Genomic DNA, 55,241 nt, shown 5'->3' with positions numbered 1-55,241 from the left:
GATTTTGCGCAGGATCCTTCCGAAAATCGATTCGACTTTCAGGGCATGCGCTAGACGAGCGACGTCCCTACCACCACTTCTCCGGCTGGAACGTGCCTGCGGCCTGCTCGATGACGGCAGCGGTCTGGAACAGGGTTTCCTCATCGAACGGCCGGCCGATCAGCTGCAGGCCGAGCGGCAGGCCCTTGGCGTCGAGCCCGGCGGGCACAGCGATGCCCGGCAGGCCCGCCATGTTCACAGTGACGGTGAAGATGTCGTTCAGGTACATCTTGACCGGATCGGCAGCCATGTCCTCGTCGGCGATGCCGAAGGCGGCGGACGGCGTTGCCGGGGTCAGGATGACATCGACGCCGGCGGCGAAGACAGTCTCGAAATCCCGCTTGATCAGATTGCGCACCTTCTGCGCCTGCAGATAGTAGGCGTCGTAATAGCCGGCCGACAGCACATAGGTGCCGATCATGATGCGGCGCTTGACCTCGCGGCCGAAACCCGCGGCGCGGGTCTTCTCATACATGTCGACGATATCCTTGCCCGGCACGCGCAAGCCGTAGCGGACGCCATCATAGCGGGCGAGGTTGGACGAAGCCTCGGCCGGCGCCACGATGTAATAGGCGGGCAGCGCGTATTTCGTATGCGGCAGGGAAATGTCGACGATCTCGGCGCCGGCGTCCTTCAGCCAGGCAATGCCCTTCTGCCACAGCGCTTCGATCTCTTCGGGCATGCCGTCGACGCGGTATTCCCTGGGAATGCCGACCTTCATGCCCTTGATCGGCTTGCCGATCACCGCCTCATAATCCGGCACCGGCCGGTCGACCGACGTCGTGTCCTTCGGATCGACAGAGGCCATCGATTTCAACAGGATCGCGGCATCGCGTACGTCGCGCGCGATCGGGCCGGCCTGGTCGAGCGACGAGGCGAACGCGACGATACCCCAGCGTGAGCAGCGGCCATAGGTCGGCTTGATGCCGACCGTCCCGGTGAAGGCGGCCGGCTGGCGGATCGAGCCGCCAGTGTCCGTCGCGGTCGCGCCGGCGCACAGGAAGGCGGAGACTGCCGTGGCCGACCCGCCAGAAGAGCCACCCGGCACCAACTGCGCATTGTCCAGGCTGCGCACGGTCCTCGTGCCGCCGGCCGAAACGAAGCCGCCGTCGCCCTGATGCGTCGTGGGCATCACCGCAGTATCGAGGCGCGAGCGCCGCCACGGATTGATGACCGGGCCATAGTAGGACGTCTCGTTGGACGAGCCCATGGCGAACTCGTCCATGTTGAGTTTGCCGAGCATAACGGCGCCGTCGGCCCACAGATTTGACGTAACGGTCGATTCGTAGCGCGGCTTGAACCCGTCGAGCACATGGCTGCAAGCCTGCGTGTGGACGCCTTCGGTGCCGAACAGGTCCTTGATCCCCAACGGAATGCCTTCCAGCGCACCGCCCTCGCCCTTGACCAGCCTGGCGTCGGACGCCTTGGCCATGTCGCGCGCCTTGTCGCCGGTCACGGCGACATAGGCATTGAGCGCCGGATTGGCGCGCTCGATAGCGCCGAGATAGGCCTCGGTGATCTCGGTCGCGGTGATTTCCTTGTCGCGCAGCTTGGCGCGGGCCTGTGAAATCGTCAGCTGGGTCAGGTCGCTCATCAAAGGCTCTTTTCGTAAAACACCGACCACTCAGAATCGGGATAATCCAGCACCGGGCCGCAGCGCGAAAACCCGGCGCGTTCGTAGACTGTCCACGCCGCGGGATGACGATCGCCCGTCTCCAGCACCAGGCGCTTCAGCCCCTCGTTGCGCGCCAGCGATCCGACCCGCTCAACGATTTTCGCGCCGATCTTCTGCCCGCGATGCGACGGCCTGATATACATGCGCTTGACCTCGCCAATGGCGCCGTCATGACGCTTCAGCGCGCCGCAGCCAATGGCCAGGCCATTATCGCGGGCGATGAAAACCGTCGTGTCCTCACCGGCCATCTGCTCGACCGTCAAATGGTAGCAATGCTCCGGCGGCGTCAGTTCGAGCAAGGTCTCGTTGAGTTCCGTGACCAGCCTGCGCACGTCGTCCTGGAGCGGCTTCTCAATGGCGATCTCGATTGCCATCGGCCGACTTACTCCACGACCTTCGGCACGAGGAAGAAATTCTCTTCGGTCGCCGGCGCGTTAGCGACGATGTCGGCGGCCTTGCCGCCGTCGGTGACGACATCGCTGCGCTTCTTCATGTCCATCGGCGTTACCGAGGTCATTGGTTCGACACCGGAAACATCGACCTCGTTCAGCTGCTCGACGAAGCCCAGAATGGCGTTCAGCTCCCCGGTCATCCGTTCGGCATCTTCTTCGCTCACCGCGATGCGGGCGAGATGCGCGACGCGCTTCACTGTCTGAAGATCTACGGACATGTTTTTGCCTCGGGGAAAACCAGTTCGGGCTATAGCGGCGCCGCGCGCGCTGCGCAACATGCATCGTGCGAGAGACCAGGCTGTGCCGGCGGCCCGCTCGTGGGCCCTCAGAATACGTCTATGGCAGAGCAACGCCTTCGCACAGATAGTAGCTGCCGCTGTTGCCGCTTGCTTCGCTTTCGTCGTCGACGGGCCGAACCGACACGAGATCGATCTGCTTGGCGTTCATTTGCGTCACGGAGAGAACGTCGGGAAAGACATAACCCGGTTCCTGGCAGATGGCCGTCACCGCCCAGCTCGGCGAAGCCGTGGCCTTGCTGATCTGCAGAAACTCGCAATTGTATTCGACGCTCTGCAGGCCGTGCGCCGAAAGCACGATGTTGCCTGCGTCGATCAGCGTTTGCAGCGTGTCCTTTTTGGCCTGTTTGCAAAGCTCCTCGGATTGCAGGTAGACGCCCTCGATGAAATCATCCGCGGCGAGCGCGGGCGACGCCGCGACCAACATCGATACACAAAGAGATTTCCTCAAAGCCATGGTCTTATTCCGCTTTCGCCACGCCTAGATCGTAATCGTCTCACCGATATCAGGCAATGCCACCGTCACGCCGGACCCTTCCATGCCGGCCTCGAACTTGTCGGCGGTCGGATCGATCATCGGAAACGTGCCGAAGTGACAGGGAACCACGGTATCGAATTTGAAGAAGCGCCGGCAGGCAAGTGCAGCCACCGCGCCGCCCATGGTGAAACGGTCGCCGATCGGCACGATGCCGATCTTCGGTTCATGCAACTCGTTGATCAGCGCCATGTCGGAGAAGATGTCGGTGTCGCCCATGTGATAGAGCGTCTTGTCTTCCGGGAAATGCAGGACGAGGCCGCCCGGATTGCCGAGATAGGTGTTCTGGCCGCCCTCGCCGGGGAACGAGGATGAGTGCAGCGCCTGGACAAAAGTGGTGGTGAAGCTGCCGCAATCGACGGTGCCGCCGATGTTGCCCGGGTTGATCTTCTTGTCGCTGACCCCCTTGCCGACCAGATACATGCAGATCTCGAAATTGGCGACCAGCTGCGCGCCGCTTTTGCCGAGCACTTCCACGGCGCCGCTGATGTGATCGCTGTGGCCATGCGTCAGCAGCACATGCGTGATCCCCTCGGCCGGTCCCTCCCAGCCGCCCGTCCAGGACGGATTGCCGATCAGATAGGGATCGATGAGGATCTTGGCATCAGCGGTCTCGATGCGAAAGGCCGAGTGGCCGTACCAGGTCAGTTTCATGAATGCATTCCTCGATTTTTATCTTGCCAAAGGATAGAACGCCGATGGCCCCGAGATCAAAGGGTTACTTGTCCGCCACGCGTTTGACAAAACACCTGGTGGTGAAAGGCGAAGGACGGCCGGTGGGCATTATCACGATCGAAGAATTGCCGGCGCGGCTAACCGGCGGCAAGACGCTGGCGGGGCTTGACCTCGGCGACAAGACGATCGGCGTCGCGGTCTCGGACCAGAGGTTTTCCTTCGCCCATCCGCGCCCGGTCATCATGCGAAGGAAATTCTCGCTCGATGCGGCGGTGCTGCTCGCCTTGCTGCACAAGGAGAATGCCGGCGCGGTGGTGATTGGGCTGCCGATCAACATGGACGGTTCGGAAGGTCCGCGTGCGCAGAAATCACGCGCCTTCGTCCGCAACATGGCCCAGATAAGCGACCTGCCGTTCGTGCTCTGGGATGAGAGACTATCGACGGTCGCGGCCGAAAGGACGCTGATCGAGATGGATTTCTCGCGCCGCAAACGCGCCGGCAAGATCGATTCGGCGGCTGCCGCGTTTATTCTGCAGGGAGTTTTGGACCGGCTTCAGTCGCTCCACGCATCCGCTCGAACGGAACCGGACCCGCCCAGCGCTGTCTGACCCAGCCGGCGATTTCGCGGCGACGGCGGAAGGCCCAAAGCGCCATCAGCAGCAACCCGTCGAAGACGCACGTCTTCGCCACCATGCCGGGAATGATCGCCGGGTCGATGCCGAGCATCTGACCATAGAGCTGGAAGAAGAAGTCGTGCATCTGTCGGCTGAGCATCGTGTAGCCGAAATTGATGTCATTGGCCGACAGATAGAACCAGCCCCAGAAAATCGCCATCGGCGCCGCCCAGAATCCGAAGATGTAGCGCATCAGCGGCCTCCCCTGGGATGGGAGCCGGTCTTGGACACCGTTCGGCCTGATATGAGTGAAAGCAGCGAATTGTGGGCCGCGGCTTTTGCCATGCCGTGCGCGATGGCATGGATCTCGCTTTCGCCCGAAGCCGCTGTCGCAACCAAGGATCGCCGTTCGGCAAGCATGGCGACATAGGACGCCAGAAGTGCCGCCAGTTGCACGGCGACAGCCATGAACAGCCCGTTGATGCCTTGCGCGGCGCCACCGACGACGATCAGCGACAACACGCCGGACGCGCATATGAAGGCGATGCGGGCGACGCTGTCGGCGCCCGCGCTGGTCGCGTCGTTGACCAGGGCTTCGACAAAGGCCCAGAAAAACAGAACCGCGACGACAAGCAATGCGGTGGCGAGCGGCGCCACGACGACGAAATTGTCGAGGTCGACGAAGCGGGTACCCTCGATTGTAGTGCCCAGCACGCCGAGCGCCGCCGCCACACCCCGGTTTACGTCGATGCAGATTAGCGCAAGCAGGGCGAAAACAATCGCCCAGTGCAAGGCCAGAAAAGAGGTCAGTACCTGTCGCATCGGTGTTCCTGCTTCGCAAAGCAAGAGACGGCCAATCTGAACCATTCCCTGCTTGCACTAGGACAGTGGGCCTTGCCGTCCGCCATCGCAATGGAAACCATTTGTTAAGGTTAACGGCGATTAGCCATACGCGTGAAGATGCCCGCCAACGCGTCAAAACTGTGGATGGCGCCGGTTTTTGCGATGCTCGCGGCTCAGTTCACCGGCGGATAGAGCGTGTCGATGATCATGCGTGCATCGTGGCGCGAATCGATCATGCCATAGGTGTTGCGCCATTGGCCGGCCAAACGCGTCTCGACGAAAGCGTCGGCGATCCGCCCTGCCCCCAGACGGCGCAATTCCGCCGCCGCAGCCGACAGCGCCAGCTGCTCGGTCAGCAGCCGGGCAGAACCTTCGTCGGTTGAGGCAACCTGCATCGCCGCCTTCAGCACGCCGATCGTGCCGCGTCCGCCGGCGCCGAGATCACGGTCGATGCCGGCCAGCACATCCTCGAACAGGCCGGGCGCACGGCCGAGCACGCGCAGCACATCAAGCGCCATGACATTGCCCGAGCCTTCCCAGATCGCGTTGACCGGGGCCTCGCGATAGTAGCGGGCGAGTGGCGCCTCCTCGACATAGCCATTGCCGCCGAGGCACTCCATAGTCTCATAGAGCAAAGGCGGCGCGATCTTGCAGACCCAGTATTTGACGACCGGCGTCATGGCCCGAGCAAACGCCGCCTCGCCGCGATCGCTGGCCGCCTCGTCGAAGGAGCGCGCCAACCGGAACGACAGCGCGGTGGCGGCGGCGACATCGAGCGCCATGTCGGCCAGAACGCGCTGCATCAACGGCTGCTCGATCAGGGTCGAACCGAACACCTGGCGATGGCGGGCGTGGTGAACGGCCTCGGCCAGGCCCGCGCGCATGATCGCCGACGATGCGATGGCACAATCGAGCCGGGTCAGGGTGACCATGTCCATGATCGTCTTCACACCGGCACCGGCTTCGCCGACCATCTCGCCGATAGCATTGACAAATTCGACTTCGGAGGAGGCGTTGGAACGATTGCCGAGCTTGTCCTTCAGCCGCTGAAAGCGGAAGCCGTTGCCCGAACCGTCACCGAGAACGCGCGGCACGAGGAAGCACGATAGTCCCTCAGGCGCCTGCGCCAGCACCAGGAAGGCATCCGACATCGGCGCGGACATGAACCATTTGTGCCCGTTCAGACGATAAAAACCGCTGCCGGCGCGTTCCGCCCTCGTCACATTGGCGCGCACATCGGTGCCGCCCTGTTTCTCGGTCATGCCCATGCCGAGGGTCAGCCCGGTCTTCTCGACCGGCGGTTTCTGGCTCTGGTCGTATTTGCGCGTCGTCACGCGCGGCGCCCATTCGCGAAACAGTTTCGGGCTGGCCATCAAGGCCGCCAGCGAAGCGTTGGTCATGGTGATGGGGCACAGATGCCCGGTCTCCAGCTCCGCCGTCAGATAAAACCGGGCGGCACGGACCTGATGGCGGCGGCCGATCTCGGTGTCGCCGTTCTCCCACACCGAGGAATGCAGCCCGTTGGCCACAGAGCGGCGCATCAAGGCGTGATAGGCGGGATGGAACTCGACCACGTCGATGCGCCGTCCCTGGCGATCATGCGTCCTGAGCTTCGGCGTCTCGACATTGGCGAGGCGCGCCAATTCCTGCGCCTCCTGCGTCAGCACAAAGCGGCCGAGACCATCGAGTTCCCGGCGCACCGGATCGGAAAAACGCTCCGCTAGCTGGATCAGCAACGGATCGCCCCGCCAGGCGTTGCCGCCCGTCAGCGGCGGCGGCTGGTTCGTCACGTCGTCGGTCACGCCCAATCCTTCTATCGTCAGAAAGCCACGAATCCGGGGCTGTCGGCTAGATATAGCCAAGCCATGCAGCGCGCGCGATGAAAATACCGGCCGATACAATCGGCTATCTACACGAAAAAATTGAGGAGAACGGCTACAATGCAAAGCTGGCGCTTGCAGCCGCAAAGTCTCCACCCTATAGCAGCGCCTTGAGATGACCGACGCTTCGTCCCCCTATCCTCATCGCCATCTTCTGGGCATCCGCGACCTTTCCCCCGCCGATATCGAGCTGTTGCTCGACAGGGCGGACCGGGCGGTCGCGATCTCGCGGCAGTCGGAGAAGAAAACCTCGACGCTGCGCGGTCGCACACAGATCAACCTCTTCTATGAAGCCTCGACGCGCACACAGTCGTCGTTCGAGCTTGCCGGAAAGCGGCTCGGCGCCGATGTCATGAACATGTCGGTGGCAAGCTCTTCGGTGAAGAAGGGCGAAACGCTCATCGACACGGCGATGACGCTGAACGCCATGCGGCCCGACATCCTGATCATCCGCCACCAATCGGCCGGTGCTGCCGCCCTTCTGGCGCAGAAGGTCGGCTGCTCCGTCGTCAACGCCGGCGACGGCGCGCATGAACACCCGACACAGGCGCTGCTCGATGCGCTGACCATTCGTCGCGCCAAGGGTCCGCTGTCGAAGCTCATCGTGGCAATCTGCGGCGACATCCTGCATTCGCGCGTGGCGCGTTCCAACATCATGCTGCTCAACGCGCTCGGCGCGCAGGTGCGCGTCGTCGCTCCGTCGACGCTGCTGCCCACCGGCATCGAGAAGATGGGCGTCATCGTAACCCGTTCGATGGCCGAAGGCCTCAAGGGCGCCGATGTGGTGATGATGCTGCGCCTGCAGCGCGAGCGCATGGAGGGCGCCTTCGTGCCTTCGGTCCGCGAATATTTCCGCTATTTCGGCCTCGATGCCGAGAAACTGAAGGCCGCCAAGGATGACGCGCTGGTGATGCATCCCGGGCCGATGAACCGCGGCGTCGAGATCGCCTCGGAAATCGCCGACGGTCCGCAAAGCGTCATCCAGGAACAAGTTGAAATGGGCGTCGCCGTGCGCATGGCGGTGATGGAAGCGCTTCTTGACCCGCGCCGTAATCAAGAGGGCCGCGGCGCATGAGCATAACGGTCTTTGAGCGCGCCCGCGTTGTCGACCCCTCGCGCGGCATCGATGAAGTCGGCGCCGTCTTCGTCGATGGCCGCAAGATCGTAGCCGCCGGCAAAGCAGCGCTGAACCAGGGCGCGCCCGAGGGCGCCACCGTTATCAACTGCGCCGGCAAGGCGATCATTCCAGGCCTGATCGACGGCCGTGTCTTCATCGGCGAACCGGGCGGCGAGCATCGCGAGACCATTGCGTCGGCAAGTGTCGCGGCGGCGGCCGGCGGCGTCACATCCATCGTCATGATGCCCGATACCGATCCGGTGATCGACAATGTGGCGCTGGTCGAATTCGTGCTGCGCACCGCCAAGGACACGGCCATCGTCAACGTCTTTCCGGCTGCGGCGATCACCAAGGGCCTCGACGGGCGCGAAATGACCGAGTTCGGCCTGCTGCGCGAAGCCGGCGCCGTCGCCTTCACCGATGGCCGCCACACCATATCGAGCGCGCTGGTGATGCGCCGCGCGCTGACCTATGCGCGCGACTTCGACGCCACCATCGTGCATGAGACGCAGGATGCGGACCTCGGTTCATCCGGCGTGATGAATGAAGGCCTCTACGCCAGTTGGCTCGGCCTCTCCGGCGTTCCGCGCGAAGCCGAATCCATCCCGCTGGAGCGCGATCTGGCCTTGGCCCGGCTGACGCGTGGTTCGTACCATGCAGCAAAGATCTCGACGGCGATGGCGGCAAACGCCATAACGCGTGCGAAAGCCGACGGCGCGACGGTGACGTCAGGCGTGGCGATCCACAATCTGTCGCTGAATGAAAACGATGTCGGCGAATACCGCACCTTCTTCCGCCTGACGCCACCTTTGCGCGCCGAGGAAGACCGGTTGGCGATGATCGAGGCGGTCAGGGACGGCACGATCGACATCATCGTCTCCTCGCATGATCCGCAGGATGTCGACACCAAGCGCCTGCCCTTCGCCGATGCGGCGGCCGGCGCCATAGGGTTGGAGACGCTTCTGGGCGCCGCACTGCGGCTCTACCACAATGGCGATGTGCCGTTGCTGCGGCTGATAGAAACCCTGTCCACCGCTCCCGCAAAACTGTTCGGCCTGCCCGGCGGCACGCTGAAGCCGGGCGCTGTCGCCGATCTTGCGCTTGTCGACCTCGACGGACCCTGGATCGTCAGCGAAAGCGGCATTCGTTCGCGGTCGAAAAACACCTGTTTCGAAGGCGCGCGACTGCAAGGCAAGGTCTTGCAAACGCTGGTTGCGGGCCGCACAGTGTTTTCCGCCTGAACCGGCCACGGCGCATCGCGCCTGATCCGGCCGAACTGGGGAAATGCGGGGGAAACAATGATTTACAGCCTCATCCCAGCGCTCGTGTTCGGCTATTTGCTTGGCTCGATTCCGTTCGGGCTCCTGCTCACCCGCGCGGCTGGCCTTGGCGATGTGCGCAAGATCGGCTCCGGCAATATCGGCGCCACCAACGTTCTGCGCACCGGAAACAAGGGCCTTGCCGCCGCGACGCTGCTGCTCGACGCGCTGAAGGGCACGGCCGCCGTGCTGATAGCAGGCCATTTCGCGCCTGACCTGGCGATCTGGGCCGGTCTCGGCGCCTTTCTCGGTCATCTCTTCCCGGTCTGGCTCGGTTTCAAGGGCGGCAAGGGCGTCGCCACCTATCTCGGTGTGCTGATCGGCCTTTCCTGGCAGGTGGCGCTGATCTTCGCCGTCGCCTGGCTGGTGATGGCATTCCTCTTCCGGTATTCCTCGCTTGCGGCGCTGACAGCGGCGGTCATCGTGCCGATCGCCCTCCATGTCCTGAGCACACCGCAGAATGCGGCCTTGTTCGTGCTGATGAGCATCATCGTTTTCATCAAGCACCGGGAAAACATTTCACGCCTGCTTGCCGGCACCGAGGGCAAGATCGGAGCCAAGGGGTGAGCGAGCCTGCCGCCGTCGTGAGTGGGCCGGCCGCCGGGCCGCGTCTCAGCGACCGGCAGCGGCTGAGCTGGCTGCGGCTGATCCGCACCCAGAATGTCGGCCCCGCATCCTTTCGCGACCTCATCAACCGTTTCGGTTCGGCCGAGGTGGCGCTGGAGATATTGCCGGAACTGATGATTTCGGGCGGCGCCATCCGGATCGCTCGCATCCCTTCCGTTGCCGAAGCCGAGGCGGAACTGGAACTAGCCGGAAAGGCCGGCGCCCGCTTTGTCGGGATCGGTGAGACAGACTACCCACCCCTGTTGCGCAACATGGACCATCCGCCGCCCCTGCTGGCGGTAAAGGGCAACGCAGCTGTTTTCCGGCTGCCGGGTGTCGCCATCGTCGGGGCACGCAACGCGTCGCTGGCCGGCATCAAGATGGCACGCATGCTGGCAGCCGACCTCGGCCGCGACGGCTACGCAATCGTCTCCGGCCTGGCGCGCGGCATCGACACCGCGGCGCATCAGGGCAGTCTTGCGACCGGCACGATCGGCGTCCTGGCTGGCGGTCTCGACCTGCCTTACCCGCCTGAAAATGCCGGCCTGTGCGAGGAAATCGCCGAGCGTGGCGCCATCATTTCGGAGATGCCGTTCGGCTGGCAGCCGCGCGCCCAGGATTTTCCGCGCCGCAACCGCCTTGTTGCGGGTGCGGTCCTTGGGCTGGTGGTGGTCGAGGCAGCGCAACGCTCCGGCTCCCTGATCAGCGCCAGGCTTGCCGGCGAAATGGGCCGGCTGGTCTTTGCCGTGCCGGGCTCACCGCTCGATCCACGCGCCGCCGGTACCAACGGCCTGCTCAAGGATGGTGCCACCCTGGTCACCGAGGCATCGGATATTTCCAGGGCGATCGCCCCGCTGACCGGCATGCGGGCGCCCGACGTGCCGCCGTTCGAAGAGCCGCCCGACTTCTCGGCCACACCACCGCCCGGCGAAAGCGACCGCGCCCGCGTCATCGAGGCGCTCGGCCCGACGCCAGTGGCGGTCGACGAGATCATCCGCCACACCGGCCTGCACCCGGCCCAGGTCTTCATGGTGCTGCTGGAACTCGACCTCGCCGGCCGGCTCGAACGCCACGCCGGCGCCAATGTTTCGCTGGTGTTCGGGGAGCCTTCGGTCTGACGCTGTTCGCATTTTCGCGCCGCCGAACTCCTTCGAGAAGCTCGGCGAGGATGGCCTTTTCAGCCGGCTTTCCGCTTTGCCGCGCCTGTGCTCATCTGTTCGACGCCAAGACCGGCCGGCGGATTGTAGGGCAAAGGTCTGATATCCCGAGGCAAAGGTCTCAAGCAAAAGTTGGCTCTTGCCACTCGCGTCCGTTGGCACCAATCTCGCTCAGCCGCTCATCGGTGGATGTCGGCATGACAGGATCTTGCCATGACACGCGATCAGATGCTCGCCCACCTTCGATCCGCCGACGCGGTCGCGCGCGAGGCGGCGGCGCATGGGCATCATCCGTTTGGTTGCGTGCTGGTCGGGCCGGACGATCGGGTGCTGATGCGGCAAGGCAATCTCGACACGGTGCGCCACGCCGAGACGGAGCTCGCCCGGCGCGCCGCGGCAGCCTACGAGCCGGAGTTCTTATGGCAATGCACGCTGGTCTCAACCGGTGAGCCCTGCGCGATGTGCACCGGAACGCTCTACTGGGCGAATATCGGCCGGCTGGTCTACGGCTTCGAGGAGACCGAGCTGCTGGCGCTCACCGGGGATCACGCAGAGAATCCGACGATGAGCCTCTCTTCGCGCACCGTCCTCGACTCCGGCCAGAAAAAGATCGAGGTCTTTGGCCCCTTCCCCGAAATCGCCGACGAGATGCTCGCACCGCACCGCGCTTTCTGGAAGCGTTGACGGCTTCCCCACCGGTTGTGGTGTGCCCTTCCCGAGAGATGGGTGACAGTTTATCGCGTGGATTTGGTGAGCGCGATGGGATTCGAACCCATGACCTACTGATTAAAAGTCAGTTGCTCTACCGGCTGAGCTACGCGCTCCCGCGGGCGAAAGGCGGCCCTCGAAATTGCGCGGAACATAGGGAGAGTGCCTCGACCGGTCAACCGGAAAAAGAGGGCTCGCAAACACGGGCGGCTTCGCCCTGTCGCGACACTTGCCAGCCGCGCCATCGGTGGGAGAACAGCCAAGGGAACACTGGCATTTCTGCCCGACAGCGGCATCCAGTCTGGGGAACAATTGTATGCGCCGCTCGTTTTCCCGGCACAGGGACGTCCGCCAAACTATCGAGGAGAAGACCAATGAACAGAATCACAACGAGCCTGCTGGCGGCCACTCTCTCCGTCACATTCGTTGCGGCGGAGGCGGTGTCCGTTAATGCCCAACCGAACTATGTGCCGCAATCCCAGGTCGCGGTGCCGGATGTGCAGACAGTCCAGTACCGGGAGTGGCGTAAGGACCGCCACAATCGCAATTTTTCGCGTGACCGCAGTTTTTCGCGTGACCGCAATTTTTCCCGCAATCGCGGCGCATATTGGAACGGCCATCGGGGCTATCGCGAATATCGCCCCGGCTACCGTCGTCACGGCGATTATTGGTTCCCGCTTGCCGCCTTCGCTACTGGCGCGCTGATTACCGGCGCAATCATCAACAACGAAAACAACCGCGTCTACGGAGGCAACGCCCACGTCCAATGGTGCTACGACCGCTATCGCAGCTACCGTGCTTCGGACAACACGTTCCAGCCGAATTACGGCCCTCGCAAGGAGTGCCGTTCGCCTTACTGATCAAGGCGCGTTTAAGTAGCTGAGATGCGTTAGTGGAGCTCGCGCCGGCAACGGCGCGGGCTTTTGATCCTTTGGCCGGAAGACGAACAGTTGCCGTCAGCTTGCCCAGTTGATGCTCTTGAGCATCAGATAAAAGCCACCGCCGTCCTCTCTGCTGGGACAACGATAGATACCCAACCCATTGCAGATACGGGCCATCACCGCACTGAGTTCCCAACCAACCACTTCCAGCGCATTGTCCGCATCCGTCGCATAGGCTTGGGCCAGTTCGTCGATGCCATTCTGCTCCCCGAAGGATCGGACTAGCTTTGCATCGCTGAGGAGCTCGCTGGGCAGGCTGGAATTTGCCCAAGCCCACAGCCAGTTTCCGGCCTCCGTGCTCGTTGAGCCGACAATCTGGATTTCGGTAACGACCTTGGCGACCCCGTCTTGCGAGAACAGAAGCGTTCCGGCCGTCAGGTCATAGTCATAGCGCAACCAGCTACCGAGGTGGAGATCTTTTTTCAAGCGTGCATTCTTGGCCTTCAGCTGTTCGATAGCCTCGTCGCGCCAAGCAGGATACCAATCTGGCTGCATTCCTCGCGCCCCATCACCCGCCACTGATGGCTGTTTATGACACGCTGAGCGTCCTGCGCACAGCATCGCGCCAACCAGCGAGCTTAGCTGCGCGCACGGAGCCATCCATGTCCGGCTTGAAGCGCCGTTCGAGTGCCCAACTCTTCGCAAACTTCTTTGCATCCGGCCAAACGCCAGCTTTCGAGCCGGCCAGCCAGGCTGCACCGAGCGCGGTCGTCTCGAGAATGGTCGGGCGGTCGACCGGCGCATCGAGGATGTCGGCCAGCCGCTGCATGGTCCAGTCCGACGCCACCATGCCGCCATCGACACGCAGCACTGTCTTGGCCGAAGCGCCTTTCCAGTCCTTGCGCATGGCGTCGAGCAGGTCGCGTGTCTGGTAGGCGACGGATTCGAGCGCGGCGCGGGCAAACTCCGCCGGTCCTGAATTGCGCGTCAGTCCGAAAATCGCACCGCGTGCCTCGGCGTCCCAATGCGGCGCGCCGAGCCCGACGAAGGCCGGCACCAGATAGACGTTTTGGGTCGGATCGGCTTCATCAGCCAGTTTGCCGCTCTGTTCGGCCTTGCCGATCACCTTGATGCCATCACGCAGCCATTGCACCGCAGCACCGGCAATGAAGATCGAGCCCTCCAGCGCGTAAGTCGTCTTGCCGTTCAGCCTGTAGGCAATGGTGGTCAAGAGCCGGTTCTTCGAACGCACCAGGTCGCTGCCTGTGTTGAGGAGCGCAAAACAGCCGGTGCCGTAGGTCGATTTCATCATGCCTGGCTCGAAGCAGGCCTGGCCGATGGTTGCCGCATGCTGGTCGCCGGCGACACCGAGGATTCTTATCTCGGCGCCAAAGAGATTTTTCTCCGTGATTCCATAGTCATCGGCGCAGTCCTTCACCTCGGGAAGCATTTCTACCGGGATGTTGAGGATCGACAGCAACTCGTCGTCCCAGGCATTCTCAGCGATATTGTAGACCAGCGTGCGCGAGGCGTTGGTGGCGTCCGTTGCGTGGACCTTGCCGCCGGTCAGCCGCCAGATCAAAAAGCTGTCGATGGTGCCGGCGAGCAATTCGCCCTTCTCGGCGCGTTTTTTCGCGCCTTTCACCTTGTCCAACATCCAGGCGATTTTGGTGCCGGAAAAATAGGGATCGAGCAGCAGGCCGGTCTTGCGGGTGAACTTTTTCTCCAACCCTTGCTTCTTGAGTTTCTGGCACAGCGGCGCGGTGCGCCGGTCCTGCCAGACAATGGCATTGTGGATCGGCTTGCCGGTCGCCCTGTCCCAGATGACCACGGTTTCGCGCTGATTGGTGATGCCGATCGCGGCCACGTCGGAAGCATTCCGGCCGGCCTTCTTCAGCGCCGCCTTCACGGTCGACACCACACTCGCCCAGATATCCTCGGGATCGTGCTCGACCCAGCCGGAAGCCGGATAGTGCTGGGCGAATTCCTTTTGCCCGCTGCCGGCGACCTTCATCTCGCCGTCGAACAGTATCGCCCGGGTCGAAGTCGTGCCCTGGTCGATGGCAAGGATATATCCGGTCATTATGCCTCCCCGCTTTGTCTTTTACACAAACAGGGGAGACGGCAAGATGCCGCCTCCCCCAATGTCACACGGGCGCAGACGCCCGCTTAGAACAGTCTTACTTTTGCCAGCTCTTCACCAGCTCGTCGTAATTGATGGTGACCGGCTTTTCCTTCTCGTTCTCGATCTTCAACTGAGGAGCGAGATTGCCCTTCTTGACCGCGTCGGCGTTCCAGTAGGCGAGGTCATGCTCTTCGGCCATCTTCGGGCCGATATCGCCCTGGATGCCGGCCTTTTCCAGGCGTTCCATGACCTTTTCCTGCTCGGAGCAAAGCGAGTCCATCGCCTCCTGCGCCGTCTTGGCACCCGACGACGCATCGCCGATCGCCTGCCACCAGAGCTGTGCCAGCTTCGGATAGTCCGGAACGTTCGTTCCGGTCGGCGACCACTGAACACGGGCCGGCGAGCGGTAGAACTCGATCAGGCCGCCGAGCTTCGGAGCGCGTTCCGTGAAGCTCTTGTCCTGGATCGTCGACTCGCGGATCAGCGTCAGGCCGACATGGCTCTTCTTCACGTCGACCGTCTTCGATACGACGAACTGCGCATAGAGCCAGGCGGCCTTGGCGCGATCGTCAGGCGTGGACTTGAGAAGCGTCCATGAACCCACGTCCTGGTAGCCGAGCTTCATGCCGTCCTTCCAGTAGACGCCATGCGGCGAGGGAGCAAAGCGCCATTTCGGGGTGCCGTCCGCGTTCACGACCGGCAGCCCTTCCTTGACGAAGGAGGCGGTGAAGGCGGTGTAGGTGAACATCTGCTGCGCGACCGTGCCCTGCGACGGGACGGGGCCGGATTCGCCGAACGTCATGCCTTGGGCTTCCGGCGGCGCATAGGCCTTCAGCCAATCCAGGTACTTCTGGATCGAATATACGGAAGCCGGGCCGTTGGTGTCGCCGCCGCGCGCGACGCACGAGCCGACAGGCTGCGACTTCTCGTTGACCTTGATGCCCCATTCGTCGACCGGAAGACCGTTCGGCAGGCCCTTGTCGCCATTGCCGGCCATGGACAGCCAGGCATCGGTGAACCGCCAGCCGAGCGAGGGGTCCTTCTTGCCGTAGTCCATGTGGCCATAGACCTTCTTGCCGTCGATTTCGCGGCCGGTGAAGAACTCGGCGATGTCCTCATAGGCCGACCAGTTGACCGGAACGCCGAGGTCGTAGCCGTACTTGGCCTTGAAATCGGCCTTGTTCTTCTCGTCGTTGAACCAGTCGTAGCGGAACCAGTAGAGGTTCGCGAACTGCTGGTCCGGCAGCTGGTAGAGGTCGCCGTCCGGAGCGGTCGTGAACTTGGTGCCGATGAAGTCGGCGAGGTCGAGGTTGGGATTGGTGACATCCTTGCCCTCATTCGCCATCCACTTGGTCAGGCTGCGCGCCTGCTGGTACCGCCAGTGGGTGCCGATCAGGTCGGAGTCGTTGACGTAGGCGTCGTAAATGTTTTCGCCCGACTGCATCTGCGTCTGCAGCTTCTCGACGACATCGCCTTCGCCGATCAGGTCGTGAGTGATCTTGATGCCGGTGATCGCGGTGAAGGCGGGCGCCAAGACCTTGGACTCATAGCTATGCGTATCGATGGTCTCGGAGACCACCTTGATGTCCATCCCGGCGAAAGGCTTCGCGGCATCGATGAACCATTGCATCTCGGCTTCCTGGGCGCCGCGATCGAGCGTCGACAAGTCCTTGATTTCGTTATCGAGGAAAGTCTTGGCTTCGTCCATTCCGGCATAGGCCTGGCCTGCTCCCCAGAGCAGGACAAGCGCAGTCGTTGATGTTAAAAATTGCCTTCGCATTTCGTTTCCTCCACTTTTCAAGTTTCAAGTGCGATCTGGAGCGGCCGTCGGCACGCGGTCGCTCCAACAGTTTCCCCCTCTATACGTAGCGGAACACGCCGACGGCGTAGACTACGGAGAGAGCGAGAGCCCACCACAGGTTGGGTCCGACAAGACCCAGCCAAGCGAGATGGATAAAGGCGCTGCCGAGCAGCGAAACAAAGAGGCGGTCGCCGCGCGTCGTCTCGAAGCGCAGGAGGCCGACCCGGAGATTGCCGCCAGGCGAGGCGTATTCCCAGACCGCCATGCCACAGAGCAGTACCAGGATCGTGATGAAAAAGATCGCCGTTGGCAGCGTCCATGCCATCCAGGTGAGGTTCATGGTCATACCCTCCCCAGGGCAAAGCCCTTGGCGATGTAGTTGCGGACGAACCAGATCACGAGCGCGCCTGGAAGGATGGTGAGCACGCCGGCGGCGGCCAGCACGCCCCAGTCGAGCCCGGAGGCCGAGACCGTACGCGTCATGATCGCCGCGATCGGTTTGGCGGCCGTCGTGGTCAAGGTCCGCGCGATCAGCAGTTCGACCCATGAGAACATGAAGCAGAAGAAGCAGGCCACGCCGACGCCGCTTGCGATCAGCGGCATGAAGATTTTCAGGAAGAAGCGCGGGAAGGAATAGCCATCGATATAGGCGGTCTCGTCGATCTCCTTCGGCACGCCGGACATGAAACCCTCGAGGATCCAGACCGCCAGCGGCACGTTGAACAGGCAGTGCGCCAGCGCCACCGCGATATGCGTGTCGATCAGCCCGAACGCCGAATAGAGCTGGAAGAACGGCAGCGCGAACACTGCCGGCGGCGCCATGCGGTTGGTCAGCAGCCAGAAGAAGAGGTGCTTGTCGCCGAGGAACCGGTAGCGCGAGAAAGCGTAGGCCGCCGGCAGCGCCACCGAAACCGAGATCACCATGTTCATGACGACATAGATGATCGAATTGATGTAGCCCTTGTACCAGGACGGGTCGGTGAAGATCACGATGTAGTTGGCCAGGGTCGGGCTCTTCGGCCACAGCGAAAACGCGCCCAGAATCTCCTGATTGGTCTTGAAGCTCATATTGACCAGCCAGTAGATCGGCAGCATCAGAAAGATGATGTAGATCGTCGGCACCAACCACCAGAACCGGGATTCTTCGCCGCGTCGGCGCATCAGCCGCGCAAGCTGGTCCTGCGACAATGTGCTGGCGAGCCCGTCCGAAACCGCCGTCTCACGCACTCGGTCCTGCCTCGTCGTTCCTTCGTTGGCGCCGCTCATCTCAGCGCTCCGCATCGACATTGGTCATGACGGTGTAGAACACCCAAGACAGCAAAAGGATGATCAGGAAGTAGATGATCGACATGGCGGCCGCCGGCCCGAGATCGAACTGGCCGATCGCAATCTTGACCAGGTCTATCGACAGGAACGTCGTCGAATTGCCAGGGCCTCCGCCCGTGACCACGAACGGCTCGGTGTAGATCATGAACGAGTCCATGAAGCGCAGCAGCACTGCAATCAGAAGCACGCGGTTCATCTTCGGCAGCTGGATGTAGCGGAACACTGCCCAGCGTGAGGCGCCGTCGATCTTGGCCGCCTGGTAGAAAGCATCGGGGATCGAGACCAGTCCGGCGTAGCAGAGCAGAACGACGAGGCTTGTCCAGTGCCATACGTCCATCAGGATGACCGTCACCCAGGCATCAGTCGGATCGTTGACGTAGTTGTAGTCGAAGCCGAGCGCCGACAGCGTGTAGCCGAGCAGGCCAATGTCGATGCGGCCGAATACCTGCCAAATCGTGCCGACGACGTTCCACGGGATCAGCAGCGGCAGAGCCATCAGCACCAGGCAGACCGGCACGCCCCAGCCTTTCTTTGGCATGTTGAGAGCGATGAAGATGCCGAGCGGAATCTCGATGGCGAGGATGGTTGCGGAAAAGATCAGGTTGCGGACCATCGACAGCCAGAAGCGTTCCGACTCCAGAATTTCGGTGTACCAGTCCGAGCCGTTCCAGAAGAAGACGTTGTTTCCGAACGTGTCCTGCACCGAATAGTTGACCACCGTCATCAGCGGGATCACCGCCGAGAACGCCACCAGCAGGAGGACCGGCAGCACCATGAACCAGGCCTTGTTGTTCCAGGTCTTCTCCATCTAGGCCTCCATCTCGACACGCCAGGAATCGGCATAGATGTTGATGCCGGCCGGGTCGAACCGCACCTTCGGATCGGCGGGCAGGGTCTCGTCCTCACCGATCACGGCAGAAATATCGCGGCCTTCGAGCTTGGCGCGCACCACCTTGTGGCGGCCGAGATCCTCGACCTTGCTGACCTGCACGGCCATGCCTTCGCGGCCGAGCCGGACATATTCGGGACGGATGCCGAGCTCGACGGCGCCGCTGCCTGCCTTTGGCGCGCCTGGCAGTTCGATGCGCTGCGAGCCGAGTGTCGCCGTCTTGCCGTCGATTGCCACCGGCATGACGTTCATGCCCGGCGAGCCGATAAAATAACCGACAAAGGTATGGCGTGGCCGTTCGAACAATTCGGCCGGTGTGCCGATCTGCACGATGCCGCCATCATACATGACCACGACCTGCTCGGCGAAGGTCAGCGCCTCGGTCTGGTCGTGGGTCACATAGACCATGGTGTAGCCAAAGCGGCGGTGCAACTGCTTCAGCTGCGAGCGCAGCACCCACTTCATGTGCGGATCGATGACGGTCAGCGGCTCGTCGAACAGGATGGCGTTGACGTCGGAGCGCACCAGCCCGCGGCCGAGCGAGATCTTCTGCTTCTGGTCGGCGGTCAGGCCCCTCGCCTTCTTCTTCGCCCAGGACGCCAGATCGATCATCTCCAACGTCTCGCGAACCTTGCGGTCGACATCGGCTTCCGGCACGCCGCGGTTGCGCAGCGGGAAGGCCAGATTATCGTAGACGGTCATGGTGTCGTAAATGACCGGGAACTGGAACACCTGCGCGATGTTGCGCTCCTGCGTCGATAAATTGGTCACGTCCTTGCCGTTGAACAGCAACTGGCCGTGCGAGGGGTGCAACAATCCCGAAATGATGTTGAGCAGCGTGGTCTTGCCGCAACCGGAGGGCCCGAGCAGCGCATAGGCGCCGCCGTCCTCGAAGACATGATGCACTTCCCGCAGCGCGAAATCGGCATCCTTCTGCGGGTTCGGCAGGTAGGAATGTCGGACATGGTTGACGTCGATGCGTGCCATCTCTTTGCCCTCAAGCCGCCAGCTTCGACGCAGTCACGGCGCTGCCGTGCTCGTCGAAAACCATGATGTGGCGCGGATCGATGAACACCTCGACCACCTCGTCTGGCTCGAAATGCCTGATACCATGGGTCAGCATGACCCAGCGCGCATCGGCGAAATCGAGATGGATGAAGCTCTCCGATCCGGTGATCTCGGTGATCGTCACCTTGGCACGCACCGGCACCGCCGCCGCATTGGGTCGCTCGAGCGACAAGTGGTGCGGCTGAAAACCGATCGTATAGATGGCGTCGGCAATGCCGGAGAGTTCGGCCGGCACCGGTAGGTTCACGCCGCCCTCGAGCAGGAAATCCCGACCCTTCTTGGCGAGCACGATGGTGTTAAGCGGCGGATCGGAAAACGTCCTGGCTGTCACCAGATCTACCGGCTTGCGGAACACCTCGATGGTCGGTCCGAACTGGGTGATCTTGCCTTGCGAAAGCGTCGCCGTGTTGCCGCCAAGCAGCAGGGCCTCGTGCGGCTCGGTGGTGGCGTAGACGAAGATGGTGCCGGCGGCGGCGAATATCCTGGGCAATTCGGCGCGCAGTTCCTCGCGCAATTTGTAGTCGAGATTGGCGAGCGGTTCATCGAGCAGGACCAGGCTGGCGTTCTTGACGATGGCGCGCGCCAGTGCGGTGCGCTGCTGCTGGCCGCCGGACAGGCTGAGCGGCGTGCGGTCGAGATAGGGTGTCAGCTTGAGAAGTGCGGCGGCTTCACGTACCTGGCTGTCGATCCTGGCCTGCTCGATGCCAGCTACCCGCAGCGGCGAAGCGATGTTCTCATAGACGGTCATCGCCGGATAGTTGATGAACTGCTGGTAGACCATGGCGATCTTGCGCTTCTGCACCGGCACGCCGGTGACATTCTGACCGTCGAACCAGATCGAACCGGAGGTTGGCACATCGAGGCCGGCCATCAGCCGCATCAAGCTGGTCTTGCCCGAAAGCGTCGGTCCGAGCAGGACGTTGAGCGAGCCGTGCTGGAGCGTCAGCGACACGTCGCTTATATGCTCGACCGCACCGACCGTCTTGGTGACGTTTCTCAGTTCCAGCATGACGCCTCCTCCCAGGCCTTCCGCATCAGCTCAAACCCCTCTTCATTCGGCAGCCGCGACATGGCGCCGGCTTATGCCGCGCATGAATTCATCGAGCGCCGCCACCTGCTCGCGGCTGAGATGCAGACCGCGCTTGGTCCGGCGCCACAATACATCTTCTGATGTCACGGCCCATTCGTTTTGAACGAGATAGCGCACCTCGGCCTCATAGAGATCGGCGCCGAAGTTGCGGCCGAGATCGACGTTCGATTTGGCCAGCCCCAACAGCATCCTCGCGCGGGTTCCATAGAGCCGGGTCAACCGGCGAGCCAGGCGCGCGTCGAGGAATGGATAAGCGGTTTTCAATTTCGTCACTTCGGCATCGAAACCGGTGGCCGGGAAATCGCCGCCCGGCAGTGGCGCGTTTGCCGTCCACGGCTTGCCGCGCTTGCCGAGAAAACCCTCGATCTTTTCCAGCATCGATTCCGACAGCCGGCGATAGGTGGTGATCTTGCCGCCGAAGGCGTTGACGATCGGGGCGGCGCCCTCGCCGCCATCGGCCTTGAGCACATAGTCGCGCGTCGCTTCCTGCGCCTTGGAGGCGCCGTCATCATAGAGCGGACGGACGGCCGAATAGGTCCAAACGATGTCCGAGCGCTTGACGGGTTGGGCGAAATATTCGCTTGCCGCGGCGCAGAGATAATCGATCTCGGTGTCGCTGATCTTCACGTCATGCGGATCGCCGGGATAATCCTGGTCGGTGGTGCCGATCAGGGTGAACTCTTCCTCATAGGGAATGGCGAAGATGATGCGGCCATCCTTGTTCTGGAAGAAATACGCGCGTGGATCGTCGAACTTCCTGGCGATGACAATGTGGCTGCCCTGCACGAGACGAACATTGTGCACATCGTTGAGCCCGACGACGCCGGACAGCACATGATCGACCCAGGGGCCGGCGGCATTGACCAGCAGTCGCGCCTTGATCTCCTCGGTCTCGCCGGTCTGCAGATCCTCGATCTGGATTGCCCACAGGCCGTTTTCGCGGCGCGCGCCGGTCACTTTCGTGCGGGTGCGGACCGTTGCGCCGCGGTCGGCGGCGTCACGTGCGTTCAGCGCCACCAGCCGCGCATCATTGACCCAGCCATCCGAATACTCGAAGGCCTTTTTGAACAGTGGCTTCAAAGGCTTGCCGGCCGGATCCCTGGCCATGTCCAGCGTCCGGGTCGCGGGCAGCAATTTGCGCCCGCCAATGTGGTCGTAGAGGAAGAGACCGAGCCTGATCAGCCAGGCCGGGCGCAGGCCCTTGGCATAGGGCAGCACGAAGCGCATTGGCCAGATGATGTGCGGCGCGTTCTTCCACAAAACCTCGCGCTCCATCAGCGCCTCGCGCACCAGGCGGAATTCGTAGAATTCGAGGTAGCGCAGGCCGCCATGGATCAATTTGGTCGAACCCGAGGAGGTTCCGCTGGCGAGGTCGTTCATCTCGGCGAGAAACACGGAAAAGCCACGACCGACGGCATCACGGGCAATGCCGCAGCCATTGATGCCGCCACCTATGACGAAAATGTCACGGATCGGAGATGCGTCCACAATTCCTCCAACGATTTCGCATTGCACCATTTTTGGGCTTTTACGAAACCGTGTCGGAATTATTTCGAAATGATAACGAATGTCAAACGAAATATCACGAGCGCGTGATATCGGGTGAAAACCGCCTAGGCGAGCGACGTCTCGATCAGCTGAACCTCGGCCTCCTGGCAGATCTTGCGCACCGACGGGATGTCGCAACGATCGGTGATGAAGGTGTTGACCTGCGACAGATGGCCGATGCGCACCGGTGCGGTTCGCTCGAATTTGGTCTGGTCGGAAACTAGGATGACATGCCTTGCATTGGCGATGATCGCCTGCGCCACCTTGACCTCGCGAAAATCGAAATCGAGCAAGGCGCCGTCATGGTCGATGGCGGATGCACCGATCACCGCGTAGTCGACCTTGAACTGCCTGATGAAGTCGACCGCCGCTTCGCCGACCACACCGCCATCAGAACCGCGCACAACCCCGCCGGCGATCACCACCTCGATCGAGGGATATATCCGCATCCTATTGGCAACATTGATGTTATTGGTGATGACCATGAGACCGTTGTGATCGAGCAACGCCTTGCTGACCGACTCTGTCGTGGTGCCGATGTTGATGAACAGCGAGGCATTGTCGGGAATCAGTCTGGCGGCCGCACGGCCGATCGCCTCCTTTTCGTCGGCGGCGATCTTGCGTCTCGCCTCATACTCCATGTTCTCGATGCCGGAGGGATACAGCGCGCCACCATGGATGCGCGAGAGCAGCCGCTGGTCGCACAAATCGTTGAGGTCCTTGCGTATGGTCTGCGGCGTCACATTGAAGTGGGCGGCCAGATCATCGACCAGCACGCGGCCATGATCCTTGGCCATCTGGATAATCTCGGCATGGCGCGGCGACAGATACATAGGCAACCTCCCGTTTTCGTTTTTCTTGTCTATAGTCGAAAACGAAACCGATGAAAAGGCATAAGCCGGCTAACGAAATCAGCGATCCAAGCCACGTGCGATATCAGTAATCACCACAAAAGCCATATCGACATCGGCGGCGGTCGCCTCGAACTGGCCGACCTGGAAACGGATTGCTATCAGTCCATCGACTTTCGTCTGCGTCAGGTAGATGCGGCCATCGTCGTTGATCGCATTGACCAGGCGCAGATTGTGCTCGTCCGCATCGGTTGCGGTCTTGTGTCGGAACGAGAACAACGACAGCATCGGTTCGCTGACGATCTCGAAATCCGGCTCCCTTGCCAGCCGCGCCGCCAACCCTTCGCTCCACGCGACATGATTGCGGATCATCATGCGCAGGTTTTCCAGGCCATGGGCGCGCAGCAGGAACCACAATTTCAGGGCGCGGAAGCGCCTGCCGAGCGGCACCGACCATTCCGAATAGTTGATGATGCCGTCATGACCGTGCGTCTTCAGATAATCCGGCTTGATGGCCAGCGTCTTCACATGGCTTTCGGGGTCGCGCAGGAACTGGATCGAGCAGTCGAACTGGGCGCCCAGCCATTTGTGCGGGTTGAAGACGATCGAATCGGCGCCTTCGACGCCTGTCCAGAAATGCCGATACTCCGGACAGATCATCGCCGACCCCGCCCATGCGGCATCGACGTGGAGATAGAGCCCATGCCGCCGCGCCACCTCTGCCACCGCGGCGATGTCGTCGGTGCCGCCGGTGCTGGTGCCACCGACGCAAGCGATGATGCCGGCCGGCAGCATGCCCGCTTCCCGGTCGGCGATGATTGCCGCCTCGAGCGCTGCGGTGTCCATGGCGCGAAAGCGGCCGCCGACCGGAATGCGCACGAGATTGTCCTCGCCGATGCCTGACACCCAGATCGCCCGGTCGATCGATGTGTGCACCTGATCGGAGGAATAGATGCGCAGCCGCGCCTGCCCTGCCAGGCCTTGTTTGTTGCCTTGCCACTCGAGTGCCCGCTCGCGCATGGTGAGCACCGCGGCCAGTGTCGCCGACGAAGCCGAATCCTGGATCACCCCGGAAAACCCTTCGGGCAGGCCGAGCGCCTGGCGCATCCAGTCGACGGTGCGCGTTTCGAGTTCGGTCGCTGCCGGTGACGTTTGCCAGAGCATGCATTGCGCGGCCATCGCCGAAACCAGATATTCCGCCACCACCGAGACCGGCGCCGCATTGGCCGGGAAATAGGCGAAGAAACGCGGATGCTGCCAATGTGTCATTCCAGGCAGGATCTTCTCTTCGAAGTCGGCGAAGATCCGGTCCATCGGTTCGGCGTCTTCGGGCGGCGACGCCTCTATGCCTCGGAAAATGTCGCCAGGCTCGACCAGCGGCCGCACCGGCCGCTCGCGCAGCGTATTGCGGTAGTCGGCGCCCCAGTCGGCGGCGCGCCGCGACCATTGCCGGAAATCATCGTTGTTCATCCTGTCCTCCCGACATGATCCATCGCTACCATCCATCGCGGCTGGTCTCTTTATTAATTAACGCGTGAAATATATGCAACCAGCAACGGATGCCGCACGCCTCAGCCGGGGAAATCCGGCAGGCTGGCAAAGGCCGTCTTCAGCGCATTCGACCAGCCGTCGGAGATCGTGCGGTAGTACTGGTCATCCTGGCCGATCCGCTTCTTCAATCCGACCTTGAAGGCGTCCTTCTCCAGGAAGAGCAGGTCGAGCGGCAAGCCGACGGACAGGTTCGACTTCAACGTCGAATCGAACGACACCAAAAGCAGCTTCACCGTCTCGGCCAGGCTCATCGTCCTTTCGTAGGCGCGGATGATGATCGGCTTGCCGTATTTGGTCTCGCCGATCTGGAAAAACGGCGTGTCATCGGTCGATTCGATGAAATTGCCTTCGGGATAGATCATGAACAGGCGCGGCTCGCTGCCCTTGATCTGACCGCCGAGGATGAAGGACGCATTGAAATAGGAATCCGCCTTTTCGCCAGCGGGTGACGAATTGGCGATGACCTCCTTGACCGTGTCGCCAACAATGCGGACCGTTTGGTACATCGACGGCGTTTCGAGCACCGTAGAATGCCTTTCGGAGATCGCCTTGGTGCGCTCGTCGAGCAGGCTGACCACGGCCTGCGTCGTCGCCAGATTGCCCGCCGACATCAAAACGATGACACGCTCGCCCGGCTCTTCCCAGACATGCATCTTGCGAAAGGTGGAGATGGAATCCATGCCTGCATTGGTGCGCGTGTCCGACATGAACACGAGCCCGCGGTCGATCTTCAGGCCAACGCAATAGGTCATGGAATCTCTTCTAGAGCAATTCCAGGAAAAGTGTGAAGCGGTTTTCCGTGCGGAATTGCGTTAAAACAAGGGGATAGAGCGGTTCGGCGTTCCTTGAAACGATGAATCGCTCGGCAGCAATCGTGCGGAGGATTACTGCTCCACCGTGACGGTGACCGCAAGCCGTTCTTCCGCCTGTCCCAGCCGAATTCCCGACACCGGCGTGGCGTCGCGGTAATCGCGGCCCGTTGCCACCTTTACATAACGCTCGTCGGGTGAAATGCCATTGGCGGCATCAAAGGCAACCCAGCCGAGACCCGAGACATGCGCTTCGGCCCAGGCATGGCTGGCCGCCTGCTCGACCGTGGCATCCAGCATCAGATAGCCGCTGACATAGCGAGCTGGAAAGCCCATGGCGCGGGCGGCGGCGGCAAAGATATGGGTATGATCCTGGCAGACCCCGGTCTTGAGCGCCAAGGCTTCCTCCGCCGGCGTCGTCGCGTTGGTGGTGCCGGGCGTGTAGGCGACGCGTTCGCCGATGATGGCCATCAGCCGGTGCAGCCTTTCAATGTCGCTGCCCTTGCCGACCGACGCGGCGAGATCGCGAACACCGCTGCCGATCGTCGTCAATGGTGTCTCATGGCTGTACAGCCAGAGCGGCGTAAAGCCCTGGTGTGGTCCCGAGACACCCGCGGTGTCGCGCGTCACCACTTCGCCTGATGCTTCCACAGTGATGAAGTCGCGCTCGCCCTCGACGCTCAACAGCCTTGTGTCGTTGCCGAAATGGTCGACGAAGCGGACCTCTTCGCGCGCGCCTTCGATCGCCAGAGCCCAGGACAGAATGGTCTGCGTCGATCCGCTGACCGGAAGCAGCCGCAGCCGCTGCAACAGATAGTGCACCGGCGCATCGTAGCGGTATTCGGTCCGATGGGTGATCTTCAGCCGCATGCTTCTATTCCGTTTGTGAGCACGATCTCCGGACAAACGGTTTCCATTTGTCTGAGAAAACCGGCTCCACCTTTCGGGACCATGCTCAATTGAACCGATAATCTTGTGCGATCTCTTCGCCCAGCTTGGTGTTGTCGCGAATGAAATTGGCCAGGAATTCATGCAGGCCGGCGTCGAATATGCCCTTGATCGACCCGGCTCTCAGCATTGTCTGCGTCTTCTCGGCCGTTGCGTGGCAGGCATGGCGTTCGCCGTAATCGTCGCCGAGGAATTTCAGATGCTCCGACAGGAAGCGATAGCAGAACATCAGCGAGCGCGGCATACGAACGTTGAGGATCAGATAATCGGCAATGTTGGTCGGCTTGTAATCGGCATCGTAGACCCAGCGATAGGAGCGATGCGCCGAGACCGAACGCAGGATCGATTCCCACTGATAATTGTCGAGCGTCGAGCCGACCCAGGAGATCGACGGCAGCAGCACATAATATTTCACGTCGAGGATGCGCGCCGTGTTGTCCGCGCGCTCGACATAAGTGCCGAGCTGCGAGAAGTCGAAGATCTCGTTGCGCAGCATGGTGCCGTAGAATGAGCCGCGGATCAGCGCCGTCTCGCGCTTGATGGCGTCGAGCACGCTGGGCAGGTCGCGCTCGTCGATCGGCCTGGCCAGCATCCGCTTCAGCGACATCCAGGCTTCGTTGATGCTTTCCCAGGTTTCGCGCGTCAGCGCGGTACGCACCATGCGGGCATTGTTGCGGGCCGTCTCGATCGACGCCATCGTGCTCGACGGGTTCGACGTGTCGCGCAACAGGAAGTCGGCGACATTGGCGGCGGTATAGTCAGAATATTTCTGGCTGAAGGTGACGTCGGAACCGGCGCTGAGCAGCACCGAACTCCACTCTTCCGAGGCGCTCTGCGTGCGGGTCAGCGCCATGCGCAGGCCGGCATCGACCAAGCGCGCCATGTTTTCCGCCCGCTCGATATAGCGGTTCATCCAATAGAGCCCGTTGGCGGTGCGGCCTAAAAGCATTGAATTGGCCCCTCGGGCTAGTGAGTAGGGAATAGGCAGTAGGGAATAGTAAGAGTTTGAATCTCAATGGAATATGGCATTTCCCTGTCCTCTGCTTCCACTGCTGCCTGCTGCCTGCTGCCTGCTGCCTACTGCCTAATTCCTTACTCACTCACTTCAATCATCCAGCACCCACGTATCCTTCGTCCCGCCGCCCTGCGAGGAATTGACCACCAGCGAGCCTTCCTTCAGCGCGACGCGGGTCAGCCCGCCGGGCACGATCTGGATGCGGTCGGAGACCAGCACATAAGGCCTGAGATCGACATGGCGCGGCGCCAACCCCTTTTCCGTCAGGATCGGGCATGTCGACAGCGCGAGCGTCGGCTGGGCGATGTAATTCGAAGGTTTTGCCTGGAGTTTCTTGGCAAACGTCTCGCATTCCTTCTTGGTTGCTGCCGGCCCAACCAGCATGCCGTAGCCGCCGGAACCGTGGACTTCCTTGATCACCAGTTCGTCGATGTGTTCGAGCACGTATTTCAGGCTGTCCGGCTCCGAGCAGCGCCAGGTTGGGATGTTGCCCAGGATCGCCTTGCGGCCGGTGTAGAATTCGATGATCTCGGGCATGTAGGAATAGATCGCCTTGTCGTCGGCAATGCCGGTGCCCGGCGCGTTGGCGATGGTGATGTTGCCGGCCCGATAGACATCCATGATGCCGGGTATGCCAAGTGCGGAGTCCGGCCGGAAGGTCAGCGGGTCGAGGAAGGAATCATCGACGCGGCGGTAAAGCACATCGATCTGCTTGTAGCCTTCGGTCGTGCGCATCGCGACATGCCCGTCGACGACCCGCAGATCCTGGCCTTCGACCAGTTGCACGCCCATCTGGTCGGCGAGGAAGGCGTGTTCGAAATAGGCGGAGTTGAAACTGCCGGGCGTCAGCACCGCAATGGTCGGCGCACCCTTTGTGCTTTGCGGCCGCACCGCCGCCAGCGACTGGCGCAGAAGCTGAGGGTAGTTTTCCACCGGCCGCACCTTGATCTTCTGGAACAGCTCGGGGAACAGCTGCATCATCGTCTCGCGGTTCTCCAGCATATAGGAGACGCCCGACGGTGTGCGCGCATTGTCCTCCAGCACGTAGAATTCGTCCTCCGAGATGCGGACGATGTCGACGCCGATGATATGGGTGTAGACGCCGGCCGGCGGCCTGACCCCGATCATCTCCGGCAGGAAGGCCTCGTTCCTGGCGATCAATTCCCTGGGGACGCGCCCTGCGCGCAGGATTTCCTGGCGATGATAGATGTCGTCGAGGAAGGCGTTCAGCGCCTGCACGCGCTGCTCTATGCCCTGCGTGAGGCGCCGCCATTCATTGCCTGAAATGATGCGGGGAACGATGTCGAACGGGATCAGCCGCTCGGAGGCTTCCTGCTCGCCATAAACGGCGAAGGTGATACCGGTCTTGCGGAAGACGCGTTCGGCGTCCTGCATCTTCTCGGTCAACCTGGCTGGGTCCTGCTCCTTCAGCCAGCGATCATAAGCCGAATACGGTCTTCTCAATCCGGAGACTTCCGGAAGCATTTCATCGAACGCTGCCAATCGCATACTCCCCTGTGACGCCATTTCACTGGCGTCGCCGGAGAAAATCAAGCGCAATCGGTGATTTGGGAGATACGGGCGATCAGTATGTTGCGCCTGCCTAAAATTGAGGCAGGTGAAATATGACCTTGGTCAGCCTTTGCCTCGTGCCCGGGCAAATGCGTTTGCTAGCTAGAAAGCGCGGAACGTGACGACGGTGAACGTGTCCTTGATGCCGGGGAGAATCTGCACCTTTTCGTTGACGAAATGGCCGACGTCTTCCTCGTCGTCGACGTAGAATTTGGCGAGCAGATCGTAATTGCCGGCGGTGGAGTAGATTTCCGAGGCGATCTCGGCATCGGCAAGCGCGCTGGCAACCTCATAGGATTTGCCGAGCTCGCATTTGATCTGCACGAAAAACGCCTTCATGGCTTCGTCCCGCTAAACGTCCAAGTCCAGCGGCCCTTCTGGCAGACTGGAGGCGGGCTTTCAAGCGCTGGAATCCGTACCCAGCCGGCCCAGGCCTGGGCTGCGACCTTCCGCAGCTGCTACACCAGCATGCAACCTGCCGCCGATCGCCAGCGATTATTCGCGATCGCTGAAACCACGATGCGCTGCCAAGCGTATGTTATGATGCGCCTTCGGACAGCGCCATTTCGAGGGAAGATATTCGCCGGACAACGGAGACAGGCCATGCGCCGCGCCTTTTTCGCAATCGCAGTCGTTCCATTCCTCTTTGTGTCGTCGGCATTGGCAGGCGATGCCGAGATCAAGGCAGGCCAGTCCGTCATTGATGGCCAGTTGAAGGCCCTCATCGCCAATGACGGCGCCACCGCCTACAGCTTCGCCGCCCCGAATGTGAAGCGGATTTTCCCGACCGTCGACGCCTTCATGAACATGGTGACCAACGGCTACCCGCCGGTGCGCAAGCCGCAGACCTATTCCTTCGGCAAGGTCGAGGAGACGGCTCCGGGGTCGATCGTCCAGCAGGTGCTGATCGTCGGACCGGACGGCAAGGACTACGAGGCTGTCTACACGTTGCAGCAACAGCCCGACGGCACGTTCCAGATCACCGGCTGCAGCCTGCGTGCCTCGAACTCGCTCAGCACCTGAGGCTTCACAGCAACGGGATATCGCCCCTCGCCCAGCCCTCGGTAATTTCTGCGCCGCGCGCCTCGAAGGTGCCGGCCTCGATCGCAGCGCGGATGTCCTGCATCAGCTTCTGATAGTAGGAAAGATTGTTCCAGGTGAGCAGCATAGCGCCCAGCGCCTCCTGCGAGCGCACCAGATGGTGCAGATAGGCGCGCGAATAGTCCCGGGCGGCCGGGCAATCGCTTTCCTCGTCCAAAGGGCGCGGATCGTCGGCATGGCGGGCATTGCGCAGATTGACCTTGCCGCGCCTTGTATAGGCAAGGCCGTGCCGGCCGGCCCGCGTCGGCATCACGCAGTCGAACATGTCGATGCCGCGCGCCACCGATTTCAAAATATCGTCCGGCGTGCCGACACCCATGAGGTAGCGCGGCTTGTCCGCTGGCAGTTCCGGGCAGGTGATGTCGAGCATCTCGAGCATCACCGCTTGCGGCTCGCCGACGGCCAGGCCGCCAACCGCGTAGCCCTTCAGCTCCATCGCGCTCAGCGCCTGCGCCGAACGCACCCTGAGCGCTGCGTTGTCGCCGCCTTGCACGATGCCGAACATCGCCTTGCCCGGCTGATCGCCGAACGCCGTCTTGCAGCGCTCGGCCCAACGCAGCGACAGCTCCATGGCGCGCTCGATCTCCTTCATCTCGGCCGGCAGCGCCGTGCATTCGTCGAGCTGCATCTGGATGTCGGAATCAAGCAGTCCCTGGATCTCGATCGACCGCTCCGGCGACATCTCGTAGGCAGCGCCATCGATATGCGAACGGAAGGTGACGCCCTTTTCGGTCAGCTTTCTCAGCTTCGACAGCGACATCACCTGGAAACCACCGCTGTCGGTCAGAATCGGATGCGGCCAGCGGGCGAACTCGTGCAGGCCACCGAGCCGCGCGACGCGCTCGGCGCCGGGCCGCAGCATCAGATGATAGGTGTTGCCCAGGATGATGTCGGCGCCGACACCGCGCACCTGGTCCATATACATCGCCTTGACGGTGCCGCCGGTGCCGACCGGCATGAAGGCCGGCGTGCGGATTTCGCCGCGCGGCATGTCGATCACGCCGCGTCGCGCCTTGCCGTCGGTTGCCAGAACCTTGAAGCTGAACGGCTTAGCCATTGAATTCCTTGTCGTGGACCGGGGCGTCCGGCGCCTGATTGTCAAGCGACTGGCGGTAGTGGATGCCGCGCATGGTGGAATCGCGGTGCTGGCGAATGCCCGCGCGCAGTTTTTTCACTTCCGCGACCAGCGCATCACGGTCAAAGGCTTGCAGATCATCGTCCATCGCTCGTCTCCGCTCGGAAAAGCAGGCTTGCGTCGCCATAGGAATAGAATCTGTAGCGGCTCTCGATGGCATGCGCATAGGCCGCGCGCATCGTGCCGAGGCCGCTGAAGGCCGAGACCAGCATGAACAGCGTCGAGCGCGGCAGATGGAAATTGGTCATCAGCACGTCGGCGGTGCGAAAACGGTAGCCGGGCGTGATGAAGATATCGGTCGGACCGGACCACGCAGCCAGAGTACCGTCCTCACGCGCCGCACTCTCCAGCAGACGCAGCGAGGTCGTGCCGACAGCGACGATGCGCCCGCCCCTTGCCTTGGCCGCATTGAGCGCGTCGGCTGTTTCTGCGCTAACCGAACCGGTTTCGGCATGCATCTTGTGGTCGGCGGTGTCGTCCGCCTTCACCGGCAGGAACGTGCCGGCGCCGACATGCAAGGTGACGAAGCGGCGTTCGATGCCCTTGGCATCAAGCGCCGCAAAAAGTTCCGGCGTGAAATGCAGGCCCGCCGTGGGGGCAGCGACGGCGCCTTCCTCGCTTGCATAGATAGTCTGGTAATCGGCTCGGTCGCGTTCGTCGTCATCGCGCTTCGAGGCGATGTAGGGCGGCAGCGGAATGTGGCCGACCGCGTGCAGCGCTTCGTCGAGGAAGGGGCCCGACAGGTCGAAGCCAAGCAGCGCCTCGCCGCCCTCGCCTTTCTCGATCACAGTGGCGTCGAGCTGACCGAGGAAACAGGAATTGCCGTCATGGCCGAAATGGATGCGGTCGCCGGCTGCGATGCGCTTGCCCGGCCGCATGAAGGCCAGCCAGCGGTCCGGCGCCATGCGCATGTGCAGTGTGGCTTCGACCTGCGCCGTCGCCTCGCCCCGCCGCCGGATGCCTTTGAGTTGCGCTGGAATGACCTTGGTGTCGTTGAACACCAGCACGTCGCCGGCCCTGAGCAAGGAGGGCAGGTCGCCAACCCTGCGGTCGTCGAGCCCTTCGCCTGATTTGACCACCAGCATCTTGGCGCTGTCGCGCGGCTCTGCCGGGCGAAGCGCAATGCGCTCCTCCGGCAGGTCGAAGTCAAAGAGATCGACGCGCATCAGTAGAGCCGGACGAGCAGCGCTCCGACCAGCAGCAGCACCGCGCCGGCGATGCGACCGAGCGAGATTTCACGCACCGCGACGCCGAGGAAGCCGATGCGGTCGATGAGCATGCCGGCCAGCAACTGGCCGGCGACCAGAAACGCCATCAGCGCGGCCGCACCGATGCGTGGCGTGAGAATCGTCGACAGCGTGACATAGAAACCGCCCAGCATGCCGCCGGCCACGAACAGCCAGGGCGCCGGCGCCTTCCAGTCGAGCGAGATGCCCTGCAGCTTCACCACCGTGACGGAAATAATGCCGAGCACGATCGCGCCCGACAGGAACGAAAACGCAGCCGCCGCGACCGGGAGGCCCAGGCCGCGCGCCAGTTGCGAATTGATCGGCGCCTGAATGGCAATGAAGGCGCCGGACAGGATGCCGAGAAGCGACCAGACGACGCCCATCATTGTCGTTTGCCCTTACTTGACGTCGGCCGCGACCTTCAGCGAGACGATCTTGTCGGGATCCTGCACCGGCTCGCCGCGCTTGATCTTGTCGACATTGTCCATGCCTTCGATGACCTGGCCCCAGACCGTGTACTGACGATTGAGGAAGGCGGCATCGTCGAAGCAGATGAAGAACTGCGAATTGGCCGAGTTCGGGTTCTGCGAACGGGCCATCGAGCAGGTGCCGCGAGCATGATTGGCGTTGGAGAATTCAGCCTTCAAATCCGGCTTTTCAGAGCCGCCCATGCCCGCGCGGGACGGCGCGAAGGAAGGCTTGCTGGAATTGCCGAACTTGACGTCGCCGGTCTGCGCCATGAAACCCTCGATAACGCGGTGGAAGACCACGCCGTCATAGGCGCCTTCCCTGGCCAGTTCCTTGATGCGGGCGACATGGCCCGGCGCCAGGTCGGGGAAAAGTTCGATGACCACATTGCCCTTGGTCGTTTCCATGATGAGCGCGTTCTCGCGGTCCTTGATTTCGGCCATGTCAGATATCCTTTTTCAGAAAAACAGAGTTATTCGACAATTTACTTGTCGGCGGCGATGCGCACCTTGATCATCCGGTCGGGATCGGTGACCGTGCCGTTGTCCGCCTGGTCGCCCTTCTTGATGTGATCCACCAGTTCCATGCCGCTGACGACATTGCCGACGATCGTGTACTGGCCATCGAGGGGCGGTGCCGGAGCGAACATGATGAAGAACTGCGAATTGGCCGAATTGGGGTCCTGCGAGCGGGCCATGCCGACCACGCCGCGCTTATAATGTTCGGTCTGTGAGAATTCGGCGGGCAGGTCGGGCAGGTCGGAACCGCCGGTGCCAACGGCCTCGGCGCTGAAACCCTTTTTCATATTGCCGAACTTGACGTCGCCGGTCTGCGCCATGAAGCCGTCGATGACGCGGTGGAAGGCGACGTTGTCATAGGCGCCTTGGCGCACCAGCTTCTTGATCTGCTCGACATGCTTTGGCGCCAGATCGGGCCTCAGCGCAATGGTGACGTCGCCGTCCTTCAGCGTGATGATCATTGTGTTTTCCGGGTCGGCGGCGAAAGCCGAGACCGACGCAGCCACAAGACCGGCGAGCACGACAAGGAACGAGGCTAGCTTTTTCAGCTGCATGGTTTTCTCCGAAAACTTACTTCTTGAACTTGGCTGTGAGCGCGCCGGCAACCGCCGCCGGCACGAAGGGGCGAATGTCGCCGCCCATCGAGGCAATCTGGCGGACAAGTGTGGCGGTAATGGTGCGCACCGAAGGACTGGCGGGCAGAAAAACCGTCTGCAGTTCAGGCGCCATGGTCTCGTTCATGCCGGCCATCTGCATCTCATAGTCGAGGTCGGTGCCGTCGCGCAGGCCGCGGATCATGATCGAGGCGCCGTGCTTCCTGGCGGCGTCGATGACCAGCCCGTCGAAGGCGACGACCTTGATGCGGGCACCATCGCTGCCGAATTCCGTCTTCGTCGCCGTCTCGATCAGCTTCACCCGCTCCTCGAAGGAAAACAGCGGCTGCTTGCCCGGATGGATGCCGATCGCCGCATAAACGATATCGGCCACGGCCAGCGAGGCCTTAAGCACATCGAGATGGCCGTTGGTCAGCGGGTCGAAGGAGCCGGCATAGAGGGCGATGCGTTCAGTCATGGCTGGTGCTTCTAATGCATGATCCCAAAAAGTGGAAACCGGTTTTTGCGGACAAACGGTTTTTCGTTTGTCCTAGAGATCATGCTCAAATGAAAGCTAGAGCCTGTTCCATCTTCCGTCCATCAAGATGGAACAGGCTCTAGCGAGCCTCTCTCGCAAAGGCAAATCCGATCGGCGCGCCGGCCATGAACCTTTTCCGGCACATGAACGACAGATGAACACGCTGATCACGAAGCCTTCACGCAGCGTTCACTAGGTTGCACCTTAATAAGATGAAACCAAAATCCCATCTATCCGTTGTTAGGCGCAGGAGAACACGCACATGCTGATCTACATGCTCGCCACCGCAATGACCGTCGCCATGCTGATCGCCACCGTCTTTGGGCTGCATCACGAGGCACAACGCATCCGCGTCAAGGCAAACACCAAGCGCTTCGAAGGCTTCGGCCCGCGCAAGCCATATCGTCACTACTGATAAAGCCTGATTTGCTGCTGCGCCGGCCAACTGGCCGGCGTTGCCATGTCAAAACCTGGGTGCCGGACTTAGTCCGTACCCTCCGGACCGGCGTCAGGCGCCGGAGCGGCATCGGGACCGCCCTCGACCGTCTCGTCGCTTTCTTCGTCCGCTTGCGGTTCCGATATCCGCTCGACCGAAACCACCTTTTCACCTTCAGCCGTGTTGAAGATGGTCACGCCCTTGGTGGCGCGGCTGGCGAAACGGATGCCGTTGACCGGCACCCGGATGACGGTGCCGCCGTCCGACACCAGCATGATCTGGTCGTCATTGCCGACCGGGAACGTCGCCACCAGCCTGCCAATCTCGGCTGCCTTCGACACGTCGGTGGCGCGGATGCCTTTGCCGCCGCGTCCAGTCAGCCGGAAATCATAAGACGACGAACGCTTGCCGTAGCCGAACTCGGTCACCGTCAGCACGTATTGTTCGTGCGCCTTGAGCTCTTCGTATCGGCTTTCGGAAAGCTCCGTCTCCTCGCCGATCTCCTCATTGGTCAGCGCGATCTCTTCCTCTTCGCCGGCCGTTTCTGTGGCAAGACGCCGCTCCGCCGCCGCGCGCTTCAGGTAAGCGGCGCGTTCCGCCGGCGAAGCATCGACATGCTCTATCACCGACATCGAGATGATGCGGTCGGTCTCGGCCATGGTTATGCCACGCACGCCGACCGAATTGCGGCTCTGGAAGACGCGCACGTCGCCGACGGAGAAGCGTATGCACTGGCCGGAACTGGCGGTCAGCAGCACGTCGTCCTTGTCGGTGCAGGTCTCGACGCCGAGGATCTCGTCGCCTTCTTCCTCCAGCTTCATGGCGATCTTGCCATTGCGGTTGACCTGGACGAAGTCGGATAGATCGTTGCGGCGCACGGTGCCACGTGCGGTGGCGAACATCACGTAGAGTTCGCTCCAGCTGGCCTCGTCCTCGGGCAGCGGCATGATGGTGGTGATGCGCTCGCCCTGCTCCAGCGGCAGCATGTTGATCAGCGCCTTGCCGCGTGATTGCGGATTGCCGATCGGCAGCCGCCAGACCTTTTCCTTATAGACGATGCCGCGCGAGGAAAAGAACAGCACCGGTGTATGGGTGTTGGCGACGAACAGCCGGGTGACGAAATCCTCTTCCTTGGTCGACATGCCGGAGCGGCCCTTGCCGCCGCGGCGCTGCGCCCGGTAGAGCGACAGCGGCACGCGCTTGATGTAGCCGGAATGGCTTACCGTCACGACCATGTCCTCGCGCTGGATCAGATCCTCGTCTTCCATGTCCGAACCGCCGTCGGTGAGTTCGGTGCGGCGCGGCGTGCCGAACTCGTCGCGCACGGCGGCAAGCTCGTCCTTGACGATCTTCTGGACACGCGCTCGGGACGACAAAATGTCCAGATAATCAATGATTTCAGCGCCGATCGTGTTCAACTCGTCGGCGATCTCGTCGCGGCCGAGCGCGGTCAGGCGCTGCAGGCGCAGTTCGAGGATGGCGCGCGCCTGTTCCTCTGACAGATTGTAGGTGCCGTCTTCATTGATCCGATGACGCGGGTCATCGATCAGGAGGATCAGAGATTCCACGTCGCCAGAGGGCCAGCGCCGCTCCATCAACTGCTCACGCGCTGTCTGCGGATCCGGAGCGGTGCGGATCAGTTTGATGATCTCGTCGATATTGGCGACGGCGATGGCGAGACCGACCAGCACATGGGCGCGGTCGCGCGCCTTGCGCAGCAGGAATTTTGTCCGCCTTGTGATCACCTCCTCGCGGAAGGCGACGAACGCCTTCAGCATATCGGTCAGGTTCATCACTTCCGGTTTGCCGCCATTCAGTGCCACCATATTGGCGCCGAAAGAGGTCTGCAGCGGCGTGAAGCGATAGAGCTGGTTGAGGATGACGTCGGCAACGGCGTCGCGCTTCAACTCGATGACGACGCGGTAGCCCTGGCGGTCGCTCTCGTCGCGGATATCGGAAATGCCCTCGATACGCTTGTCGCGCACCAGTTCAGCCATCTTCTCGATCATCGACGATTTGTTCACCTGGTAGGGAACTTCGGTGATGATGATCGACTCGCGGTCATTGCCGCGCTGTTCGATGTTGACCTTGCCGCGCATGACGATGGAGCCACGGCCGGTCGAATAGGCGTTGTAGATGCCCGAACGGCCAAGCACGATGCCGCCGGTCGGGAAATCCGGTCCCGGAATGATCTCCATCAACGCCGGCAGGTCGATCGCCGGATTGTCGATTAGGGCAATGGCGCCGTTGCAGATTTCGCTGAGATTGTGCGGCGGGATGTTGGTCGCCATGCCGACGGCGATGCCGCCCGAGCCGTTGACCAAAAGGTTGGGAAACCGTGCCGGCAGAACCTTCGGTTCGCTGCCCGACGCGTCATAAGTGTCCTGGAAATCGACGGTATCCTTGTCGATATCCTCCAGGAGCTCGTGCGCGACCTTGGTCAGGCGCGCTTCCGTGTAGCGCATCGCCGCAGGCGGATCGCCGTCGATCGAGCCGAAATTGCCCTGCCCGTCGATCAACGGAACGCGCAGCGACCAGTCCTGTGCCATGCGCACCAAGGCATCATAGATGGAGGCGTCGCCATGCGGATGGTATTTACCCATCACGTCGGCGACAGGACGCGCCGACTTCACATATTTGCGGTTCCAGTGGTAACCGCTCTCATGGGCGGCGAAGAGAATGCGGCGATGCACCGGCTTGAGGCCGTCGCGCACGTCCGGCAGCGCACGGCTGACGATGACGCTCATGGCGTAATCGAGATAGGAGCGCTGCATCTCCTCGACGATGGATATCGGCTCGATGCCGGTGGGGCCGCCGTCGGCGCCGCGCGGTGTCTTCTGGTCGGTCAAATCGGATCACAATCTAATCAGGAATCACTTGGTGCTTATATAGGAAGCAAGCCCGAAACTCCAACATTCCCAGCACTTTTCCAGTGTCATTTTTGGTGGTAATTTCAAATGGATACCACTGATTGCGACGATATGGCCAAGGCGGTTTCGCCGCCATCGACGCAAAAGCCTGCAATGGACGTTTTCCCCGAGCAAAAGCCACGAGCGCGATGGATTGGACCCTGTGGCTGCCCTTGCGAGCACCTGAGCCGATTCACGAGACGCGAAGGCCCATAGCGCCACGGCGGGCGCGATACTTACCGGGCGTTTCGCCCATGACACGACGAAACCGGCGGTTGAAGGTCGACAGGTCGTTGAAGCCGGCCCCGAAGGCGATCGCCGAGACCGCATCATCCGACATCTGCAGCCGCACCGCTGCCCTGTGCAGCCGCGTCTTGAGCAAGAACTGATAGGGCGTCATGCCCGCGACCTGCCGGAAGATGCGCAGGAAATGGTAAGGACTGGTCGCAGTCTCATCCGCAAGCGCTGAAAGCGAGACCGGCCCGTCGGCATCCAACTCTATCCGCCGCACCACTTCGGCCACCCGTTTCTGATCGCGGCGGCTCGGCGCGCGCCTGACATGCGTGGCTCCGGTGGCAATCGTCGCGGCGGCACCGGCCATGCGCAGGGAAAGTTCCTCGAAGGCATCCATGTCAGCAGTCTCGCGCGCGGCTTCCGCCTCGGCCAGCAGTGGCGCCAGCACCGGCAAAGGCGGCAGGCGCGGCGTGGCGAAGGCCAGCTTCCTGGCGCCCGGCACGCCGGCCACGACCCGCTCCATGTAAGACGGTCCGAAATGAAACGACAGGCAACGGTCGCCGCCGCCATGCTCATGCCCGCATTCGTAGCATGTGCCGGGATTGCCGAGCAGGAGCGCGCCGGGCGCCAGCATCGCCGTGCCTTGTTGCGCACGGTAGCGGAACGTGCCGCTGGTGACGGCAGCCACGCAGAAATCCTGATGTGCTTCCTCGAACGGCCGGTCGCCGGCACCGGCCGTGCAGATGACATCCGTCACGTGCCAGCCAGGTCCGGAGGCGAGAATATGTGTGGTCGCTGTCATGGCCGAAATATAGCAATTTTTCCCAAGCCCAGAACCCCTTCACCGCCTACCCTTCCCGGTCTCCTGACAAGAAGAGAGCTGAACCATGTTTGACCAATCCTCCTTTGCCGAAGCCTTGCACAGCCCCGGACCTATCGACGGACTCGCCGAAAAGCTGAACCTTTACGGGCGCTTCGCCGGCGCCCGGGCGTTCGACGCCTCGCGCCATCTCGAGGACGGCACGGTGCTGACCGGGCGTGGCGAGGTGCATTTCGGCTGGGCGCTCGAAGGCCGGGCGATCCAGGACGTCTGGATCCTGCCCGCGCGCGACGCCGGCCCTTCGCCTTCGCTCGGCGCCTGGACGTTCTACGGCACGACGTTGCGCGTCTACGACCCCGGCGCGGATGCCTGGCACATCTTCTGGAGCGATCCGCGCAACCAGTATTACAGCCGCCAGCTCGGTCGCGCCGAGGGCGACACGATCATGCAAGTGGGCGCCGACGGCACCGGCAGTTCAGTACGCTGGAGCTTTTCACGCATCACCGAAAACTCCTTCCGATGGCTGGGCGAACGCTCGCAAGACAATGGCGCGACATGGCGGCTGGAAGTCGAGTTCCTGGCGCGCCGAGAGGTTTGATCGCCGAGGAATGCAGCAGCAGCCCAGAATAAAAGCGTCGCGATCCTTTGCGCCGGCATCAACCACTTTCCCGCTGACAGTTCCCACCGACCGGGCTTTGCTCTACCAATATTCTGTCCGGGCACGGCCCGGCGGGAGGGTCAGAGATGCCGAGTTTCGACAGCCTGTTCAACGCCTTCGTCACCATTCTCGTGACCATCGATCCGCCTGGCCTGGCGCCGCTGTTCCTGGCCGTAACGCGCGGCATGAACCGCGAGGAGCGCCAGCAGGTTTCCGTCCGTGCCTCGATCATCGGCTTCCTGGTGATGGCGTTGTTTGCAGTTGCCGGCGCATCGATCCTGTCGGTGTTCGGCATAACGTTGCCGGCCTTCCGCGTCGCCGGCGGTTTCCTGCTGTTCTTCATCGCCTTCGAGATGGTGTTCGAGCGCCGGCAGGACCGTAAGGAGAAGATCGGCGACGTCGCCATCACCAAGGACATGATCCACAACATCGCCGCCTTCCCGCTGGCGATCCCGCTGATCGCCGGCCCCGGCGCGATTTCGGCGACGGTGCTGCTTTCCGGTTCATTTCAGGGATTTGCCGCGCAGGCAGCCCTGGTCGGCATCATCTTCGTCTGCCTCGCCATCACCTATCTGGTGTTCGTGCTGTCGGAACGCATCGACCGCATCCTCGGCCAGACTGGTCGTTCGATCCTGACCCGGCTGCTTGGCGTCATCCTGGCGGCACTGGCCGTGCAATTCGTGGCCGACGGCATCAAGGCGCTGATGGCGGGGTAACGCGACGAGCTGCCGCCGAAGCCGGCCCTATTTCACCGTCGTGTCGATCACTTCGAAATCGTGGGTAATCGTCGCGGTCTTGGCCAGCATCGCAGACGCCGAGCAATATTTTTCGATCGAAAGGTCGATCGCGCGTTTCACCTTGTCGCTGGAGAGTGCCCTGCCCTTGACGACGAAATGCATATGGATGCGTGTAAAAACCCTGGGCTCGGTTTCGGCCCGGTCGGAGTCGAGTTCGACGACGCAGTCCTCGACCGCCTCGCGGCCTTTTTCGAGGATATGCACGACATCATAGGCCGAACAGCCACCGGTGCCGATCAGCACCAGCTCCATCGGGCTTGGACCCGGCGTCTTGCCTTCCGATCCGTGCGCTGTTCCGAGCACGACCTTGTGACCGCTGCCGGATTCCCCGACGAAGGTGCGCTCCTCGACCCACTTTACGCGTGCTTTCACCGAACTCGTCCTTTCACCGTATTTCCTTGATCGGCCCGGTCAGCCTCAATCACGATGCAAAACCCCGAAAGTCCATGAATGACTCTCGGGGCACTGTGTCTGACATAACTGTTGCGATCAGAACGGGATTTCGTCATCCAATTCGCGCGACGAACCGCCACCGCCGCCGCTCTTGGCACCGCCGCCGCCGCGATTGAAGCCTTCGCTCGGGCTGGACTGACCGAAATCGGAACCACGGCTGCTGCCGCCACCGGTATAGCCGCCGACCTGACCGCCCTCGCCCTGTCCGCGTGCGTCGAGCATCTGCAGCTCACCGCGGAATTTCTGCAGCACGACTTCCGTCGTGTACTTGTCGGCACCGGTCTGGTCCTGCCATTTGCGCGTCTGCAACTGGCCCTCGACATAGACCTTCATGCCCTTCTTCAGATACTGCTCCGCCACCTTGGCGATGCCCTCATTGAAGATGACGACGTTGTGCCACTCGGTTTTTTCCTTGCGTTCGCCGGAATTCTTGTCGCGCCAGCTTTCCGATGTGGCGATGCGGATGTTGACGACCGGTTCACCCGAATTCAGGCGACGGATTTCGGGATCCGCGCCGAGATTGCCGACCAGAATGACCTTGTTGACGCTACCCGCCATGATATTTCTCCGCGCTCATCCGAAACAAATTTTTGTCGCAGCACCTTACAGGCTGCAGGCGATCGCCGCTTGCCATGGCTGCCTTTACCCACAAGGTTTTTGTTCCCTTTTCGTTCTTATCCGCATCGCTGCTTATTGTCAAGGAATGGCAGCAATGCCGAAGCCGCTCATATGGGTTTGAAAAGACCGCTTGCCAAATCAATAAGTATTCACTTATGCTTTTGGCATGATCGAAGCAGAGATTTTCCGGGCACTGGCCGACCCGACGCGCCGCGCCGTCTTTGAGCGGCTGGCCGCCGGCGAGATGAGCGTGTCGGAATTGCGCACCGGGATGACGGTGTCGCAGCCCGCGGTGTCGCAGCATCTGGCGGTGCTGCGTGGGGCCGGGCTGGTGGTCGAGCGGCGAGCCGGCCGCAACGCCTATTACCGCGCCGATCCGCAGGGGCTCGCCCCCTTGCTCTCCTGGATCGAACGCTACCGGACCTTCTGGCCGGAGCGCATCGAAAGGCTGAAGGCGGTTTTGAAGGACATGGATCAATGAAGAAGGCGGGATCAACGACCAACGCGGGCCAAAGCGACGCCGCGGATGCGCTCGAGTTCGAGTACGAGCTTGCCGAGCCGCCGGAAAAGGTCTGGCGGGCCCTGACCGTACCGGAATTGCTCGCCGCCTGGATGATGCCGAACGACATCAGACCCGAGATGGGCAACCGTTTTGCCCTCGCCGGACCGGATGCGCCGATCGATTGCGAAATCCTCGACGCCGAGCCCGAACGCCTGTTGCGCTATTCCTGGCGGGAGCGCTCGCAGCCAGGCGATGGCGCGCGGCAGGATCCGCTTGACAGTACCGTCACTTTTACGCTTGCGCGCACCGTTTCCGGCGGCACGCATCTGCGCATCGTCCATGACGGCTTTGCCCGCAAGGCCATGCCTGCCGTCGCCATGGCAGGCGCCGGCTGCCGGCTTTCGCTCGATGCAAACAGGTCACCTAAGCCAATCGCCGCAAACACGCCTCGCCTCCTGCTGCGCGCGGCCTGAAAACAAACAGACGGAGAGAGACAATGAGCGGTGTTGCCAATCTAGTTCCGATGGTGATCGAGCAATCGAGCCGCGGCGAACGCGCCTTCGACATCTTTTCACGACTGCTGCGCGAGCGCATCGTCTTCATCAACGGTGAGATCAACGACGACATCTCGGCGTTGGTCTGCGCGCAGCTTCTGTCGCTGGAATCGGACAATCCCGACAAGGAGATCTCGCTCTACATCAACTCGCCGGGCGGCGTGGTCACCAGCGGCTTCGCCATCTACGACACAATGCAATACATCAGCTGCCCGGTGTCGACCGTATGCATGGGGTTTGCCGCATCGATGGGCTCGTTCCTGCTGATGGCAGGCGCACCGGGGCGCCGGATCTCGCTGCCGAACGCCACCATCCTGCTGCATCAGCCGCTGGGCGGGTTCCAGGGCCAGGCCTCCGACATCCAGCGCCATGCCGAGCGCATCGGCCGGACGAAACGGCACATGGCCGAACTCTACGCGCAGCATTGCGGCCGCAGCTATGAAGAGGTCGAGCGCACGCTGGACCGCGACCACTTCATGACCGCCCGCGAGGCCCAGGCATGGGGCATCGTCGACCATGTTTTCGACACGCGAAAAAAGGCGGCGTGAGCCAGGGCCGGATCGGAGTCCGTCCGGCTGTCGAAGATTTGACGATGCCGGTCTGGTTCCATCGGCGGCGCGCCACTATAGTCTTGGGATGACCGACACTCATCAGTCCAGATCATTGCACCGCGTCATCGCCGTTGTAGCGCTCGCCATTGCGGGCCTCATCAGCGGCGCGGCACTTGCCGAAGACAGTTCGCCGTCAACGCAAAAAGGCGCCCTGCCCGGCGTAACCGGTGACTACCGCATCGCCAAGCCGGCTCCGGAGCCCGACGACGCGTTTCCCGGCAACGGCAACGGCCAGTTCAAGATCGGCGATACGGATGTCAGGATTGCCGGCAGCATCACCGTCGATGTCGGCGCCGGCTCGATCGGGCCGCCGCGCCACTGACAGTCTGTCGGCGCGTGCTGCGTTGCGCCTGTCGCCAACAGACAATCCGCACATGAAAACGGCCCCGCCGTGCTTTGCGCAAACGGACGGGGCCTTTTTGGATCTCAAATCCAATCTCTACCGGGAGTGTACTGCCGGCATTTGATTTCGGATGCAACGCGGCGTTCAACCGACGATCCGACTAACAGTCTCTGATTTTTACGGGGATATGGCAGGTCACGGTTTGTCGGGTGGCGAAAACGCTAAACCCTGGCACTTATGCCTGCCGCCGCTCCAGTAACAACTGGAACCCTATGGGACGATCCGGTGGCGTCATAGCTCCGCTCCTTTGTCCATTGCGACGTTGTCGTCACGAAGCACAAATCGCAAATGCCTGCGGCGTCTCGCAGGCCGCCTTTGGGCGGCGAGGCCATCGAAAGACGGCCGTCTTCGTTGACTGCTGGAGACTGCTCCCGTCAGCTGGTGGCGTCAACCATCAATAGCCGGTTACCGAAAAATGTGATCGCCGGAAGGTTACGTGCAGGTCAGCTTTTGCACAGCTTTGTCAGGAGCGTGTTCGGCCTTTGTTCTTTCCGCTTGCCCGTTCACGCGAAAGACGGTTAAACGCTTTGGTCGGGAATTGTGGCGTCTCTCGACGTGGCGGCAAAACTACCTACATAGGGGATGGCCGGGAAAACCCGCCATTCCAGGAAATTCCAGATTCTGAGGCGGCGACCGGCTATGGCCGACCATAAATATCTTTCCATTCGCGGGGCGCGCGAACACAATCTGAAGAATGTCGATCTCGACTTGCCGCGTGACAGCCTGATTGTCATGACCGGCCTGTCGGGGTCCGGCAAGTCATCGCTTGCCTTCGACACGATCTATGCCGAAGGCCAGCGCCGCTACGTCGAAAGCCTGTCGGCCTACGCGCGGCAATTCCTTGAGATGATGCAGAAGCCTGACGTCGACCAGATCGACGGCCTGTCGCCCGCCATCTCCATCGAGCAGAAGACCACCTCGAAGAACCCGCGTTCGACCGTCGGCACCGTCACCGAGATCTACGACTATATGCGGCTGCTTTTTGCGCGCGTCGGCATCCCCTATTCGCCGGCCACCGGCCTGCCGATCGAGAGCCAGACGGTTTCGCAGATGGTCGACCGCGTGCTGGCGGTCGAGGAAGGCACGCGGCTGTTCATCCTGGCGCCGATGGTGCGCGGCCGCAAAGGCGAATACCGCAAGGAATTGCTGGAGTTGCAAAAAAAGGGCTTTCAGCGCGTCAAGGTCGATGGCGTCTTCTACGAAATCGCCGACGTGCCGGCGCTGGACAAGAAGTACAAGCATGACCTCGACGTCGTCGTCGACCGCATCGTCGTGCGCGGCGATCTGGCGACGCGGCTTGCCGATTCCATCGAGACCGCCCTGAAGCTGGCCGATGGGCTGGCGGTCGCCGAATTCGCCGACAAGCCGCTCGATGCCAGCCAGACCGGCGAGGATTCGGTCAACAAGTCGAAGAACGAGACGCATGAGCGCATCCTGTTCTCGGAAAAGTTCGCTTGCCCGGTCTCCGGCTTCACCATTCCGGAAATCGAACCGCGGCTGTTCTCGTTCAACAACCCGTTCGGCGCCTGCCCGACCTGCGACGGTCTCGGCAGCCAGCGCGCCATCGACGGCAATCTGATCGTGCCGGACGAGAACATCTCGCTGCGCGACGGCGCCGTCAGCCCGTGGGCGAAGTCGACCTCGCCCTATTACGCGCAGACGCTGGAAGCGCTGGGCAAGGCTTATGGCTTCAAGCTTGGCGACAAGTTCAAGGATTTGTCCGAAGAGGCCAAGGAAGCCATCCTGCACGGCACGGGCGAGCGCGAAATCACCTTCCAGTATGATGACGGCCTGCGCTCCTACAAGACCACCAAGACCTTTGAAGGCGTCATTCCCAATCTCGAGCGGCGCTGGAAAGAGACCGAATCCGCCTGGATGCGCGAAGAAATCGAGCGCTTCATGTCGGCGACGCCCTGCCCGGTCTGCAAGGGCTATCGGCTGAAGCCCGAGTCGCTGGCGGTGAAAATCGCCGGCAAGCACATCGGCGAAGTCACCGAGCTTTCCATCCGCAAGGCCGACCAGTGGTTCACCGACCTGCCAGCGTCGCTCAACGACAAGCAGAACGAGATCGCGGTGCGGGTCTTGAAGGAGATCCGCGAGCGGCTGCGCTTCCTCAACGATGTCGGGCTCGACTATCTGACGCTGTCGCGCAATTCCGGCACGCTGTCGGGCGGCGAGAGCCAGCGCATCCGGCTGGCGTCGCAGATCGGCTCGGGTCTTACCGGTGTGCTCTATGTGCTGGACGAGCCATCGATCGGCCTGCACCAGCGCGACAATGCCCGTCTGCTCGATACGCTGAAGCATCTGCGCGACATCGGCAACACGGTGATCGTCGTCGAGCATGACGAGGATGCCATCCTGCATGCCGACTATGTCGTCGACATGGGCCCGGCCGCCGGAATCCATGGTGGCGAGATCATCGCCCAGGGCACGCCGCAGCAGGTCATGGCCAATCCCAATTCGATCACCGGCAAATACCTGTCCGGTGCGCTCGAAGTGGCGACGCCTGGTGTCAGGCGCGAGGCGAAGAAGAACCGGCGCCTGAAAATCGTCGGCGCGCGCGGCAACAATTTGAAGAACGTCACCGCAGAAATCCCGCTCGGCACCTTCACCGCCGTGACCGGCGTGTCGGGCGGCGGCAAGTCGACCTTCCTCATCGAGACGCTGTTCAAGGCCGCGTCGCGCCGCATCATGGGCTCGCGCGAACATCCGGCCGAACACGACCGCATCGAGGGTCTCGAATTCCTCGACAAGGTCATCGACATCGACCAGTCGCCGATCGGCAGGACACCGCGTTCGAACCCCGCCACCTATACCGGCGCCTTCACGCCGATCCGCGACTGGTTCGCTGGGCTGCCCGAAGCCAAGGCGCGCGGCTACCAGCCGGGACGCTTCTCCTTCAACGTGAAGGGCGGCCGCTGCGAGGCCTGCCAGGGCGACGGCGTCATCAAGATCGAGATGCACTTTTTGCCCGACGTCTACGTCACCTGCGACGTCTGTCACGGCAAGCGCTACAACAGAGAGACCCTCGACGTCGTGTTCAAGGGCAAGTCGATCGCCGACGTGCTCGACATGACGGTCGAGGAAGGCGTCGACTTCTTCGCCGCCGTGCCCGGCGTGCGCGACAAGCTCGAAACGCTGAAGCAGGTCGGCCTCGGCTACATCCACATCGGCCAGCAGGCGACGACGCTGTCCGGCGGCGAGGCGCAGCGCATCAAGCTCGCCAAGGAACTGTCGCGCAAGGCAACTGGCAAGACGCTCTATATCCTCGACGAGCCGACCACCGGGCTGCATTTCCACGACGTCGCCAAGCTGTTGGAAGTGCTGCATGAACTGGTCGACCAGGGCAACACGGTGGTGGTCATCGAGCACAATCTCGAAGTGATCAAGACCGCCGACTGGGTGCTCGACCTCGGCCCCGAAGGCGGCGACGGCGGCGGCGAACTGGTTGCCTCCGGCACGCCGGAAGCAATCGTGCGCGAGAAGCGCAGCTACACCGGCCAGTTCCTCAAGGAGCTTCTGGAGCGGCGCCCCGGAGGCAAGCGCGAAGCGGCGGAGTGATCGGACCGGTTGGCGCCTGGAGAGCTTTTGAATGAAAATCAGAAGAGCGCTTGCCGGTGATCTCCAAACTGTCGTCTCGCTGACGGAAGCGGCCTATGCGCCTTACACTGCACTGTTAGGCGCACCGCCGATCCCAGTCACCGAAGACTATACGCCGCGCATCGCGCGCGGCGAGGTGTGGGTGTTGGAAAGCGGCAGCGAAATTGCCGGAGTACTCACACTGGAACGGCACGACGATCACGCGATGATCTTCTCCGTCGCGGTCTCTCCTGACTTTCAGGGCAAAGGCTTCGGTATTGCGTTGCTCAAACACGCGGACGAACAGACGCGGCTGTGGCGCTTGCCCGAGGTGCGGCTTTACACCAACGCCAGGATGGAGCGGAACATCGCGCTCTATCTGGCCTACGGTTTCCACGAAACGGGTCGCCGGCCCAATCCCTACCGGCCGGGATGGGTGCTCGTCGACATGGCAAAAGTCGTCGATGAGACCACCGCGGCCTGATTTTTTCAGCACTGGGAGGATGACAATGAGCACATCGGGAACAATCCGCGCCGGCATGGGCGGCTGGACCTTCGAGCCCTGGGATACGTCCTTCTATCCCGACAAGCTTCCCAAGGCCAAGCAGCTGAACTACGCCACTCGCCAGGTGCCGAGCATCGAGGTCAACGGCACTTACTATTCCAGCTTCAAGGAGCCGACCTTCGTTAAATGGGCCAACGAGGCGCCGGACGGTTTCGTGTACTCGCTAAAGGGCAACCGCTTCGTCACCAACCGGCGCGTGCTCGGCGAGGCCGGCGAATCGATGATGCGCTTCCTCGGCTCGGGTGTTGCCGCGCTCGGTGAAAAGCTCGGGCCGATCCTGTGGCAGTTCGCGCCGACCAAGAAATTCGATCCGGACGATTTCGAAGCCTTTTTGAAACTGCTGCCGGAAAAGCAGGACGGCGTTGGGCTGCGCCATGCGCTCGAAGTCCGCAACGACAGTTTTGTCGTGCCGGAATTCGCAGCACTTGCCCGAAAATACAAGGCCGCGATCGTTTACGCCGACCATGCCAAATATCCCGACATCGCCGATGTCACCGGTGATTTCGTCTACGCCCGGCTGCAGACCGGCAGCGATGACAATCCCGACTGCTACACGCCGAAAGGCCTCGATGAATGGGCCGCGCGGGTAAAGATTTGGGCGCAAGGCAAGCAGCCGGCCGACCTGCGGCGCGCCGACCCCGCCACCGATGCGCCGGTCAAGCCGCGCGACGTGTTCGTCTACTTCATCACCGAGGGCAAGGTGCGCGCGCCGTTCGGCGCCATGGCACTGATGAAGCGAGTGGACCAGGGTCAGCCGGTGCCCTGACGCAGCGGAATCATGGCATCTTCGCTACCGTCGTAACCTTATCGATACCTCCTTGCTGCATGAATCCAGCCGAACCAGTCGCAGATTTGGGCCGCCGCGGGCAAGGACGAGGGGCATGTCGCTCGACTACACTTCACTTCTGCTGGCTGTCGGTTTTTCCGCTGCCTGCCTGAGCCTGACATTGTTTGGCATGTGGCTGACCGCTCGCTCGGAGAAATTCCTGCTGACATGGGCGATCAGTCTGGTGTTCGTGGTCGGCGATATTTTTGTCTATGACGCCTATATCGATATGCCCGGGCGCCTGCTCGGCATCGCCACGCTGGCTTTCCTCCTGCTCGGTTTCTCGACAATGCTGGGCGCGGCCTACCAGTTCAGAACCGGCGGCTCGCCAGTGCCGCGAACGGTGCTTGGCAGCGCCATTTCGCTGGCCGTGACGTTGCCTCCGATGGCTCTAGGCTATGACGGGCTGGGCTTCATGTTCGAAAATGCCTTCGCCGCCTTGCTTCTGTTCGCAACGGCGGTCGAATACTGGAAAGGCCGCGACGAAGCCCCTGCCCTGACGATCGGTATCACCGCGCTCTATTCCGCCACGGCCGCATCCTTCGCTCTCTGCGCCATGGTTCTAGCCTTGGATGGAAAGCTGGTCCTTGGACATGCGCCAAGCAACTGGGCCGAGGAACTGAGCCTCATCATCGTCATCGCCAGCATGACCGGGATCGGGGCGCTTTCCCTGGCCCTGAACCAGGGACGTCTGGCCCGGCATCACCGCCACAATGCCCTGACCGACCCGCTGACCGGCCTGCTCAACCGCCGCGCCCTGTTCGACCTGCACGGCGATGCGCCGGTCGGCGCCTTCACGGCGGTGGTCGTCTTCGATCTCGACAACTTCAAGGCCGTCAACGACGAATTCGGCCACGCCGCCGGCGATGAGGTGCTGAAGGTGTTCGCACGGGAACTCGCCGGCAATCTCCGCCCGGGCGACGTCGCCGCGCGCATGGGCGGCGAGGAATTCGCGCTGGTGCTGAAGCGGACCTTGCCCGAAACGGTGGAGGCCACCGCCGAGGCCATACGGACAGCTTTTGCCGCGCACCGCATCGAAACCGAGACAGGCTCGCTGATATGCACGGTCAGTGCCGGATTTGCTTTCGGCACCAAGGAAGGTCTCGGCTTCGACAAGGTGCTCAATACCGCCGACAAGGCGCTCTACGACGCCAAGCGCGGTGGCCGCAACCGCGTCACCGCCTCTCCGTTCAGGCGCGCAGGCTGATCGCGCATCTGTGGCAGCCACGATCACGATGAGCTGTGCGACTTCCAGAGCATTTCACCGTTTCAAGGAAACGGCGAGCTGCTCTAACCCGTTGTCTGATGCAATTATCCAGGGAAAGCGCTTCGCACTTTTCCCAGAATTGCTCTACGCCGCCATCACGATTTCATTGAATGCATCCAGGTCGACATAGAAGACCTTGGTGATCTCCTCGATCAGGTCGTCATGGCCGTAGCCTTGGGACTTCAAGATGTTGATGGCAGTGATGATATCGACGCGCTCGGTAAGCCGCCGCTTCTGGTAGTCCTCGACGTAACGTTCCATGGCTGTCCCTTAGCCTGTGTGCCCAAACGCGTTGAACGACAAAGATCGCAGGAGAGAAGCTAGGAAGCCTTGCTTGCGTGAGACTTGCCGGTGATAGCCGCGGCCTCGATCTGCGATAAACCAGACTGGTACGGAAGCGGCCGACTCACAAAAGCCTAGGAAAAGACTAGCACGCAGTTGCCGATGCACCAGAGACGCTGATGCAGGGCCGGAGAAATATTGGATTTGGCAAGGACTTCGGATCGTCAACTGAAGTGCGGCGGCGATTCTACACCGTCAGGAACTTCCGGACATCGGCACGGTCCAGATCTTCCGCCGGACCGGTATGGACGATCACGCCCCGGTCCATGATGTTGACCTCGTCGGCGAGTTCGCGGCAGAAATCGAGATATTGTTCGACCAAAAGCACGGCGATGCCGGCTTGGTCGCGCAGGTAGCGGATGGCGCGGCCGATGTCCTTGATGATCGACGGCTGGATGCCTTCGGTCGGCTCGTCGAGCACCAGCAGCTTCGGCCGCATCACCAATGCCCTCCCGATGGCGAGCTGCTGCTGCTGGCCCCCGGAAAGATCGCCACCGCGACGGCCGAGCATCTGCTTCAGCACCGGGAACAATTCGAAGACATGTGCAGGAATGTTGCGGTCGGCCCGTTTCAGCGGCGCGAAGCCTGATTCCAGGTTCTCCCGCACGGTGAGCAGCGGAAAGACCTCCCTGCCCTGCGGTACGAATGCGATGCCCGACCGGGCGCGGTCATACGCCGCGCTCCGGTCGAGCGCCTTCCCCTCGAAGGCAACGCTTCCGCTCGTCAGCCGGTGATGGCCGACGATCGATCTCATCAAACTGGTCTTGCCGACGCCATTGCGGCCGAGCACGCAGGTGATCTTGCCGGCGCCCGCCTTCAGCGACACGCCGCGCAGCGCCTGGGCGGCGCCGTAGTGCAGCGTGGCATTGGAAACTTCGAGCATGTCAGCGCCTTTTCCAGAACCGCAGAAACGACAAATCGAAGTGATGGAACTGCACCCGCCAAACCATGCTCATCTCCCCAGATAGACTTCGACGACACGCTCGTCGGCCGACACAAAATCGAGTGTGCCCTCACTCAGCACCGAGCCCTCATGCAGGCAGGTGACCTTGACGCCGAGCTCGCGCACGAAATGCATGTCGTGCTCGACGACGATGACCGAATGGTCGCGGGCAATATCCTTGAGCAGCCGCGCGGTTTCCTCGGTCTCGGCATCGGTCATGCCGGCGACCGGTTCGTCGACCAGAAGCAGTTTCGGGTCCTGCGCCAAGAGCATGCCGATCTCGAGCCACTGCTTTTGCCCATGGCTCAGATTGGCCGCCAGTTCGTCACGCTTGTCGCCAAGCCGGATGATGCCGAGGATGTCATCGATCTGCCGCGTCTCGGCGGCCGAGCGGCGATGGAACAGCGCCGGGAAGATCGAGCGCGGCCCCTTCAGCGCCAGCATCAGGTTTTCCTCGATCGTGTGGCTTTCGAACACGGTCGGCTTCTGAAACTTGCGGCCGATGCCCATCATGGCGATCTCGGCCTCATCATGCTTGGTCAGATCGACCTGGCCGTCGAAGAACACGTCGCCTTCGTCGGGCCGCGTCTTGCCGGTGACGATGTCCATCATCGTCGTCTTGCCGGCGCCGTTGGGGCCGATGATGGCGCGCATCTCACCCTTGTCGAGCACCAGCGACAGATTGTTGATGGCGCGAAAGCCGTCGAAGGAGACCGAAACTCCGTCGAGATAAAGGATCGTGTTCGACTTTGACATGGTCGCTCACTCCGCCGGCTGCGGTTCGGGGTTGCTGGCGGACCAGTCGCCGGGCTTTCTCGCCTCGCTGCGAACGATTTTCGCCGGCGGCGGGACGTCGGCATCGGTGCCGGCTTCCTCGGCAATCGAAGCTGCCCGCAACGCCCTGGCGTTGCCGCGCCAGCTGTCCCACATGCCGATGATGCCCTTGGGCAGCAAGAGCGTGACGGCGACGAACAGCCCACCCAAGGCAAACAGCCAGAATTCCGGCAGCACGCCGGTGAACCAGGATTTGCCGGCATTGACCAGCAACGCACCGATGATCGGTCCGACAATGGTGCCGCGCCCGCCGACGGCGGCCCACACAACGACCTCGATCGAATTGGCCGGCTCGAATTCACCCGGATTGATGATGCCGACCTGCGGCACGTAGAGCGCGCCGGCTATGCCGGCCATGACGGCCGAGACGGTGAAGGCGAACAGTTTTACGTTCTCCGCCCGCCAGCCGAGGAAGCGCGTGCGGCTCTCGGCATCGCGCACAGCCATCAAGAGCTTGCCGTATTTGGAGCCGACGATCGCCCAGGTGACGAAGACGGCTAGCGCGAGCATCACGGCGCTGGCGGCAAACAGCGCCGAGCGCGTCGCGTCGGCCTGCACGTTGAAGCCCAGAATATCTTTGAAATCGGTCAGGCCGTTGTTGCCGCCGAACCCCATGTCGTTGCGAAAAAAGGCAAGCAGCAGCGCGTACGTCATCGCCTGGGTGATGATCGAGAGATAAACGCCGGTGACGCGGCTGCGGAAGGCGAACCAGCCAAAGACGAAAGCGAGCAGGCCGGGCACCGCGAGCACCATGAGGCCGGCGAACCAGAAATGGTCGAAACCGTACCAGAACCAGGGCAATTCCTTGTAGTTCAGGAACACCATGAAGTCGGGCAAGATGGGATTGCCGTAGACGCCGCGTGAGCCGATCTGGCGCATCAGATACATGCCCATCGCATAGCCGCCGAGCGCGAAGAAGGCGCCGTGGCCAAGCGAAAGGATGCCGCAATAGCCCCAGACAAGATCGAGCGCCAAGGCGAGCAGTGCATAACAGAGATATTTGCCGGTCAGCGCGACAATGTAGGATGGGATGTAGAAGGCGCTGGCAGGAGACACCGCAAGGTTGAGCAGCGGCACGATGACGGCCACCGCCAGCAGGATGAAGATCGTGATGGCGATGCGGCGGTCCGCGCCGGCGGCAAAGAAGCGTCCCGTGATCATGCTTCCACCGCCCTGCCCTTGAGCGCGAACAGGCCGCGCGGGCGCTTCTGTATGAACAGGATGATCAGCACCAGCACGACGATCTTGCCGAGCACCGCGCCCGCATAGGGCTCGAGGAACTTGTTGACGATGCCAAGCGAGAAGGCGCCGACCAGCGTGCCCCACAGATTGCCGACGCCGCCGAAGACGACGACCATGAAGCTGTCGATGATGTAGCCGCGACCGAGATTGGGCGAGACATTGTCGATCTGGCTGAGCGCGACACCGGCAATGCCTGCAATGCCGGAGCCGAGCGCGAAAGTCAGCGCGTCTACCCATGGCGTCCTGATGCCCATCGAGGCGGCCATGCGCCGGTTGGCGGTGACGGCGCGCATCTGAAGGCCCCAGGGCGTGCGCTTCATCACGTAGAGCAGGATGCCGAAGACAGCGAGCGCGAAAACCAGGATCCACAGCCGGTTCCAGGTGATCGCCAACTGTCCGACATTGAACGAGCCCGACATCCACGAGGGGTTGCCCACCTCCTGGTTGGTCGGCCCGAAGATCGAACGCACGGCCTGTTGCAGGATCAGCGAGACGCCCCAAGTCGCAAGCAGTGTTTCCAGCGGCCGCCCGTAGAGAAAGCGGATGACGCCGCGCTCGATGATCAGGCCGACCAGAGCCGAGACGAGGAAAGCCAGCGGCAGCGCAATAACCAGCGACCAGTCGAACAGGCCGGGAAAGGAGGTGCGGATCACCTGCTGGACGACGAAGGTCGTGTAGGCGCCGAGCATGACCATCTCGCCGTGCGCCATGTTGATAACGCCCATGACGCCGAAGGTGATGGCAAGGCCGATCGCCGCCAGCAGCAGCACCGAGCCCAGCGAAATGCCGTACCAGATGTTCTGGCCGGCATCCCAGAAGGCCAGCGTCGAATTGATGTTGGCGATTGCGGTCGTCGCCGCTTGCTTGACCGCGTCGGTGGATTTCGCCTCGACCGAGGTGAGCAGGGAAACCGCATCGCGGTCGCCACGCGCGCCGATCAGGGCAATTGCAGCGAGCTTGTCGGCTTCAGGCCGGTCGGAGACCAGAACGGAGGCGGCACGAGCCTGTTCGAGCAGCGCCTTGACGCTGGCCACGGTCTCACTGGCGATTGCCGTGTCGAGCGGTCCGATGTTTGCGGCGTCGGGCGTCTTGAACATGGTGTCGGCGGCGGCGATGCGCACGGCCGGATCCTTGGCGCCAAGCGTCAGCGTGCCCAACGCATCGCGGATGACGCGACGCAGCGTGTTGTTGACCTTGATCTTGGTGATGTCGTCCTTGGCCGCCTCGCCCGATGCCTCGCCGCTCAACGGGTCGGAAAGCTGGACGCTTTCGCCCGCTTCCTTGCCGACAAACACCAGGGAATCGGCCTTGCGGACATAGAGGTTGCCGTCGGCCAGTGCCGCAAGCGGCCGCTCCACCGCCGGATCGCCGGCAGCAGCCAGTTCGTGGACGACGGCTCCGATCTCGGAAAAGCCCTTGGCCGCGGCGAATTTGGCGATGATGCCGCGCAGATCGGCTTCGCCGGCGCCGGAGGACGACAGTGTCGCCAGCAGGAACAACAGCATCAAACCAATCGTACGAAACAGGTTCATCGGTCTCTGGTAACCCTTGAAGGTTGAAGTGGGCCTGGGGGGCCGGGCGGGGGGCCCGGCCAGCCCCGGCCGCCGGCGCCGGCGGGGCACCGGGGGGGGCATGAGACAGCCAAGGGAAGGAAACCCGGGGTTGCACTCGAAATG

General features: G+C 62.1%; 59 protein-coding genes and 1 tRNA gene. 19 read left to right on the top strand and 41 right to left on the bottom strand.

Annotated features, from left to right (window positions below; all coding sequences use genetic code 11):
- Window positions 1-67: 67 nt before the first annotated feature.
- The 5 genes from NKH97_RS16395 to NKH97_RS16375 form a co-directional block, all read right to left on the bottom strand.
- Complete coding sequence (locus NKH97_RS16395; protein WP_023812956.1) at window positions 68-1,633, bottom strand: amidase; 1,566 nt, start codon at window positions 1,631-1,633, stop codon at window positions 68-70.
- Window positions 1,633-2,088 carry a GNAT family N-acetyltransferase gene (locus NKH97_RS16390; RefSeq protein WP_352612921.1) on the bottom strand — a complete coding sequence of 152 codons (456 nt, stop codon included), beginning with the start codon at window positions 2,086-2,088 and terminating at the stop codon, window positions 1,633-1,635. The genes NKH97_RS16395 and NKH97_RS16390 overlap by 1 nt, the downstream gene beginning before the upstream one ends.
- Window positions 2,089-2,096: 8 nt before the next feature.
- Entirely contained in the window at window positions 2,097-2,384 is a 288-nt protein-coding gene (gene gatC / locus NKH97_RS16385) for an Asp-tRNA(Asn)/Glu-tRNA(Gln) amidotransferase subunit GatC (protein ID WP_023812958.1), read from the bottom strand.
- A 118-nt stretch (window positions 2,385-2,502) separates the two neighbouring features.
- Window positions 2,503-2,919, bottom strand: coding sequence for a hypothetical protein (locus NKH97_RS16380; RefSeq protein WP_352553071.1), 417 nt, complete (start codon window positions 2,917-2,919; stop codon window positions 2,503-2,505).
- Between the two features lie 24 nt (window positions 2,920-2,943).
- Window positions 2,944-3,651, bottom strand: a complete 708-nt coding sequence (locus NKH97_RS16375) for a metal-dependent hydrolase (RefSeq protein WP_352553069.1) — start codon at window positions 3,649-3,651, stop codon at window positions 2,944-2,946.
- Window positions 3,652-3,773: 122 nt separating this feature from the next.
- On the opposite strand from NKH97_RS16375, the gene ruvX reads away from it, so the two are divergent.
- Window positions 3,774-4,280: a Holliday junction resolvase RuvX gene (ruvX, locus tag NKH97_RS16370; RefSeq protein ID WP_352612923.1), complete on the top strand. Its 507-nt coding sequence runs from the start codon at window positions 3,774-3,776 to the stop codon at window positions 4,278-4,280.
- Here ruvX and NKH97_RS16365 read toward each other — a convergent pair.
- The 3 genes from NKH97_RS16365 to NKH97_RS16355 form a co-directional block, all read right to left on the bottom strand.
- Window positions 4,198-4,539 (bottom strand): DUF6105 family protein, encoded by a 342-nt coding sequence (locus NKH97_RS16365; protein WP_023812962.1) that lies wholly within the window; start codon window positions 4,537-4,539, stop codon window positions 4,198-4,200. The two genes, ruvX and NKH97_RS16365, sit on opposite strands and share 83 nt — an antisense overlap.
- Window positions 4,539-5,108 carry a hypothetical protein gene (locus NKH97_RS16360; protein WP_352797918.1) on the bottom strand — a complete coding sequence of 190 codons (570 nt, stop codon included), beginning with the start codon at window positions 5,106-5,108 and terminating at the stop codon, window positions 4,539-4,541. Before NKH97_RS16360 ends, NKH97_RS16365 begins: the two co-directional genes overlap by 1 nt.
- A gap of 194 nt (window positions 5,109-5,302) precedes the next feature.
- The gene (locus NKH97_RS16355; RefSeq protein WP_023812964.1) at window positions 5,303-6,931 is read right to left on the bottom strand and encodes a DNA alkylation response protein; all 1,629 of its coding nucleotides are present in this window, start codon (window positions 6,929-6,931) and stop codon (window positions 5,303-5,305) included.
- 193 nt (window positions 6,932-7,124) lie between these two features.
- On the opposite strand from NKH97_RS16355, the gene NKH97_RS16350 reads away from it, so the two are divergent.
- From NKH97_RS16350 to NKH97_RS16330, 5 genes are all read left to right on the top strand, one after another.
- Window positions 7,125-8,084: an aspartate carbamoyltransferase catalytic subunit gene (locus NKH97_RS16350; protein ID WP_127411308.1), complete on the top strand. Its 960-nt coding sequence runs from the start codon at window positions 7,125-7,127 to the stop codon at window positions 8,082-8,084.
- On the top strand, window positions 8,081-9,367 hold the full coding sequence (locus tag NKH97_RS16345) for a dihydroorotase (RefSeq protein WP_352612929.1): 1,287 nt from the start codon (window positions 8,081-8,083) through the stop codon (window positions 9,365-9,367). The genes NKH97_RS16350 and NKH97_RS16345 overlap by 4 nt, the downstream gene beginning before the upstream one ends.
- Before the next feature lie 57 nt (window positions 9,368-9,424).
- The gene (gene plsY, locus NKH97_RS16340) at window positions 9,425-10,012 is read left to right on the top strand and encodes a glycerol-3-phosphate 1-O-acyltransferase PlsY (protein ID WP_352612931.1); all 588 of its coding nucleotides are present in this window, start codon (window positions 9,425-9,427) and stop codon (window positions 10,010-10,012) included.
- Window positions 10,013-10,029: 17 nt separating this feature from the next.
- On the top strand, window positions 10,030-11,169 hold the full coding sequence (dprA, locus tag NKH97_RS16335) for a DNA-processing protein DprA (protein ID WP_023812967.1): 1,140 nt from the start codon (window positions 10,030-10,032) through the stop codon (window positions 11,167-11,169).
- A 252-nt stretch (window positions 11,170-11,421) separates the two neighbouring features.
- On the top strand, window positions 11,422-11,892 hold the full coding sequence (locus NKH97_RS16330) for a nucleoside deaminase (RefSeq protein WP_352612933.1): 471 nt from the start codon (window positions 11,422-11,424) through the stop codon (window positions 11,890-11,892).
- 64 nt (window positions 11,893-11,956) lie between these two features.
- Here the strand turns inward: NKH97_RS16330 and NKH97_RS16325 are convergent.
- Window positions 11,957-12,032: transfer RNA gene (locus NKH97_RS16325), tRNA-Lys, on the bottom strand.
- Window positions 12,033-12,290: 258 nt separating this feature from the next.
- Here NKH97_RS16325 and NKH97_RS16320 point away from each other — a divergent pair.
- Window positions 12,291-12,776, top strand: coding sequence for a BA14K family protein (locus NKH97_RS16320; protein WP_023812969.1), 486 nt, complete (start codon window positions 12,291-12,293; stop codon window positions 12,774-12,776).
- Between the two features lie 96 nt (window positions 12,777-12,872).
- Here the strand turns inward: NKH97_RS16320 and NKH97_RS16315 are convergent, their stop codons facing one another.
- The 16 genes from NKH97_RS16315 to NKH97_RS16240 form a co-directional block, all read right to left on the bottom strand.
- On the bottom strand, window positions 12,873-13,352 hold the full coding sequence (locus NKH97_RS16315; protein WP_128303598.1) for a DUF6882 domain-containing protein: 480 nt from the start codon (window positions 13,350-13,352) through the stop codon (window positions 12,873-12,875).
- Between the two features lie 34 nt (window positions 13,353-13,386).
- A complete protein-coding gene (gene glpK / locus NKH97_RS16310; protein ID WP_352612934.1) occupies window positions 13,387-14,880 on the bottom strand; it encodes a glycerol kinase GlpK in 1,494 nt (497 codons plus the stop codon).
- A gap of 97 nt (window positions 14,881-14,977) precedes the next feature.
- Window positions 14,978-16,702: an ABC transporter substrate-binding protein gene (locus NKH97_RS16305; protein WP_352442606.1), complete on the bottom strand. Its 1,725-nt coding sequence runs from the start codon at window positions 16,700-16,702 to the stop codon at window positions 14,978-14,980.
- A gap of 79 nt (window positions 16,703-16,781) precedes the next feature.
- On the bottom strand, window positions 16,782-17,063 hold the full coding sequence (locus NKH97_RS16300) for a DUF2160 domain-containing protein (RefSeq protein WP_352442605.1): 282 nt from the start codon (window positions 17,061-17,063) through the stop codon (window positions 16,782-16,784).
- Window positions 17,064-17,065: 2 nt separating this feature from the next.
- A complete protein-coding gene (locus tag NKH97_RS16295; RefSeq protein ID WP_027036701.1) occupies window positions 17,066-17,989 on the bottom strand; it encodes a carbohydrate ABC transporter permease in 924 nt (307 codons plus the stop codon).
- Window position 17,990: 1 nt separating this feature from the next.
- Window positions 17,991-18,857 carry a carbohydrate ABC transporter permease gene (locus NKH97_RS16290; RefSeq protein ID WP_023812975.1) on the bottom strand — a complete coding sequence of 289 codons (867 nt, stop codon included), beginning with the start codon at window positions 18,855-18,857 and terminating at the stop codon, window positions 17,991-17,993.
- Window positions 18,858-19,925: an ABC transporter ATP-binding protein gene (locus tag NKH97_RS16285; RefSeq protein ID WP_023812976.1), complete on the bottom strand. Its 1,068-nt coding sequence runs from the start codon at window positions 19,923-19,925 to the stop codon at window positions 18,858-18,860. It lies immediately after the preceding gene.
- Window positions 19,926-19,935: 10 nt separating this feature from the next.
- Window positions 19,936-21,015 carry an ABC transporter ATP-binding protein gene (locus NKH97_RS16280; RefSeq protein WP_352442604.1) on the bottom strand — a complete coding sequence of 360 codons (1,080 nt, stop codon included), beginning with the start codon at window positions 21,013-21,015 and terminating at the stop codon, window positions 19,936-19,938.
- Window positions 21,016-21,057: 42 nt separating this feature from the next.
- Window positions 21,058-22,584, bottom strand: a complete 1,527-nt coding sequence (gene glpD, locus NKH97_RS16275; protein ID WP_352442603.1) for a glycerol-3-phosphate dehydrogenase — start codon at window positions 22,582-22,584, stop codon at window positions 21,058-21,060.
- 125 nt (window positions 22,585-22,709) lie between these two features.
- The gene (locus NKH97_RS16270; protein ID WP_023812979.1) at window positions 22,710-23,477 is read right to left on the bottom strand and encodes a DeoR/GlpR family DNA-binding transcription regulator; all 768 of its coding nucleotides are present in this window, start codon (window positions 23,475-23,477) and stop codon (window positions 22,710-22,712) included.
- Window positions 23,478-23,555: 78 nt separating this feature from the next.
- Complete coding sequence (locus NKH97_RS16265; RefSeq protein ID WP_023812980.1) at window positions 23,556-24,965, bottom strand: pyridoxal phosphate-dependent decarboxylase family protein; 1,410 nt, start codon at window positions 24,963-24,965, stop codon at window positions 23,556-23,558.
- Between the two features lie 101 nt (window positions 24,966-25,066).
- On the bottom strand, window positions 25,067-25,798 hold the full coding sequence (locus NKH97_RS16260) for a proteasome-type protease (RefSeq protein ID WP_023812981.1): 732 nt from the start codon (window positions 25,796-25,798) through the stop codon (window positions 25,067-25,069).
- A 132-nt stretch (window positions 25,799-25,930) separates the two neighbouring features.
- Window positions 25,931-26,725: a transglutaminase family protein gene (locus NKH97_RS16255; RefSeq protein WP_352774228.1), complete on the bottom strand. Its 795-nt coding sequence runs from the start codon at window positions 26,723-26,725 to the stop codon at window positions 25,931-25,933.
- 85 nt (window positions 26,726-26,810) lie between these two features.
- Window positions 26,811-27,752, bottom strand: coding sequence for an alpha-E domain-containing protein (locus NKH97_RS16250; protein ID WP_023812983.1), 942 nt, complete (start codon window positions 27,750-27,752; stop codon window positions 26,811-26,813).
- Window positions 27,753-27,908: 156 nt separating this feature from the next.
- A complete protein-coding gene (locus NKH97_RS16245) occupies window positions 27,909-29,321 on the bottom strand; it encodes a circularly permuted type 2 ATP-grasp protein (protein WP_023812984.1) in 1,413 nt (470 codons plus the stop codon).
- Window positions 29,322-29,492: 171 nt separating this feature from the next.
- Window positions 29,493-29,729, bottom strand: coding sequence for an Lrp/AsnC family transcriptional regulator (locus NKH97_RS16240; protein ID WP_010909609.1), 237 nt, complete (start codon window positions 29,727-29,729; stop codon window positions 29,493-29,495).
- Between the two features lie 264 nt (window positions 29,730-29,993).
- Between NKH97_RS16240 and NKH97_RS16235 the strand changes: the two genes are divergently transcribed.
- Window positions 29,994-30,413, top strand: a complete 420-nt coding sequence (locus tag NKH97_RS16235) for a DUF4864 domain-containing protein (RefSeq protein ID WP_352774226.1) — start codon at window positions 29,994-29,996, stop codon at window positions 30,411-30,413.
- A 4-nt stretch (window positions 30,414-30,417) separates the two neighbouring features.
- Here the strand turns inward: NKH97_RS16235 and tgt are convergent, their stop codons facing one another.
- From tgt to coaD, 7 genes are all read right to left on the bottom strand, one after another.
- Complete coding sequence (gene tgt / locus NKH97_RS16230) at window positions 30,418-31,548, bottom strand: tRNA guanosine(34) transglycosylase Tgt (protein ID WP_352774224.1); 1,131 nt, start codon at window positions 31,546-31,548, stop codon at window positions 30,418-30,420.
- Window positions 31,541-31,714, bottom strand: a complete 174-nt coding sequence (locus NKH97_RS16225; RefSeq protein WP_023812988.1) for a hypothetical protein — start codon at window positions 31,712-31,714, stop codon at window positions 31,541-31,543. The genes tgt and NKH97_RS16225 overlap by 8 nt, the downstream gene beginning before the upstream one ends.
- Entirely contained in the window at window positions 31,704-32,792 is a 1,089-nt protein-coding gene (queA, locus tag NKH97_RS16220; RefSeq protein WP_352774222.1) for a tRNA preQ1(34) S-adenosylmethionine ribosyltransferase-isomerase QueA, read from the bottom strand. Before queA ends, NKH97_RS16225 begins: the two co-directional genes overlap by 11 nt.
- Window positions 32,792-33,241 carry a DMT family transporter gene (locus tag NKH97_RS16215; RefSeq protein WP_352442598.1) on the bottom strand — a complete coding sequence of 150 codons (450 nt, stop codon included), beginning with the start codon at window positions 33,239-33,241 and terminating at the stop codon, window positions 32,792-32,794. The genes queA and NKH97_RS16215 overlap by 1 nt, the downstream gene beginning before the upstream one ends.
- A 12-nt stretch (window positions 33,242-33,253) precedes the next feature.
- A complete protein-coding gene (locus NKH97_RS16210; RefSeq protein ID WP_352442597.1) occupies window positions 33,254-33,766 on the bottom strand; it encodes a peptidylprolyl isomerase in 513 nt (170 codons plus the stop codon).
- Window positions 33,767-33,807: 41 nt separating this feature from the next.
- Complete coding sequence (locus NKH97_RS16205) at window positions 33,808-34,302, bottom strand: peptidylprolyl isomerase (protein ID WP_245273275.1); 495 nt, start codon at window positions 34,300-34,302, stop codon at window positions 33,808-33,810.
- 109 nt (window positions 34,303-34,411) lie between these two features.
- On the bottom strand, window positions 34,412-34,912 hold the full coding sequence (gene coaD / locus NKH97_RS16200) for a pantetheine-phosphate adenylyltransferase (protein WP_023812993.1): 501 nt from the start codon (window positions 34,910-34,912) through the stop codon (window positions 34,412-34,414).
- Between the two features lie 322 nt (window positions 34,913-35,234).
- Here coaD and NKH97_RS16195 point away from each other — a divergent pair, with 322 nt between their 5' ends.
- Window positions 35,235-35,387 carry a hypothetical protein gene (locus NKH97_RS16195; RefSeq protein WP_352553047.1) on the top strand — a complete coding sequence of 51 codons (153 nt, stop codon included), beginning with the start codon at window positions 35,235-35,237 and terminating at the stop codon, window positions 35,385-35,387.
- Between the two features lie 68 nt (window positions 35,388-35,455).
- On the opposite strand, the gene gyrA is transcribed toward NKH97_RS16195, so the two are convergent.
- Window positions 35,456-38,257, bottom strand: coding sequence for a DNA gyrase subunit A (gene gyrA / locus NKH97_RS16190; protein WP_352797897.1), 2,802 nt, complete (start codon window positions 38,255-38,257; stop codon window positions 35,456-35,458).
- A 253-nt stretch (window positions 38,258-38,510) separates the two neighbouring features.
- Complete coding sequence (locus NKH97_RS16185) at window positions 38,511-39,353, bottom strand: helix-turn-helix transcriptional regulator (RefSeq protein WP_352774218.1); 843 nt, start codon at window positions 39,351-39,353, stop codon at window positions 38,511-38,513.
- A gap of 85 nt (window positions 39,354-39,438) precedes the next feature.
- Here NKH97_RS16185 and NKH97_RS16180 point away from each other — a divergent pair, with 85 nt between their 5' ends.
- Both NKH97_RS16180 and NKH97_RS16175 read left to right on the top strand, forming a co-directional pair.
- Complete coding sequence (locus NKH97_RS16180; RefSeq protein ID WP_352797894.1) at window positions 39,439-39,969, top strand: hypothetical protein; 531 nt, start codon at window positions 39,439-39,441, stop codon at window positions 39,967-39,969.
- 146 nt (window positions 39,970-40,115) lie between these two features.
- A complete protein-coding gene (locus NKH97_RS16175) occupies window positions 40,116-40,745 on the top strand; it encodes a MarC family protein (protein WP_023670949.1) in 630 nt (209 codons plus the stop codon).
- Window positions 40,746-40,772: 27 nt separating this feature from the next.
- On the opposite strand, the gene NKH97_RS16170 is transcribed toward NKH97_RS16175, so the two are convergent.
- Window positions 40,773-41,198 (bottom strand): OsmC family protein, encoded by a 426-nt coding sequence (locus tag NKH97_RS16170; RefSeq protein WP_023812998.1) that lies wholly within the window; start codon window positions 41,196-41,198, stop codon window positions 40,773-40,775.
- Between the two features lie 117 nt (window positions 41,199-41,315).
- A complete protein-coding gene (locus NKH97_RS16165) occupies window positions 41,316-41,837 on the bottom strand; it encodes a single-stranded DNA-binding protein (RefSeq protein ID WP_127270744.1) in 522 nt (173 codons plus the stop codon).
- A 226-nt stretch (window positions 41,838-42,063) separates the two neighbouring features.
- Here NKH97_RS16165 and NKH97_RS16160 point away from each other — a divergent pair, with 226 nt between their 5' ends.
- From NKH97_RS16160 to NKH97_RS16125, 8 genes are all read left to right on the top strand, one after another.
- The gene (locus NKH97_RS16160; protein WP_013531836.1) at window positions 42,064-42,378 is read left to right on the top strand and encodes an ArsR/SmtB family transcription factor; all 315 of its coding nucleotides are present in this window, start codon (window positions 42,064-42,066) and stop codon (window positions 42,376-42,378) included.
- Window positions 42,375-42,872, top strand: coding sequence for an SRPBCC family protein (locus NKH97_RS16155; protein WP_352442594.1), 498 nt, complete (start codon window positions 42,375-42,377; stop codon window positions 42,870-42,872). The genes NKH97_RS16160 and NKH97_RS16155 overlap by 4 nt, the downstream gene beginning before the upstream one ends.
- A gap of 23 nt (window positions 42,873-42,895) precedes the next feature.
- Window positions 42,896-43,501: an ATP-dependent Clp protease proteolytic subunit gene (locus NKH97_RS16150; RefSeq protein ID WP_128303589.1), complete on the top strand. Its 606-nt coding sequence runs from the start codon at window positions 42,896-42,898 to the stop codon at window positions 43,499-43,501.
- A gap of 88 nt (window positions 43,502-43,589) precedes the next feature.
- On the top strand, window positions 43,590-43,886 hold the full coding sequence (locus tag NKH97_RS16145) for a hypothetical protein (protein ID WP_352797888.1): 297 nt from the start codon (window positions 43,590-43,592) through the stop codon (window positions 43,884-43,886).
- A 720-nt stretch (window positions 43,887-44,606) separates the two neighbouring features.
- Entirely contained in the window at window positions 44,607-47,528 is a 2,922-nt protein-coding gene (uvrA, locus tag NKH97_RS16140) for an excinuclease ABC subunit UvrA (RefSeq protein ID WP_023813002.1), read from the top strand.
- 31 nt (window positions 47,529-47,559) lie between these two features.
- Window positions 47,560-48,030, top strand: a complete 471-nt coding sequence (locus NKH97_RS16135; protein ID WP_023813003.1) for a GNAT family N-acetyltransferase — start codon at window positions 47,560-47,562, stop codon at window positions 48,028-48,030.
- A gap of 25 nt (window positions 48,031-48,055) precedes the next feature.
- The gene (locus NKH97_RS16130; protein ID WP_023813004.1) at window positions 48,056-48,877 is read left to right on the top strand and encodes a DUF72 domain-containing protein; all 822 of its coding nucleotides are present in this window, start codon (window positions 48,056-48,058) and stop codon (window positions 48,875-48,877) included.
- 115 nt (window positions 48,878-48,992) lie between these two features.
- Complete coding sequence (locus tag NKH97_RS16125) at window positions 48,993-50,144, top strand: GGDEF domain-containing protein (protein WP_023813005.1); 1,152 nt, start codon at window positions 48,993-48,995, stop codon at window positions 50,142-50,144.
- A gap of 144 nt (window positions 50,145-50,288) precedes the next feature.
- Here NKH97_RS16125 and NKH97_RS16120 read toward each other — a convergent pair whose 3' ends face one another.
- The 5 genes from NKH97_RS16120 to urtB all read right to left on the bottom strand — a co-directional run bounded on the left by NKH97_RS16120 (window position 50,289) and on the right by urtB (window position 55,097).
- Complete coding sequence (locus NKH97_RS16120; protein ID WP_023759335.1) at window positions 50,289-50,465, bottom strand: hypothetical protein; 177 nt, start codon at window positions 50,463-50,465, stop codon at window positions 50,289-50,291.
- Window positions 50,466-50,733: 268 nt separating this feature from the next.
- Window positions 50,734-51,429, bottom strand: a complete 696-nt coding sequence (gene urtE / locus NKH97_RS16115; protein WP_023813006.1) for an urea ABC transporter ATP-binding subunit UrtE — start codon at window positions 51,427-51,429, stop codon at window positions 50,734-50,736.
- A gap of 69 nt (window positions 51,430-51,498) precedes the next feature.
- Complete coding sequence (gene urtD / locus NKH97_RS16110) at window positions 51,499-52,245, bottom strand: urea ABC transporter ATP-binding protein UrtD (RefSeq protein WP_023813007.1); 747 nt, start codon at window positions 52,243-52,245, stop codon at window positions 51,499-51,501.
- A gap of 6 nt (window positions 52,246-52,251) precedes the next feature.
- Entirely contained in the window at window positions 52,252-53,484 is a 1,233-nt protein-coding gene (gene urtC, locus NKH97_RS16105; protein WP_023813008.1) for an urea ABC transporter permease subunit UrtC, read from the bottom strand.
- Window positions 53,481-55,097, bottom strand: coding sequence for an urea ABC transporter permease subunit UrtB (urtB, locus tag NKH97_RS16100; RefSeq protein WP_352774213.1), 1,617 nt, complete (start codon window positions 55,095-55,097; stop codon window positions 53,481-53,483). The genes urtC and urtB overlap by 4 nt, the downstream gene beginning before the upstream one ends.
- Window positions 55,098-55,241 lie beyond the last annotated feature (144 nt).

Origin of the sequence: Mesorhizobium sp. M0870 (genome assembly GCF_040319775.1) — a bacterium.
Classification (GTDB): domain Bacteria; phylum Pseudomonadota; class Alphaproteobacteria; order Rhizobiales; family Rhizobiaceae; genus Mesorhizobium.
This window is presented reverse-complemented; position numbering and strand designations above follow the sequence as displayed.

Excerpts from the sequence above, each read along its gene's own strand:
- NKH97_RS16390 (WP_352612921.1), bottom strand. The coding sequence starts at position 2,088 with ATGGCAATCGAGATCGCCATTGAGAAGCCGCTCCAGGACGACGTGCGC.
- tgt (WP_352774224.1), bottom strand. The coding sequence starts at position 31,548 with ATGGCTAAGCCGTTCAGCTTCAAGGTTCTGGCAACCGACGGCAAGGCG.
- NKH97_RS16280 (WP_352442604.1), bottom strand. The coding sequence starts at position 21,015 with ATGCTGGAACTGAGAAACGTCACCAAGACGGTCGGTGCGGTCGAGCAT.
- NKH97_RS16235 (WP_352774226.1), top strand. The coding sequence starts at position 29,994 with ATGCGCCGCGCCTTTTTCGCAATCGCAGTCGTTCCATTCCTCTTTGTG.
- coaD (WP_023812993.1), bottom strand. The coding sequence starts at position 34,912 with ATGACTGAACGCATCGCCCTCTATGCCGGCTCCTTCGACCCGCTGACC.
- NKH97_RS16320 (WP_023812969.1), top strand. The coding sequence starts at position 12,291 with ATGAACAGAATCACAACGAGCCTGCTGGCGGCCACTCTCTCCGTCACA.
- NKH97_RS16365 (WP_023812962.1), bottom strand. The coding sequence starts at position 4,539 with ATGCGCTACATCTTCGGATTCTGGGCGGCGCCGATGGCGATTTTCTGG.
- NKH97_RS16330 (WP_352612933.1), top strand. The coding sequence starts at position 11,422 with ATGACACGCGATCAGATGCTCGCCCACCTTCGATCCGCCGACGCGGTC.
- plsY (WP_352612931.1), top strand. The coding sequence starts at position 9,425 with ATGATTTACAGCCTCATCCCAGCGCTCGTGTTCGGCTATTTGCTTGGC.
- NKH97_RS16285 (WP_023812976.1), bottom strand. The coding sequence starts at position 19,925 with ATGGCACGCATCGACGTCAACCATGTCCGACATTCCTACCTGCCGAAC.
- NKH97_RS16180 (WP_352797894.1), top strand. The coding sequence starts at position 39,439 with ATGTTTGACCAATCCTCCTTTGCCGAAGCCTTGCACAGCCCCGGACCT.
- NKH97_RS16395 (WP_023812956.1), bottom strand. The coding sequence starts at position 1,633 with ATGAGCGACCTGACCCAGCTGACGATTTCACAGGCCCGCGCCAAGCTG.
- gatC (WP_023812958.1), bottom strand. The coding sequence starts at position 2,384 with ATGTCCGTAGATCTTCAGACAGTGAAGCGCGTCGCGCATCTCGCCCGC.
- NKH97_RS16160 (WP_013531836.1), top strand. The coding sequence starts at position 42,064 with ATGATCGAAGCAGAGATTTTCCGGGCACTGGCCGACCCGACGCGCCGC.
- NKH97_RS16375 (WP_352553069.1), bottom strand. The coding sequence starts at position 3,651 with ATGAAACTGACCTGGTACGGCCACTCGGCCTTTCGCATCGAGACCGCT.
- uvrA (WP_023813002.1), top strand. The coding sequence starts at position 44,607 with ATGGCCGACCATAAATATCTTTCCATTCGCGGGGCGCGCGAACACAAT.
- NKH97_RS16360 (WP_352797918.1), bottom strand. The coding sequence starts at position 5,108 with ATGCGACAGGTACTGACCTCTTTTCTGGCCTTGCACTGGGCGATTGTT.
- NKH97_RS16265 (WP_023812980.1), bottom strand. The coding sequence starts at position 24,965 with ATGAACAACGATGATTTCCGGCAATGGTCGCGGCGCGCCGCCGACTGG.
- urtD (WP_023813007.1), bottom strand. The coding sequence starts at position 52,245 with ATGTCAAAGTCGAACACGATCCTTTATCTCGACGGAGTTTCGGTCTCC.
- NKH97_RS16195 (WP_352553047.1), top strand. The coding sequence starts at position 35,235 with ATGCTGATCTACATGCTCGCCACCGCAATGACCGTCGCCATGCTGATC.
- NKH97_RS16120 (WP_023759335.1), bottom strand. The coding sequence starts at position 50,465 with ATGGAACGTTACGTCGAGGACTACCAGAAGCGGCGGCTTACCGAGCGC.
- NKH97_RS16155 (WP_352442594.1), top strand. The coding sequence starts at position 42,375 with ATGAAGAAGGCGGGATCAACGACCAACGCGGGCCAAAGCGACGCCGCG.
- NKH97_RS16215 (WP_352442598.1), bottom strand. The coding sequence starts at position 33,241 with ATGATGGGCGTCGTCTGGTCGCTTCTCGGCATCCTGTCCGGCGCCTTC.
- NKH97_RS16300 (WP_352442605.1), bottom strand. The coding sequence starts at position 17,063 with ATGAACCTCACCTGGATGGCATGGACGCTGCCAACGGCGATCTTTTTC.
- urtC (WP_023813008.1), bottom strand. The coding sequence starts at position 53,484 with ATGATCACGGGACGCTTCTTTGCCGCCGGCGCGGACCGCCGCATCGCC.
- NKH97_RS16130 (WP_023813004.1), top strand. The coding sequence starts at position 48,056 with ATGAGCACATCGGGAACAATCCGCGCCGGCATGGGCGGCTGGACCTTC.
- urtE (WP_023813006.1), bottom strand. The coding sequence starts at position 51,429 with ATGCTCGAAGTTTCCAATGCCACGCTGCACTACGGCGCCGCCCAGGCG.
- NKH97_RS16255 (WP_352774228.1), bottom strand. The coding sequence starts at position 26,725 with ATGCGGCTGAAGATCACCCATCGGACCGAATACCGCTACGATGCGCCG.
- NKH97_RS16175 (WP_023670949.1), top strand. The coding sequence starts at position 40,116 with ATGCCGAGTTTCGACAGCCTGTTCAACGCCTTCGTCACCATTCTCGTG.
- NKH97_RS16145 (WP_352797888.1), top strand. The coding sequence starts at position 43,590 with ATGACCGACACTCATCAGTCCAGATCATTGCACCGCGTCATCGCCGTT.
- NKH97_RS16225 (WP_023812988.1), bottom strand. The coding sequence starts at position 31,714 with ATGGACGATGATCTGCAAGCCTTTGACCGTGATGCGCTGGTCGCGGAA.
- NKH97_RS16150 (WP_128303589.1), top strand. The coding sequence starts at position 42,896 with ATGAGCGGTGTTGCCAATCTAGTTCCGATGGTGATCGAGCAATCGAGC.
- NKH97_RS16240 (WP_010909609.1), bottom strand. The coding sequence starts at position 29,729 with ATGAAGGCGTTTTTCGTGCAGATCAAATGCGAGCTCGGCAAATCCTAT.
- NKH97_RS16165 (WP_127270744.1), bottom strand. The coding sequence starts at position 41,837 with ATGGCGGGTAGCGTCAACAAGGTCATTCTGGTCGGCAATCTCGGCGCG.
- NKH97_RS16305 (WP_352442606.1), bottom strand. The coding sequence starts at position 16,702 with ATGCGAAGGCAATTTTTAACATCAACGACTGCGCTTGTCCTGCTCTGG.
- urtB (WP_352774213.1), bottom strand. The coding sequence starts at position 55,097 with ATGAACCTGTTTCGTACGATTGGTTTGATGCTGTTGTTCCTGCTGGCG.
- NKH97_RS16350 (WP_127411308.1), top strand. The coding sequence starts at position 7,125 with ATGACCGACGCTTCGTCCCCCTATCCTCATCGCCATCTTCTGGGCATC.
- NKH97_RS16135 (WP_023813003.1), top strand. The coding sequence starts at position 47,560 with ATGAAAATCAGAAGAGCGCTTGCCGGTGATCTCCAAACTGTCGTCTCG.
- queA (WP_352774222.1), bottom strand. The coding sequence starts at position 32,792 with ATGCGCGTCGATCTCTTTGACTTCGACCTGCCGGAGGAGCGCATTGCG.
- glpK (WP_352612934.1), bottom strand. The coding sequence starts at position 14,880 with ATGACCGGATATATCCTTGCCATCGACCAGGGCACGACTTCGACCCGG.
- NKH97_RS16315 (WP_128303598.1), bottom strand. The coding sequence starts at position 13,352 with ATGCAGCCAGATTGGTATCCTGCTTGGCGCGACGAGGCTATCGAACAG.
- NKH97_RS16185 (WP_352774218.1), bottom strand. The coding sequence starts at position 39,353 with ATGACAGCGACCACACATATTCTCGCCTCCGGACCTGGCTGGCACGTG.
- NKH97_RS16345 (WP_352612929.1), top strand. The coding sequence starts at position 8,081 with ATGAGCATAACGGTCTTTGAGCGCGCCCGCGTTGTCGACCCCTCGCGC.
- NKH97_RS16290 (WP_023812975.1), bottom strand. The coding sequence starts at position 18,857 with ATGGAGAAGACCTGGAACAACAAGGCCTGGTTCATGGTGCTGCCGGTC.
- NKH97_RS16210 (WP_352442597.1), bottom strand. The coding sequence starts at position 33,766 with ATGGCCGAAATCAAGGACCGCGAGAACGCGCTCATCATGGAAACGACC.
- NKH97_RS16205 (WP_245273275.1), bottom strand. The coding sequence starts at position 34,302 with ATGATCATCACGCTGAAGGACGGCGACGTCACCATTGCGCTGAGGCCC.
- NKH97_RS16250 (WP_023812983.1), bottom strand. The coding sequence starts at position 27,752 with ATGCTTTTAGGCCGCACCGCCAACGGGCTCTATTGGATGAACCGCTAT.
- NKH97_RS16125 (WP_023813005.1), top strand. The coding sequence starts at position 48,993 with ATGTCGCTCGACTACACTTCACTTCTGCTGGCTGTCGGTTTTTCCGCT.
- NKH97_RS16295 (WP_027036701.1), bottom strand. The coding sequence starts at position 17,989 with ATGAGCGGCGCCAACGAAGGAACGACGAGGCAGGACCGAGTGCGTGAG.
- NKH97_RS16270 (WP_023812979.1), bottom strand. The coding sequence starts at position 23,477 with ATGTATCTGTCGCCGCGCCATGCCGAGATTATCCAGATGGCCAAGGAT.
- NKH97_RS16380 (WP_352553071.1), bottom strand. The coding sequence starts at position 2,919 with ATGGCTTTGAGGAAATCTCTTTGTGTATCGATGTTGGTCGCGGCGTCG.
- NKH97_RS16260 (WP_023812981.1), bottom strand. The coding sequence starts at position 25,798 with ATGACCTATTGCGTTGGCCTGAAGATCGACCGCGGGCTCGTGTTCATG.